Source organism: Acidovorax sp. PRC11, from assembly GCF_031844105.1.
In the GTDB taxonomy this organism is placed as follows: Bacteria; Pseudomonadota; Gammaproteobacteria; order Burkholderiales; family Burkholderiaceae_C; genus Paracidovorax.
Genome location: NZ_JAUZUQ010000007.1, coordinates 1 through 55,462, shown reverse-complemented (window position 1 = coordinate 55,462; position 55,462 = coordinate 1). Strand labels below are relative to the sequence as shown.

Annotated in this window: 51 protein-coding genes, 1 CRISPR repeat array and 1 riboswitch (1 of these 53 cut by a window edge); of the genes, 19 read left to right on the top strand and 32 right to left on the bottom strand. The window is 71.5% G+C overall.

Features of this window, described 5'->3' with window-relative positions; all coding sequences use genetic code 11:
• Positions 1–883: the 5' portion of an alpha/beta fold hydrolase gene (locus tag Q9R47_RS09785; protein ID WP_311233020.1), read on the bottom strand. The gene continues 89 nt to the left of window position 1, outside the view; the window shows 883 of its 972 coding nt (coding positions 1–883); it begins with the start codon at positions 881–883; its stop codon lies beyond the left edge, outside the window.
• Between the two features lie 70 nt (positions 884–953).
• On the opposite strand from Q9R47_RS09785, the gene Q9R47_RS09780 reads away from it, so the two are divergent.
• A complete protein-coding gene (locus Q9R47_RS09780) occupies positions 954–1,739 on the top strand; it encodes a 3-hydroxybutyrate dehydrogenase (protein ID WP_311233019.1) in 786 nt (261 codons plus the stop codon).
• A gap of 31 nt (positions 1,740–1,770) precedes the next feature.
• Here the strand turns inward: Q9R47_RS09780 and Q9R47_RS09775 are convergent, their stop codons facing one another.
• The gene (locus Q9R47_RS09775) at positions 1,771–2,490 is read right to left on the bottom strand and encodes an SIMPL domain-containing protein (RefSeq protein WP_311233018.1); all 720 of its coding nucleotides are present in this window, start codon (positions 2,488–2,490) and stop codon (positions 1,771–1,773) included.
• Between the two features lie 234 nt (positions 2,491–2,724).
• Between Q9R47_RS09775 and ompR the strand changes: the two genes are divergently transcribed.
• Positions 2,725–3,456, top strand: coding sequence for a two-component system response regulator OmpR (gene ompR, locus Q9R47_RS09770; protein ID WP_311233017.1), 732 nt, complete (start codon positions 2,725–2,727; stop codon positions 3,454–3,456).
• Between the two features lie 92 nt (positions 3,457–3,548).
• Positions 3,549–5,063: an ATP-binding protein gene (locus Q9R47_RS09765; protein WP_311233016.1), complete on the top strand. Its 1,515-nt coding sequence runs from the start codon at positions 3,549–3,551 to the stop codon at positions 5,061–5,063.
• On the opposite strand, the gene ispF is transcribed toward Q9R47_RS09765, so the two are convergent.
• Positions 5,044–5,541: a 2-C-methyl-D-erythritol 2,4-cyclodiphosphate synthase gene (gene ispF / locus Q9R47_RS09760; RefSeq protein ID WP_311233015.1), complete on the bottom strand. Its 498-nt coding sequence runs from the start codon at positions 5,539–5,541 to the stop codon at positions 5,044–5,046. The two genes, Q9R47_RS09765 and ispF, sit on opposite strands and share 20 nt — an antisense overlap.
• 46 nt (positions 5,542–5,587) lie before the next feature.
• Complete coding sequence (gene ispD / locus Q9R47_RS09755; protein WP_311233014.1) at positions 5,588–6,415, bottom strand: 2-C-methyl-D-erythritol 4-phosphate cytidylyltransferase; 828 nt, start codon at positions 6,413–6,415, stop codon at positions 5,588–5,590.
• 184 nt (positions 6,416–6,599) lie between these two features.
• Between ispD and mfd the strand changes: the two genes are divergently transcribed.
• From mfd to Q9R47_RS09735, 4 genes are all read left to right on the top strand, one after another.
• Complete coding sequence (gene mfd, locus Q9R47_RS09750) at positions 6,600–10,091, top strand: transcription-repair coupling factor (RefSeq protein WP_311233013.1); 3,492 nt, start codon at positions 6,600–6,602, stop codon at positions 10,089–10,091.
• 148 nt (positions 10,092–10,239) lie between these two features.
• On the top strand, positions 10,240–10,923 hold the full coding sequence (locus Q9R47_RS09745; protein ID WP_311233012.1) for a hypothetical protein: 684 nt from the start codon (positions 10,240–10,242) through the stop codon (positions 10,921–10,923).
• Positions 10,924–11,087: 164 nt separating this feature from the next.
• Entirely contained in the window at positions 11,088–11,801 is a 714-nt protein-coding gene (gene serB / locus Q9R47_RS09740) for a phosphoserine phosphatase SerB (RefSeq protein ID WP_311233011.1), read from the top strand.
• A gap of 177 nt (positions 11,802–11,978) precedes the next feature.
• Positions 11,979–12,767 (top strand): MetQ/NlpA family ABC transporter substrate-binding protein, encoded by a 789-nt coding sequence (locus tag Q9R47_RS09735; RefSeq protein WP_311233010.1) that lies wholly within the window; start codon positions 11,979–11,981, stop codon positions 12,765–12,767.
• Positions 12,768–12,818: 51 nt separating this feature from the next.
• Here Q9R47_RS09735 and Q9R47_RS09730 read toward each other — a convergent pair whose 3' ends face one another.
• Complete coding sequence (locus tag Q9R47_RS09730; protein ID WP_311233009.1) at positions 12,819–13,493, bottom strand: LysE family transporter; 675 nt, start codon at positions 13,491–13,493, stop codon at positions 12,819–12,821.
• A gap of 185 nt (positions 13,494–13,678) precedes the next feature.
• Between Q9R47_RS09730 and Q9R47_RS09725 the strand changes: the two genes are divergently transcribed.
• From Q9R47_RS09725 to Q9R47_RS09705, 5 genes are all read left to right on the top strand, one after another.
• Positions 13,679–14,635: an HTH-type transcriptional regulator ArgP gene (locus tag Q9R47_RS09725; protein WP_311233008.1), complete on the top strand. Its 957-nt coding sequence runs from the start codon at positions 13,679–13,681 to the stop codon at positions 14,633–14,635.
• Positions 14,636–14,905: 270 nt separating this feature from the next.
• A complete protein-coding gene (locus tag Q9R47_RS09720) occupies positions 14,906–16,465 on the top strand; it encodes a GMC family oxidoreductase (protein WP_311233007.1) in 1,560 nt (519 codons plus the stop codon).
• Positions 16,462–16,923 (top strand): DoxX family membrane protein, encoded by a 462-nt coding sequence (locus Q9R47_RS09715; protein ID WP_311233006.1) that lies wholly within the window; start codon positions 16,462–16,464, stop codon positions 16,921–16,923. Before Q9R47_RS09720 ends, Q9R47_RS09715 begins: the two co-directional genes overlap by 4 nt.
• The gene (locus Q9R47_RS09710; protein WP_311233005.1) at positions 16,924–17,370 is read left to right on the top strand and encodes a cupin domain-containing protein; all 447 of its coding nucleotides are present in this window, start codon (positions 16,924–16,926) and stop codon (positions 17,368–17,370) included.
• 1 nt (position 17,371) lies between these two features.
• Positions 17,372–18,196: a VOC family protein gene (locus tag Q9R47_RS09705; RefSeq protein WP_311233004.1), complete on the top strand. Its 825-nt coding sequence runs from the start codon at positions 17,372–17,374 to the stop codon at positions 18,194–18,196.
• An 82-nt stretch (positions 18,197–18,278) separates the two neighbouring features.
• On the opposite strand, the gene Q9R47_RS09700 is transcribed toward Q9R47_RS09705, so the two are convergent.
• Complete coding sequence (locus Q9R47_RS09700) at positions 18,279–19,268, bottom strand: SMP-30/gluconolactonase/LRE family protein (protein WP_311233003.1); 990 nt, start codon at positions 19,266–19,268, stop codon at positions 18,279–18,281.
• A gap of 290 nt (positions 19,269–19,558) precedes the next feature.
• Positions 19,559–20,065 (bottom strand): Rrf2 family transcriptional regulator, encoded by a 507-nt coding sequence (locus Q9R47_RS09695; protein WP_311233002.1) that lies wholly within the window; start codon positions 20,063–20,065, stop codon positions 19,559–19,561.
• A gap of 93 nt (positions 20,066–20,158) precedes the next feature.
• Between Q9R47_RS09695 and ytfE the strand changes: the two genes are divergently transcribed.
• Together ytfE and Q9R47_RS09685 are read left to right on the top strand one after the other, a co-directional pair.
• Positions 20,159–20,908, top strand: a complete 750-nt coding sequence (ytfE, locus tag Q9R47_RS09690; protein WP_311233001.1) for an iron-sulfur cluster repair protein YtfE — start codon at positions 20,159–20,161, stop codon at positions 20,906–20,908.
• A gap of 46 nt (positions 20,909–20,954) precedes the next feature.
• Positions 20,955–21,371, top strand: coding sequence for a group III truncated hemoglobin (locus tag Q9R47_RS09685; protein WP_311233000.1), 417 nt, complete (start codon positions 20,955–20,957; stop codon positions 21,369–21,371).
• Positions 21,372–21,412: 41 nt separating this feature from the next.
• Here the strand turns inward: Q9R47_RS09685 and Q9R47_RS09680 are convergent, their stop codons facing one another.
• Both Q9R47_RS09680 and Q9R47_RS09675 read right to left on the bottom strand, forming a co-directional pair.
• The gene (locus tag Q9R47_RS09680; RefSeq protein WP_159502655.1) at positions 21,413–21,634 is read right to left on the bottom strand and encodes a DUF3820 family protein; all 222 of its coding nucleotides are present in this window, start codon (positions 21,632–21,634) and stop codon (positions 21,413–21,415) included.
• A gap of 13 nt (positions 21,635–21,647) precedes the next feature.
• A complete protein-coding gene (locus tag Q9R47_RS09675; RefSeq protein ID WP_311232999.1) occupies positions 21,648–22,013 on the bottom strand; it encodes a translation initiation factor Sui1 in 366 nt (121 codons plus the stop codon).
• A 196-nt stretch (positions 22,014–22,209) separates the two neighbouring features.
• Between Q9R47_RS09675 and Q9R47_RS09670 the strand changes: the two genes are divergently transcribed.
• Positions 22,210–23,625: a DEAD/DEAH box helicase gene (locus Q9R47_RS09670; RefSeq protein WP_311232998.1), complete on the top strand. Its 1,416-nt coding sequence runs from the start codon at positions 22,210–22,212 to the stop codon at positions 23,623–23,625.
• 40 nt (positions 23,626–23,665) lie between these two features.
• Here Q9R47_RS09670 and Q9R47_RS09665 read toward each other — a convergent pair whose 3' ends face one another.
• The 5 genes from Q9R47_RS09665 to Q9R47_RS09645 form a co-directional block, all read right to left on the bottom strand.
• Positions 23,666–24,022, bottom strand: coding sequence for a DUF6172 family protein (locus Q9R47_RS09665; RefSeq protein WP_311232997.1), 357 nt, complete (start codon positions 24,020–24,022; stop codon positions 23,666–23,668).
• Positions 24,023–24,106: 84 nt separating this feature from the next.
• Positions 24,107–25,054: a hypothetical protein gene (locus Q9R47_RS09660; protein WP_311232996.1), complete on the bottom strand. Its 948-nt coding sequence runs from the start codon at positions 25,052–25,054 to the stop codon at positions 24,107–24,109.
• A gap of 424 nt (positions 25,055–25,478) precedes the next feature.
• Entirely contained in the window at positions 25,479–26,492 is a 1,014-nt protein-coding gene (locus Q9R47_RS09655) for an aldo/keto reductase (protein WP_311233218.1), read from the bottom strand.
• Positions 26,493–26,550: 58 nt separating this feature from the next.
• Positions 26,551–26,775, bottom strand: a complete 225-nt coding sequence (locus Q9R47_RS09650) for a SlyX family protein (RefSeq protein WP_311232995.1) — start codon at positions 26,773–26,775, stop codon at positions 26,551–26,553.
• 7 nt (positions 26,776–26,782) lie between these two features.
• The gene (locus tag Q9R47_RS09645) at positions 26,783–27,979 is read right to left on the bottom strand and encodes a PLP-dependent aminotransferase family protein (protein ID WP_311232994.1); all 1,197 of its coding nucleotides are present in this window, start codon (positions 27,977–27,979) and stop codon (positions 26,783–26,785) included.
• A gap of 195 nt (positions 27,980–28,174) precedes the next feature.
• On the opposite strand from Q9R47_RS09645, the gene nth reads away from it, so the two are divergent.
• Positions 28,175–28,813, top strand: a complete 639-nt coding sequence (nth, locus tag Q9R47_RS09640; protein ID WP_311232993.1) for an endonuclease III — start codon at positions 28,175–28,177, stop codon at positions 28,811–28,813.
• 206 nt (positions 28,814–29,019) lie between these two features.
• Positions 29,020–31,728: a CRISPR direct-repeat array (repeat unit 32 nt; unit sequence GTCGCGCTCCGCGTGGGCGCGTGGGTTGAAAC).
• Between the two features lie 341 nt (positions 31,729–32,069).
• On the opposite strand, the gene Q9R47_RS09635 is transcribed toward nth, so the two are convergent.
• Complete coding sequence (locus tag Q9R47_RS09635) at positions 32,070–33,098, bottom strand: DUF533 domain-containing protein (RefSeq protein ID WP_311232992.1); 1,029 nt, start codon at positions 33,096–33,098, stop codon at positions 32,070–32,072.
• Between the two features lie 366 nt (positions 33,099–33,464).
• On the opposite strand from Q9R47_RS09635, the gene Q9R47_RS09630 reads away from it, so the two are divergent.
• Positions 33,465–34,793 (top strand): MFS family transporter, encoded by a 1,329-nt coding sequence (locus Q9R47_RS09630; RefSeq protein ID WP_311232991.1) that lies wholly within the window; start codon positions 33,465–33,467, stop codon positions 34,791–34,793.
• 25 nt (positions 34,794–34,818) lie between these two features.
• Here the strand turns inward: Q9R47_RS09630 and cobT are convergent, their stop codons facing one another.
• The 15 genes from cobT to Q9R47_RS09555 all read right to left on the bottom strand — a co-directional run bounded on the left by cobT (position 34,819) and on the right by Q9R47_RS09555 (position 50,336).
• Complete coding sequence (gene cobT, locus Q9R47_RS09625; protein ID WP_311232990.1) at positions 34,819–35,916, bottom strand: nicotinate-nucleotide--dimethylbenzimidazole phosphoribosyltransferase; 1,098 nt, start codon at positions 35,914–35,916, stop codon at positions 34,819–34,821.
• A 55-nt stretch (positions 35,917–35,971) separates the two neighbouring features.
• On the bottom strand, positions 35,972–37,450 hold the full coding sequence (locus Q9R47_RS09620) for a cobyric acid synthase (RefSeq protein ID WP_311232989.1): 1,479 nt from the start codon (positions 37,448–37,450) through the stop codon (positions 35,972–35,974).
• A gap of 284 nt (positions 37,451–37,734) precedes the next feature.
• On the bottom strand, positions 37,735–38,547 hold the full coding sequence (locus tag Q9R47_RS09615; RefSeq protein WP_311232988.1) for an SDR family oxidoreductase: 813 nt from the start codon (positions 38,545–38,547) through the stop codon (positions 37,735–37,737).
• Positions 38,548–38,756: 209 nt separating this feature from the next.
• Positions 38,757–39,143 carry a DUF3037 domain-containing protein gene (locus Q9R47_RS09610; protein ID WP_311232987.1) on the bottom strand — a complete coding sequence of 129 codons (387 nt, stop codon included), beginning with the start codon at positions 39,141–39,143 and terminating at the stop codon, positions 38,757–38,759.
• Positions 39,130–39,915, bottom strand: a complete 786-nt coding sequence (locus tag Q9R47_RS09605) for a HipA family kinase (RefSeq protein WP_311232986.1) — start codon at positions 39,913–39,915, stop codon at positions 39,130–39,132. The genes Q9R47_RS09610 and Q9R47_RS09605 overlap by 14 nt, the downstream gene beginning before the upstream one ends.
• A 109-nt stretch (positions 39,916–40,024) precedes the next feature.
• Positions 40,025–41,062 (bottom strand): aminotransferase class I/II-fold pyridoxal phosphate-dependent enzyme, encoded by a 1,038-nt coding sequence (locus Q9R47_RS09600; RefSeq protein ID WP_311232985.1) that lies wholly within the window; start codon positions 41,060–41,062, stop codon positions 40,025–40,027.
• A complete protein-coding gene (gene cbiB / locus Q9R47_RS09595; RefSeq protein ID WP_311232984.1) occupies positions 41,059–42,075 on the bottom strand; it encodes an adenosylcobinamide-phosphate synthase CbiB in 1,017 nt (338 codons plus the stop codon). Before cbiB ends, Q9R47_RS09600 begins: the two co-directional genes overlap by 4 nt.
• Positions 42,068–42,925, bottom strand: a complete 858-nt coding sequence (gene bluB / locus Q9R47_RS09590) for a 5,6-dimethylbenzimidazole synthase (protein ID WP_404977124.1) — start codon at positions 42,923–42,925, stop codon at positions 42,068–42,070. The genes cbiB and bluB overlap by 8 nt, the downstream gene beginning before the upstream one ends.
• A gap of 4 nt (positions 42,926–42,929) precedes the next feature.
• A complete protein-coding gene (cobO, locus tag Q9R47_RS09585) occupies positions 42,930–43,499 on the bottom strand; it encodes a cob(I)yrinic acid a,c-diamide adenosyltransferase (RefSeq protein WP_311232983.1) in 570 nt (189 codons plus the stop codon).
• A 50-nt stretch (positions 43,500–43,549) separates the two neighbouring features.
• Positions 43,550–44,347, bottom strand: coding sequence for an ABC transporter ATP-binding protein (locus tag Q9R47_RS09580; RefSeq protein WP_311232982.1), 798 nt, complete (start codon positions 44,345–44,347; stop codon positions 43,550–43,552).
• A complete protein-coding gene (locus Q9R47_RS09575; protein WP_311232981.1) occupies positions 44,344–45,381 on the bottom strand; it encodes an iron ABC transporter permease in 1,038 nt (345 codons plus the stop codon). The genes Q9R47_RS09580 and Q9R47_RS09575 overlap by 4 nt, the downstream gene beginning before the upstream one ends.
• Entirely contained in the window at positions 45,378–46,271 is an 894-nt protein-coding gene (locus tag Q9R47_RS09570) for a helical backbone metal receptor (protein WP_311233216.1), read from the bottom strand. Before Q9R47_RS09570 ends, Q9R47_RS09575 begins: the two co-directional genes overlap by 4 nt.
• Before the next feature lie 131 nt (positions 46,272–46,402).
• A complete protein-coding gene (locus tag Q9R47_RS09565) occupies positions 46,403–47,038 on the bottom strand; it encodes a bifunctional adenosylcobinamide kinase/adenosylcobinamide-phosphate guanylyltransferase (protein WP_311232980.1) in 636 nt (211 codons plus the stop codon).
• Positions 47,035–48,471, bottom strand: coding sequence for a cobyrinate a,c-diamide synthase (locus Q9R47_RS09560; RefSeq protein WP_311232979.1), 1,437 nt, complete (start codon positions 48,469–48,471; stop codon positions 47,035–47,037). Before Q9R47_RS09560 ends, Q9R47_RS09565 begins: the two co-directional genes overlap by 4 nt.
• Positions 48,468–50,336, bottom strand: a complete 1,869-nt coding sequence (locus Q9R47_RS09555; RefSeq protein WP_311232978.1) for a TonB-dependent receptor domain-containing protein — start codon at positions 50,334–50,336, stop codon at positions 48,468–48,470. Before Q9R47_RS09555 ends, Q9R47_RS09560 begins: the two co-directional genes overlap by 4 nt.
• Positions 50,337–50,419: 83 nt before the next feature.
• A riboswitch (cobalamin riboswitch) is annotated at positions 50,420–50,681 on the bottom strand.
• A gap of 98 nt (positions 50,682–50,779) precedes the next feature.
• Between Q9R47_RS09555 and Q9R47_RS09550 the strand changes: the two genes are divergently transcribed.
• Positions 50,780–51,028 (top strand): DUF904 domain-containing protein, encoded by a 249-nt coding sequence (locus Q9R47_RS09550; protein WP_311232977.1) that lies wholly within the window; start codon positions 50,780–50,782, stop codon positions 51,026–51,028.
• Positions 51,025–51,516 (top strand): cell division protein ZapA, encoded by a 492-nt coding sequence (locus Q9R47_RS09545; protein ID WP_311232976.1) that lies wholly within the window; start codon positions 51,025–51,027, stop codon positions 51,514–51,516. The genes Q9R47_RS09550 and Q9R47_RS09545 overlap by 4 nt, the downstream gene beginning before the upstream one ends.
• Before the next feature lie 293 nt (positions 51,517–51,809).
• On the opposite strand, the gene Q9R47_RS09540 is transcribed toward Q9R47_RS09545, so the two are convergent.
• Together Q9R47_RS09540 and Q9R47_RS09535 are read right to left on the bottom strand one after the other, a co-directional pair.
• Complete coding sequence (locus Q9R47_RS09540; protein ID WP_311232975.1) at positions 51,810–53,885, bottom strand: EAL domain-containing protein; 2,076 nt, start codon at positions 53,883–53,885, stop codon at positions 51,810–51,812.
• Positions 53,882–55,258, bottom strand: coding sequence for an HD domain-containing phosphohydrolase (locus Q9R47_RS09535; protein ID WP_311232974.1), 1,377 nt, complete (start codon positions 55,256–55,258; stop codon positions 53,882–53,884). Before Q9R47_RS09535 ends, Q9R47_RS09540 begins: the two co-directional genes overlap by 4 nt.
• Positions 55,259–55,462: the final 204 nt, after the last annotated feature.

Below are 55,462 nucleotides of genomic sequence, written 5' to 3'. Positions count from 1 at the left end.
GGGTCGGCGCATGGCCCACGCCGGGCCACTCGACCACGCGGGCGCGGGGACCGCGCTGCGCCATGGCCTGTGCGGTGGAGGGCAGCAGCAGGTCGGAATCGGCGCCGCGCAGCACCAGGGTCTGCGCGCGGATCGCGTCGTAGAGCTGCCAGAGCTGCGCATCGCCGGCGCGCGCGGAGTCGGGCGTGAGGTGCCGGAAGTTCTCGGCGATGGCCGGGTCGTAGTGCAGGCGCACCGAGCCGTCCGGCTGCGGACGCAGCAGCGGCTCCGACAGCGCCCGCCAGGCCTCGTCGGTGTGCGGGCCGAAGCCCGTGGAGACGGCGCGCAGCCCCTCGACCGCGGCGTCCGCGCTGGGGAACTCCACCACGCGGCCCACGTACTGGCCGATGCGCTGCAGCGCCGGCCATTCCAGCGCCGGGCCGACGTCGTTGAGCACCAGGCGGCGCACCGGCGCGGGCAGGGGAAGGTCCGGCTGGCCGCACAGCGCCATGCCGATCAGGCCGCCCATGCTGGTGCCGACCCAGTCGAGCGTGCCGATGGGGGCCTGGGCATGCAATTGGGCGAGCAGTGCCAGCATGTCGGCGGCATAGACGGGAATCTGGTAGTGCGCGGCGTCCAGCAGCCAGTCGCTGTGCCCGCGCCCGGCCACGTCGGGACAGACCACGCGGGCGTGCCGCGCGAGCCGGCGGGCCAGCACGTCGAAGTCGCGTCCCTGCCGCGTCAGGCCGTGCACGCAGACCACCACATGGGGATGGGCCGGATCGCCCGTGGCGTTCCACTCCCAGTACGCCATGCGGTGCCCGCCATCGCCCTCCCCGGATGTGCCCTGGCGGGATGCCGCGGCACCCGGGCAATGTACGTAGTTCAGCGTAGGCTCTGTCATGGCGGGCAATCGTCTCTGGGGCGCTCGATAATGGCCCTCCGTTCATCCTAATTCATTCGGAGACACCGGCATGCTTCTCACCGGCAAGACTGCGCTCGTCACGGGTTCCACCAGCGGCATCGGACTCGGCATCGCCAAGGCCCTCGCCCGCGAGGGCGCGAACGTCGTCCTCAACGGTTTCGGCGACGTGGACGGCCCGCGGGCCGAGGTGCTGGCCGCGGGCCAGGCGGCCGGCGCGCAGGTGGCCTACCACGGCGCCGACATGTCGCGCGTGGCGGAGATCGAGGACATGATGAAGTACGCCGCCGCCCAGTTCGGCCGCGTCGACATCCTGGTGAACAACGCCGGCATCCAGCACGTCGCGAACGTGGAGGATTTTCCGGTGGAGAAGTGGGACGCGATCCTGGCGATCAACCTGAGCAGCGCCTTCCACACCACGCGGCTCGCGCTGCCGGCGATGAAGGCCGCCGACTGGGGCCGCATCGTCAACGTGGCTTCGGTGCACGGTCTCGTGGGTTCGGCGCAGAAGTCGGCCTACGTGGCCGCCAAGCACGGCATCGTCGGCTTCACCAAGGTGACGGCGCTGGAGACCGCGGCCACGGGCGTGACCTGCAATGCGATCTGCCCGGGCTGGGTGCTCACCCCGCTGGTGCAGAAGCAGGTGGACGCCAAGGCCGCCGAACACGGCCTCTCGAACGAAGACGCCACGCGCCTGCTGCTGGGCGAGAAGGAGCCGTCGATGCAGTTCACCACGCCCGAGGAACTGGGCGGGCTGGCGGTGTTCTTCTGCTCGCCGGCCGCTAACAACGTGCGCGGCGTGGCATGGAACATGGACGGGGGCTGGGCGGCGCAGTGAGCCGCCCGGTGCGCATCAGCGCATCACCCCGTCAGCGCAGCTGCACCGACCCCGAGACGTGGACCACCACCTGCGTCTTGCCGGCCTCGACCGGCATTCCCGAATCCAGGGCGCCCATCATGGTGACCGAGGATTTCATGGCCATCGCCTGCATGCGCGGCGCGGGCGCCATCTCGTCGCCGTTGACCGACACCTCGCGCAGCGAATAGCCGGAGAAGCCGAAATCCTTGGCCAGCGAGGTCGCACGGTTCTTGAATTCCTCGATGGCCCGGCTCTGAGCCTCGCCCTGCACGCGCGTGCGGGCTTCCTTGGACAGACCGAACCCCAGCTGGCTGATGGTCATGGACTGGATGCGGCCGGCAACGGTGGTGATGCGGGCGAAATCGCGTCCTTCCAGCACCAGTTCGGCCCGGCCCTGCCAGCCGGTGACCTTGCCGTCCTTGTTGTAGCGCGGACCGATGCCGAACTGGCCGGTGCGCACCTCCATCTTGTCCGGCTGCGCATCGCGCTTGGCCTCCGCCAGGGCCGCATCCACCACCTGGCGCAGCTGCGTCTGCACGGTGGCGGCATCGGCGCCTTCCTTCGTGGTGGCCAGGTTGAGCACCATCAGATCCTGCTGCACGTCCACCGAGCCGCTGGCGGACAGCTGCAGCACATTCTGTGGCACGGGTGTGACGGCATTCTGGGCAAAAGCCGTTCCCGAAACGGCGGCGATGGCGCAGGCGGCGGCGAGGGGAGCGAGAAATTTCATGCGGAGAGTCCCTGTCTTGGAAAAAATGGTGTCCATGGGCCCCGGGCACATCGGCCACGGGGATGTGCCGCCCACGGTAACCCACCCCGCGGGGCCCGCGGATGAAGGCGGGATAACACGGCTGCTAGCCGCGGCAAAATTTGTAACACTTGGTCAGGCCTGCGGGAAAAACCCGAACTTCGGGCTGCAAGCTGGTCAGAATTGGCTCTGTTACAAATAGGACCCGGGAAACTCATGGCCTCTACAACCAACCGTACCGACAAGATCCTCGTGGTGGACGATGACGCGCGCATCCGCGATTTGCTGCGCCGCTATCTGACCCAGGAAGGCTTCGAAGTCATGGTGGCGGAAGACGGCAAGGCGCTCAACCGCATCCTGCTGCGCGAGACGGTCGAACTGATCGTGCTGGATCTCATGATGCCCGGCGAAGACGGGCTCTCCATCTGCCGGCGCCTGCGCGCGGCCAACGATCGCACCCCCATCATCATGCTCACCGCCAAGGGCGAGGACGTGGATCGCATCGTCGGCCTGGAGGTGGGCGCCGACGATTACCTGGGCAAGCCCTTCAATCCCCGCGAACTGCTGGCCCGCATCCACGCCGTGCTGCGCCGCCGTCCGCCGCAGGAGGCGCCAGGTGCCCCCTCGGGCGACAACGAGGTGGTGACCTTCGGCCCCTTCACCTTCGACCTGGGCACCCGCGCCCTGCAGAGGAACGGCGAGGAACTGCCTCTGACCACCGGCGAATTCGCGATGCTCAAGGCCCTGGTGCGCCACCCGCGCCAGCCGCTGTCGCGCGAGAAGCTGGCCCTGCTGGCCCGCGGCCGCGAGTTCGAGCCCTTCGACCGCAGCCTGGACGTGCAGGTGTCGCGCCTGCGCAAGCTGGTCGAGGTGGACGCCGCCGCGCCCCGTTACATCCAGACCGTCTGGGGCGTGGGCTACGTGTTCGTGCCGGACGGCGCGAGCTGACAGGCCCAGCCCTGCCCGGCACGCGCGGAAACGGAAACGCCCGCACAATGTGCGTGCGGCGTTTTCCGTGACCCGTTCACCCCCCCTGCCCCATGAGCGCCACCCATGATGCGTCGGCCGACGCCACCAGCCCCGCCCCGCTCGAGTCGACGCCGAGCCGGCGCTCCTCGCAGCGCTCGCGCGTCGGGCTGAACCTTTTCTGGCGCACCTTCTTCCTGCTGGCCCTGCTGCTGGTGGGCAGCATCCTCGCCTGGCTGCAGACGCTGCGCGCGCTCGAATTCGAGCCCCGCACGCTCCAGACCGCGCAGCAGATCGCCTCCCTCGTCAACCTGAGCCGCGCCGCGCTGGTGCATGCGGACGCGATCGCGCGCGTCTCGCTGATCAAGACCATGGCCGACCAGGAGGGTGTGCGCATCCTGCCGCGCGAGCCCAGCGACCGCTTCGACCTGGTGGACGACACCGCCCTCGGCGCGCGCCTGACCGAGGAGCTGACCGAGCGCCTGGGCCCGGGCACCATCGTCGCGGGCAACGTGAACGGCGAGAACGGGCTGTGGGTGGGATTCACGATCAACGGCGACCCGAACTGGCTGCTGATGGACCGCTCGCGCCTGAGCACCGCCGGCGGCAAGACCTGGCTGATCTGGCTGATCACCGCCGGGGCGCTGTCGCTGGCGGGCGCGGCGGCGATCGCGCGGCTGATCAACCGGCCGCTCAAGCAGCTTTCGTATGCGGCCAACCGCGTGCGCGACGGCGATTTCGCGGCCAGCCAGCTCGACGAGGAGGTGGTGACCAGCGAGATCCGCGAGGTGAACATCGGCTTCAACCGGATGGCGCAGAAGCTCGCCAAGCTGGAGCAGGACCGCGCCGTGATGCTGGCCGGCATCTCGCACGATCTGCGCACGCCGCTGGCCCGGCTGCGGCTGGAGACCGAGATGAGCGTGATCGACGACGTGGCGCGCGAGCATATGGTGGCCGACATCGTGCAGCTCGACGCCACGATCGACAAGTTCCTGGACTACGCGCGGCCGGACCACGTCACCCTCGCACCGGTGAACCTGCACGGCGTGGTGTCGTCCTGCGTGTACGCGGTACAGGACCACCGCGAGCTGCAGATCACGATGCAGGTGCCCGAAGACCTGGTGGTGCTGGCCGACGAGGTGGAGCTGGCGCGCGTGATCTCCAACCTGCTGGAGAACGCCCGCCGCTATGCCAAGACGCCCGAAACCGGCACGGCCTCGGTCGAGATCGCGGCCAAGGGGCGCGAGAAATGGGTGCTGGTGAAGGTGCGGGACCATGGCCCGGGCGTGTCGCCCGACCAGCTCAGCAACCTGACCAAGCCGTTCTTCCGCGGCAACTCCGCCCGCACGGCGGCCGCGGGGGCGGGCCTGGGCCTCGCCATCGTCGACAAGACCGTGCAGCGCATGGGCGGCATCTTCGCGCTGGCCAATTCCGGCTCCGGCGGCCTGGTGGCGCACATCCAGCTGCAGCGCGCCACGCAGCTGCCCGCGGGCAAGGACCCGAAGCAGCGCCTGCAGCGTCCGCAGATCAAGCGCCAACTGCCGCCCGACGCCCAGGGCGGCAAGCCGGTCAAGCCGCTGCGGGCCTGAACAGCAGCACCGCCGCGCGCGCCTCCATCGCCAGGCCCTGGCCCACGGGGCCCATGCGTTCGGCGGTCTTGGCCTTCACGTTCACCTGGTCGACCTGCAGCGACAGCGCCTGCGCGATGCGCTCGCGCATGCCGGGGATGTGCGGCGCGAGGCGCGGCGCCTGCGCGATCACGGTGCTGTCGATGTTGCCGATCGCGTGGCCGCGCTCGCGCACGCGCCGCGCGGCCTCCACCAGCAGCACCACCGAATCGGCGCCTTTGAAGCGTTCGTCGGTATCGGGGAAATGGCTGCCGATGTCGCCCAGGCCCGCGGCGCCCAGCAGCGCGTCGGTGATGGCGTGCAGCAGCACGTCGGCGTCGGAATGCCCGAGCAGGCCCAGGGCATGGGGAATCTCCACGCCGCCGATGACCAGGCGGCGGCCCGGCACCAGGGCGTGCACGTCCCAGCCCTCGCCGATGCGGAAGGGGGGAAGGTTCATGGGCGCATCCGTCGTCGTCATCGTGGGGTCGTCATTGCAGTGGTGATCAGAAAAATGTCTTGCCCGGCAGCGGCGCGGCCTGGGCGAGCGGGCCGCCGAAGCGCTCCAGCGTGGCCGGCAGATGGCGCTGCGCGAGCACGGCTTCCGCCAGCGCGAAGTCTTCCGGGTAGGTGACCTTGAAGTTCTGCGCGCCGCCCGGCACCAGGCGCGGGTGCAGGCCCATCGCCTCCATCGCGCTGGCCTCGTCGGTGGCCTGGGCGCCGTACCGCTCGAGCGCGGCTGCGAGCACCCCGAGGCGGAACATCTGGGGCGTCTGCGCGAGCCACTTGTCGCTGCGGTCCACGGTGGACGCCACGCGCACGCCGCCCGGGCCCTCGCTCGCGGTCTTGAGCGTGTCGGCCAGCTTGTGGGCCAGCAGGCCGCCCACGCTGTCGTGCACGCAGGCGTCGATGAGCGCGTCGATCTGCGCGGTGGTCACGAGGCAGCGCGCGGCGTCGTGCACCAGCACCCAGTCGCCGTCCTGCGCGCCTCGCTCGCGCAGCACGCGCAGGCCGCCCAGCACGGTGTCGGCGCGCGTCGGGCCGCCGCACGGGGCGGTGAAATGCAGCTCCGACGGATGCGCCTCGAAGAACGCGTCGCCGGGTGCCACGGCCACCAGCGTGGACTGCAGCCGCCGCACGCCCGCGAAGGCCGCGAGGGTGTGCAGCACCAGGGGCTGGCCCGCCACCGGCTGGTATTGCTTGGGCACCCCGGCCGCGGCGCCCGGCGCGACGGCCCGGGCGCCGGTGCCGGCGCAGGGCAGCAGCGCCCAGAAGCGCTGAGGCGCGGCGGGGGGCGGAGTGAAGGGCGGGCGGGGCGGCAGCAGGTCGCTCATGGGGCGGCCATTGTAGGAGCGCAGCGCGAGCCCGCGGCCGGCATGCCCCGGCGGCCGCGCCCGGCGGGCGGCCGGCCTAAAATGGTCCGCTGGCCGCATGCGCCCCCGGCCGGCGGGCCCGCCGCACCGTGCGGCGGCCCCGCGGCGGCACCGCCACGCCCTGCCCGTCCCTCCTGCATCCTCCATGGACCTCCCCAAACTCATCCCCGGCAAACGCTTCACCGTGCCACGCCCCGTGGGCAGCGCGGACGCCCTGCTGCTCGCGCGCGTCGCCGAGCGCGAGAAGGCCGCGGGGCGCACCACCGCGATCGTGGCGGCCGACGCCACCGACGCCCAGCGCCTCATCGACGAGATGGCGTTCTTCGCGCCCGGCCTGCGCTGCGCGCTGTTCCCCGACTGGGAAACCCTGCCCTACGACACGTTCTCCCCGCACCAGGACCTGATCAGCGAACGCCTGGCCACGCTCTGGCGCATCCGCCAGAAGGACGACGGAACGGGGGCCGACGTGGTGCTGGTGCCGGCGACCACGGCGCTCTACCGGCTCGCGCCGCCCTCGTTCCTCGCGGGCTACACGTTCCATTTCAAGGTGCGGCAGAAACTCGACGAAGCCCGGTTCAAGGCGCAGCTCACGCTGGCCGGCTACAGCCACGTCTCCCAGGTGGTGAGCCCCGGCGAATACGCGGTGCGCGGCGGCCTGATCGACCTGTTCCCGATGGGCTCGCCCGTGCCCTTCCGGGTGGATCTGTTCGACGACGAGATCGACTCGATCCGCACCTTCGACCCGGACAGCCAGCGCAGCCTGTACCCCGTGCCCGAGGTGCGCCTGCTGCCGGGCCGCGAGTTCCCGATGGACGACGAGGCGCGTGCGCGCTTCCGCAGCCGCTGGCGCGAATTGCTGGAGGGCGACCCCACCAAGAGCCGCGTCTACAAGGACATGGGCAACGGCGTGGCCACCGCCGGCATCGAGTACTACCTGCCGCTCTTCTTCGAGGAGACGGCCACGGTGTTCGACTATCTAGGAGACGACGCCACGGTGGTGCTGCACGGCGACCTGGAGCCCGCCTTCCAGCGCTTCTGGCAGGACACGAAGGACCGCTTCCGCCTCGTGCAGGGCGACCCGGAACGGCCGGCCCTGCCGCCCGAGACGCTGTTCCTCACGGCCGAGCAGTTCTACGCGCGCGCCAAGGCCCATCCGCAGCTCGCGCTGCGCTCCGGCGTGGACGACGTGGCGGACGGCGCCGTGTTCCAGAAACTGCCCGAGCTGTCGGTGCAGCGCGGCGCGGAAGATCCGCTCGCCCGCCTGCAGAACCACCTGCGCACCACGGACCACCGCGTGCTGCTGCTCGCCGAGAGCGACGGCCGGCGCGAGAGCCTGCTCGACTTCCTGCGCGCCTCGGGCGTGAACCCGCCGGCCTTCGATTCGCTGGCGGAATTCCAGGCCGGGGCGCCGGAGAAGGTCGGCATCGCCACGGCGGCGCTGGCCGTCGGCTTCCGCTGGGTGGAGGACGGCATCGACTTCGTCACCGAGACGGAGCTGTTCGCCGCCGCGCCCACCACGCGCCGCCGCAAGAAGCAGGAGCAGGTGAGCGACGTCGAGGCGCTGATCAAAGACCTCTCGGAGCTGAACCTCGGCGATCCGGTGGTGCACAGCGCGCACGGCATCGGCCGCTACCGCGGCCTCGTCAACATGGACGTCGGGCAGAAGAACCCCGACGGCACGCCCGCGCTGCAGGAATTCCTGCACCTGGAGTACGCCGACAAGGCCGTGCTCTACGTGCCGGTGAGCCAGCTCCAGCTGATCAGCCGCTACACGGGCGTGTCCGCCGACGAGGCGCCGCTGCACAAGCTGGGCAGCGGCCAGTGGGAGAAGGCCAAGCGCAAGGCGGCCGAGCAGGTGCGCGATTCCGCGGCCGAGCTGCTGAACATCTACGCCCGCCGTGCGGCGCGCGAGGGCCATGCATTCCGCTACAGCCCGCAGGACTACGAGCAGTTCGCCAACGATTTCGGGTTCGAGGAGACGGCCGACCAGAACGCCGCCATCCATGCCGTGATCCAGGACATGATTTCGCCGCGCCCGATGGACCGGCTGGTCTGCGGCGACGTGGGCTTCGGCAAGACCGAAGTCGCTCTGCGCGCGGCCTTCGTGGCGGTGACGGGCGGCAAGCAGGTGGCCTTCCTCGCTCCCACCACGCTGCTGGCCGAGCAGCACTACCAGACGCTGGTGGACCGTTTCTCCAAGTGGCCCGTGAAGATCGCCGAGGTGTCGCGCTTCCGCTCGGGCAAGGAGATCACGGCCGCCATCAAGGGCATCGGCGACGGCACGGTGGACATCGTGGTGGGCACGCACAAGCTGCTGAGTGAATCCACCAAGTTCCACAACCTGGGCCTGCTCATCATCGACGAGGAACACCGCTTCGGCGTGCGCCACAAGGAGCAGATGAAGGCGCTGCGCGCCGAGGTGGACGTGCTGACGCTCACCGCCACGCCGATCCCGCGCACGCTGGGCATGGCGCTGGAAGGCCTGCGCGATCTCTCCGTGATCGCCACCGCGCCGCAGCGGCGCCTGGCCATCAAGACCTTCGTGCGCACCGAGGGCACGGGCGTGATCCGCGAGGCGGTGCTGCGCGAACTGAAGCGCGGCGGGCAGTGCTACTTCCTGCACAACGAGGTGGAGACGATCGAGAACCGCCGCCAGAAGCTCGAAGAGATCCTGCCCGAGGCGCGCATCGCCGTGGCCCACGGCCAGATGCCCGAGCGCGAGCTGGAGAAGGTGATGCGCGACTTCGTGGCGCAGCGCTACAACATCCTGCTGTGCTCGACCATCATCGAGACCGGCATCGACGTGCCCACGGCCAACACCATCATCATGAGTCGCGCCGACAAGTTCGGCCTGGCGCAGCTGCACCAGCTGCGCGGCCGCGTGGGCCGCAGCCACCACCAGGCGTATGCCTACCTGATGGTGCCGGACGTGGAGGGCCTGACCAAGCAGGCGGCCCAGCGGCTGGACGCGATCCAGCAGATGGAGGAGCTGGGCTCGGGCTTCTACCTCGCCATGCACGACCTGGAGATCCGCGGCGCGGGCGAGGTGCTGGGCGAGAACCAGAGCGGCAACATGCTCGAAGTCGGCTTCCAGCTCTACAACGAGATGCTGAGCGAGGCCGTGCGTTCGCTCAAGGCGGGCAAGGAGCCCGACCTGCTGGCGCCGTTGTCGGTCACGACGGACATCAATCTGCATGCGCCCGCGCTGCTGCCCAACGATTATTGCGGCGACGTGCACCTGCGCCTGTCGTTCTACAAGAAGCTCGCGACCGCCAGGACCAGCGACCAGATCGACGGCCTGCTGGAAGAGATCGTGGACCGTTTCGGCAAGTTGCCGCCGCAGGCGCAGACGCTGATCGACGTGCACCGGCTGCGCGTGCTCTCGCAGCCCTACGGCGTGCTCAAGGTGGATGCCGCACCCGGCGTGACGAACATCACGTTCCGGCCGCAGCCGCCGGTCGATCCGATGCAGATCATCCACCTGATCCAGAAGAATAAGCACATCAAGCTCGCGGGCAACGAGAAGCTGCGCATCGAACGCGAACTGCCGGAAGCCAAGGACCGGGCGCAGATGGTGCGCGACGTGCTGCGCAGCCTGGGGCAGCCGCTGGCGGCGGCGTCCACCGCGAAGGCCTGAGCGGCGCGCGGGAGGCGGCGGGCCGAGCGGAAGCAGACGGGCGCCGAAGGTACGGCTCGGCGGGAAGCGCGGGTACGCCGATTGCCGCGCTTTTGCTGCCGTTGCTTGCACCGTCCTGCCCCGTCCGTGCCCGTCCGGAAAGCCCGCCATGCCCTTCGAAGCCGCCATCGTCCTCCTCGCCCTGGCCGCCGCGCTCGCCACCCGGCCCTGGCGGCTGCTCGCGTCGCGGCCCACCTCCGGCCCCGCACCCGGCCGCGGGCACGGCGCCGGAACGGACGGCGTGCGGGCCGCGTCACCCCTGCTCACGCCGCTGCTGGCCGCGCTGGTCTTCCTGCCCTGGCTCTGGGCCCTGCCCACGCTGCACGCCATGCCGCTGCAATTGCAGCTCTCCGGCGCGTGCCTGGTCGTGCTCATGGTCGGCTGGCCGCTGGCGGTACCGGTGCTCGTGGCCGTCGCGGCCGTCGCCGCGCTGGTCTCGCCCACGCTCTCCTGGAGCGAGGCGGTGGGCATGGCGGCCTGGCAGGGCGTGGTGCCGGCCACCTTGGCGCTGCTGCTGGGTGCGCTGCTGCGGCGGCTGACGGGCACGCACCTGTTCGTCTACGTGCTGGGCCGCGCCTTTCTGGGCACGGCGCTGTGCATGTTCGCCGCCGGCAGCCTCGCGCACTGGGCCGGGCACGGGCTGCCCGGCGTGGGGCCGGAGCTGACGATGGTCGCCCGCTGGCTCATGGCCTGGGGCGACGCGGTCGTCACCGGCATGCTCTGCGCGGTGTTCGTGGCCTTCCGGCCCGAGTGGCTGGCGACCTGGTCGGACCGGCTGTACTTGGGGCCGTAAGGCACAGGGTGCAGCGTGGGGGCGCAACGTGCGGGTGACGGCCAGCCGCCCCCGCGCCGGACGGACACCCAGCGGTGGCCGGGCCGCTGCGGCAGGCTCTAAGATGCCGGCTTTTCCGGCGCGGCCGGAGCCCTTCCCCCTTACCGAACCTTTCGCCGTTCCCCATGTCCCACGCCACCGAATTCGCCCCCGGCCTCACCGTTCAGGGCATCCAGCCGCCCCTGCGCCTCGCGGACTTCAAGCTGATCGCCTTCGACATGGATTCCACGCTCATCAACATCGAATGCGTGGACGAGATCGCCGACGCGGCCGGCCGCAAGGCCGAGGTGGCCGCGATCACCGAGGCCGCCATGCAGGGCCTGATCACCGACTACAAGGAAAGCCTGCGCCAGCGCGTGGCGCTGCTGCGCGGCGTGGGCGTGGAGCACATGGAACAGGTGTTTCGCGAGCGGCTGCGCTTCAATCCCGGTGCGAAGGAACTCATCGACGCCGCCAAGGCGGCCGGCCTCGCCACGCTGCTGGTTTCGGGCGGCTTCACCTTCTTCTCGGACCGGGTGCGCGCCGGCCTGGGCATCGACCTCTCCCGCGCCAACGTGCTGGAGATCGCGGACGGCCACCTCACGGGCCGCATGGTGGACCAGCCCTGGGGCGACATCTGCGACGGCGCCGAAAAGCGCCGCACGCTGCTGGAGGTGGCCTCGCTCATGGGCATCGATCCGTCGCAGGCGATCGCCGTGGGCGACGGCGCCAACGACCTGCCCATGATGGGCGTGGCCGGGCTGTCGGTCGCCTTCCACGCGAAGCCCGCCGTGCGCGCCCAGGCCAAGGTGGCGATCAACGAGGGCGGCCTCGACCGGCTGCTGGAAGTGCTGCGTTGATATAAGCAGGCTCCGCGTTATATGGGTATGACAATAAAAACGTGGTGAACCCGCGGGAAACTACCTAGACTTCGTGTCTCTGGGTTGCCTGCTCCGGCCCGTGCCGGAGCATCCAGCCCGCCCCGACGCCGGACCTCGTGTCCTTTGTCCGAACCGACCAAAGAAAGCCGTTTCCCGATGTTGAAGAAAGCCCTCTCCGCCCTGGCCCTCGCCGCGCTCGCCGTGTCCGCGCATGCGGCCGACGCCGTCCTCAAGGTGGCCGCCTCCGCCGTCCCGCATGCGGAAATCCTGAATTTCGTGAAGCCCCGGCTGAAGGCCGAAGGCGTGGACCTGCAGGTGCGCGAATTCAGCGACTACATCCAGCCCAACGCGGCCGTGGAGGACAAGCAGCTGGACGCCAACTTCTTCCAGCACCAGCCCTACCTGGACAGCTACAACAAGGACCGCAAGAGCAGCCTCGTCGCCGTGCCGAACGGCAAGGTGCATGTGGAGCCCTTCGGCGCCTATTCGAAGAAGATCAAGGCCGTGAGCGAACTGAAGGACGGCGCCACCATCGCCATCCCCAACGACCCGTCGAACGCGGGCCGCGCGCTGATCCTGCTGCAGAAGCAGGGACTGGTCACGCTGAAGGACCCGGCCAACATCACGGCCACGCCCATCGACATCGCCAAGAACCCGAAGAAGCTCAAGTTCCGCGAACTGGAGGCCGCCCTGCTGCCCCGCGCGCTGCAGGACGTGGACCTGGCCCTGATCAACACCAACTACGCGATCGAGGCCAAGCTGAATCCGACGAAGGACGCGCTCTTCATCGAAGGCAGCGATTCGCCCTATGCCAACCTGATCGCGGCGCGCGCCGACCGCGCGAACGATCCGTCGATCGCCAAGCTGGTGAAGGCGCTGCACACGCCCGAGGTGAAGAAGTTCATCCAGGACAAGTACCAGGGCGCGATCGCGCCGGCGTTCTGATCGCCCGCGCTGTTCCGACTGCCCAGGGCGCCGCTTTCGCGGCGCCTTTTTTCATTCCAGCCCCTGCCAGAGCCAGAACGACAGCGTCAGCATGATGGCGCCCGTGAGCCCGTCCAGCAGGCGCCAGGCCATCGGCTTCGCGAACACGCCCTGCAGCTGCCGCCCGGCGAAGGCGAGCATCAGGAACCACAGCAGGCTGGCCGAGGCGGCACCGGCCACGAACACCCACTTGAGCCCGCCTTCCTGCCGCGCGCCGATCGAGCCCACCAGCACCACGGTGTCGAGGTACACATGGGGATTGAGCAGCGTGATCGCGGCCAGGGTGCCGAGCACGCCCAGCAGCCCCTGGCGCGCGCGTTCCCCCTCGGTGCGCAGCCCGGCGCCCGTGCCGAACAGGGCGCGGTGCCAGGCGAAGAGGCCGTAGGCCAGCAGGAAGACGGCACCGCCCAGCGTGAGCATGTGGCCGAGGCCGGGTGCGCTCTCCAGCAGGCGCGCCATGCCGGCCACGCCGGCGCCGATCAGCACCGCATCCACCAGCACGCACAGCACCACGCAGGCCCGCACGTGCCGCCCCGCCACCGCCTGGCGCAGCACGTAGGCGTTCTGCGCGCCGATGGAGACGATCAGCGACATGCAGACCGTGAAGCCGGCGAGCCACGCGCCCGGCGCCGCACCGCCGGAGAGTCCGAAGACCGACGGGGAGGAGGAAGAAAGAAGTGCCCACATGCGGCCGATTCTGGGCAGCGCCCCAGGTTATGTAAACTTAAATCACCTAACCATCATTAAGAGCGGCTAACACGATCCAGCGAAGCGGTTCTGGCTAGGCGCCGTATCGCAGTCAGTACGATGAGTACGACAAGATGCGGCAACGACGCCAGAAGGGTCGTGTTAGCCGCTCTAAGCGGAACTTCATGTTGGACTACCCCGGACTGGAGGCCCTGGCGGCCGTGGTGCGCGAAGGCAGCTTCGAGCGCGCGGCGCGGCGGCTGCACGTCACGCCCTCGGCCATCTCGCAGCGCGTCAAGCAGCTGGAGGAACGCGCGGGCCAAGTGCTGGTGCAGCGCGGCACGCCCTGCACGGGCACCGAGGCCGGCCGGCGCCTGTGCCTGCACCTGGAGCAGGTGGCGCTGCTGGAGAACGAGCTGCGGCGGGCCCACCCGGCCCTGCTGCCGGACGCGCACGCGCCCGCGCCCACGCTCAAGCTGGCGGTGAACGACGATTCGCTGTCCACCTGGTTCATGGACGCGATGGCCGCCTTCACGGCCGGCGGCAACGAATTGCTGGACGTCCGCATCGACGACCAGGAGCACACCGCGCAGCAGCTGCGCGAGGGCGACGTGATCGCCGCCGTCACGGCCACCGCGGGCACGATCGCCGGCTGCAACACCTGGCCGCTGGGCTCCATGCACTACGTGGCCGCGGCCAGCCCGGGCTTCGTGCGCCGCTACTTCGGCAAGGGCACGGGCGGCGTCACGCCCGAGACGATGGCGCAGGCCCCGATGATGGTCTACAGCCGCAAGGACCGCCTGCAGGACCAGTGGCTGCAGCGCCAGGGGCTGGGTTCACGCCGCCATCCGCCGCGGCACTTCCTGCCGTCCAACCAGGGCTTTCTGCGCAGCTGCGAGATGGGCGTCGGCTGGGGCATGCACCCCACGGTGCTGATCGAGCGGCAGCTCGCCGACGGCACGCTGGTGGAGATGCTGCCGGGCTCCGGCATGGACGTGGCCCTGTACTGGGCGCACCCGCGGTCGGCGCAGGCGGGGCTCGAGCGGCTCACGCAGTGCGTGATGGCGGCCGCCGAGGACTGGCTGGGCACGGGCCGCGGCAAGCGGCGCGCGGGCGCCTCGCGCAAGCCGGCGAAGAAGTAGCGGGCCGGCGCCGCAACCGCGACGGAACCGCAACAGGACCGCGGCCGCGGCAGGCAGCACACCGGGCGCTGGGCTGCGCGTCACGCGGCCTGTAGGACTCGGCCGCGAACACGCCGGCCCCGCCCGGATCGGGCGCGGGAGGGCACGTCGTGCGCCCATGGCTGAGCTAGGATGAACGCAGCCATTCGAGCGCGTCGTGCGCAGGCTGGCGCCCCCCACGCCCCGGTCCACCGCCGCAGCCGGCCCGGTGCGATGAAAGAAGAAAGCCTGATGTCCCACTACGACCTGATCGTCATCGGCAGCGGCCCCGGCGGCGCCAGCCTCGCCCACCGGCTGGCACCGACCGGCAAGCGCATCCTGATCCTGGAGCGCGGCGACTACCTGCGGCGCGAGGAAGCCAACTGGAGCGCGCAGGCGGTGTTCGTGGAAGGCCGCTACCAGGCGCGCGAATCCTGGATCGACCGGGACGGGCACCGCTTCGCGCCGCAGCTCCACTACTGCGTGGGCGGCAACTCCAAGGTCTATGGCGCCGCGCTGCTGCGGCTGCGCGAGCGCGATTTCGGCGAAGTGCGGCACCATGGCGGCATCTCCCCGGCGTGGCCACTGCCGTACGCCGACTTCGCGCCCTGGTACGACGAGGCCGAGGCGCTGTTCCACGTGCACGGCCTGCGCGGCGACGACCCGCTCGATCCGGGCACCACGCCCTACCCCTTTCCGCCCGTGCGGCACGAGCCCAAGATCGCCGAACTGAGCGAGAAATTGCAGGGCATCGGGCTGCATCCGTTCCACCTGCCGCTCGGCATCCTGCTCGACCAGAAGGAGGACGGCTTCGCCACGCCGACGAGCACCTGCATGCGTTGCTCGTACTTCGACGGCTTTCCCTGCCTGCTGAACGGCAAGGCCGACGCGCAGGTGATGTGCATCGACCCGATGCTGCGCGACCACCCCAACGTCACGCTGCTGACCGGCGCCTACGCCTCGCGCCTGGAGACCGATGCCAGCGGCCGGCGGGTGGGGGGAGTCGTGGTGGAGCGCGGCGGCCGCGAGGAGCGCTATACCGCCGGCACGGTGGTGGTGGCCTGCGGCGCGCTGTCGTCCGCCCTGCTGCTGCTGCGCTCGGCGAACGAAAGGCATCCGAACGGCCTCGCCAACGGCTCGGACCAGGTCGGCCGCAACTACATGCGCCACGAGATGTCGATCGTGATGGCGGTGATGAAGGAGGTCAACGAGACGGTCTTCCAGAAGACGCTCGCGCTCGGCGACTTCTATTTCGGCAGCGACGACTGGGAGCATCCGCTGGGCCTGATCCAGATGTGCGCGACCAGCCATGCGGACCAGATCAAGGGCGAGGCTCCGCTGCCCGCGCTGATGAAGCATCTGCCGGAGATGCCGTTCGAGGAGATGGCACGGCACTCGATGGACTTCTGGCTGCAGACCGAGGACCTGCCCATCCCCGAGAACCGGGTGTACTACCGGGACGGCAAGGTGCACCTGGACGTGCGCGAGACCAACGCCGAGGCCCTCGAGCGCCTGCAGGCCAAGCTCAAGCAGGTGCTGGATGCCATCGGCTGGCCCGCGGTGCTGGTGCAGCGCTCGCTCTACCTCGGCAAGGACATACCGCTCTCCGGCACCGCGCACCAGGCCGGCACCTGCCGCTTCGGCACCGATCCGGCGACCTCGGTGCTGGACCTCGACTGCCGGGCGCACGAGGTGGACAACCTCTACGTGACCGACGCGAGCTTCTTTCCCTCGATCGGCGCGGTGAATCCCACGCTCACCATCATCGCGAACGCCTTGCGCGTGGCCGACATCCTGAAGGGGCGCCTGTGACCGCCGCGATCGCCGTGACCTTCGTCGTGCGCTGCGTGATGGTGCTGATCTTCCTGCCGTTCAGCGCGCTCGACAAGCTGCTCGGCTTCGGCCATGCGGTGGGGCAGGCGCAGGAGGTGTTCAGGCCGCGCTGGCTGGCGCGCGCCGTGATCCTGGCGGGCCTGGCGATCGAGGTGGCGTGCAGCATCGGCGTGGTCACCGGCATCTCGGACCGGGCCGCGGCCTGCGTGATCGCGGGCTACTGCTTTGCGACCGCCGTGCTGTTCAAGCCGTTCTGGAAGCCCGGCGACTTCTGGCCGAACCCCGATGGCCAGGCGCGCGGGCTGTTCTGGGACTTCCTCAAGAACCTGGCGCTGGGCGCCGGTTTCCTGCTGCTGGTGGCCGGCACCGACGGTTCCGGCCTGCAGCCCTTCCTCGACGCGCCTTTTGCATCGAGCCAACCCTACCGGAGCCCCTGAATGTCCGATCCCGGCCCCCGCCCGTCCGTGCCCTACCAGCACCTCTACACCGATGCCGACGGCGTCAGCCGCTTCCAGGCCTGTACGCTCACCGACTATGAACAGCACCGCGTCGGCGCCGCCGATCCGCAGTGGAACAACGCCATGGAACGCGGCGAATCGACCGTCGTCTTCACCGTGCAGCCCGTCGGCTGGGTGGGCGACTGGCACGAGAACCCGGCCCCGCAATGGATCGTGGTGCTCTCGGGCCGCTGGTGGATCGAGGCGATGGACGGCACCCGCATCGAGCAGGGCCCGGGCGAGTTCTCGTTCGGCGGCGACCAGGGCTGTGCGGAGGTCGATGGCAAGAAGGGCCACCGCTCCGGCACCGTGGGCGATGAGCCTTGCTGCCTGATGACGGTGCAGCTGCACCGCGCGCCGGTGCGCCGTCCATGCGAACTGGGCTGAGGTGACCCTGGACCGCATCACCGCGTTCTGCCTGGTCGCCCGCGACGGTGCGGCGCTGGCGCGCTTCTACGCCGCCCTGGGCTTCGTGCAGGACGCAGCCCCCCGGGCCATCGCGGCCGACGAAACGGCGCTGCTCGGACTCGCGCGCGGTGGCATGCGGTACGCGATGCGGCTGGGCGCGACGGCGTTGTGGATCGACCAGTACGACTGGCCCGGACGCGCTTACCCGGAGGGCACGAACGCCGCATCGCGCTGCTTCCAGCATTTCGCGCTGGTTGCCATTGGCATCGGAGCGGCCTGGGAACGCGCGCGGGCGGCGGGCGCCACACCGATCAGCCGCGGTGGCCCGGTCCAACTGCCCGCCGCCACCGGCGGAGTCGTCGCGGTCAAGTTCCGCGATCCGGAAGGCCATCCGCTGGAGCTGATCCACTTTCCCGACGGCGAGCGCCGTGGATGGCGGGGGCGCGGCCTCCTCGGCATCGACCACAGCGCGATCGCGGTGGCGGATGCGGAGCGGTCCCGCGCGTTCTACCGTGCCCACGGCCTGGCGGAGGGCCGCGCCACGCTCAACCAGGGGCCGACGCAGGTCGCGCTCGACGGGCTGGACGGCGTGCGCGTGGACGTGGTGCCGATGCATCCCCCACAGCCCGGGCCGCACGTCGAGCTGCTGCACTACCGGCATCCGCAGGGCGCGCCGAACCGGCCCTGGGCGGTGAACGACGTGGCCGCGACCCGCATCGTCTGGCAGGGCACGGCACCGGCGCTGCTGCGCGATCCGGAAGGGCACATTCACCAGATCGCAGGCGTGGTGGAAGGCCCTGCCTGACCCGCGCCGCATCCGGAGGACCGGCAGTGCCGCATCGCCTCCGCTGCACGACGACGTGGCATGGTTGCGATGCCCCCCGTGCTCAGCCCCCGCGCAGATCGATCGCGAGCAACCGCGTGGAGGCCGCGATGAACAGCCGCCGCCCGCCGCTGCCGCCGAAGCAGACGTTGCACACCGTTTCCGCGATGGGGATGCAGCCGAGGTATTGCTGATCCGCGGACCAGACGTGCACCCCGTCCGCCGCGCTGCACCAGACCCAGCCGCGGGCATCCACCGCGAGGCCGTCGGGGTTGCCCTTCGGGGGCGAGCAGAAGAAGCGCCGGTCGGGCAGCACCCCCTCCGTGCCCAGCGTGAAGGCCTCGACGTGGTGCCGGGTTCCCGGAACGCCGCCGGGGGCCTCGCCGAGCGCCCTCGACGTGTCGGTCACATAGACGGTGCGCCCATCGGGCGACAGCGCCACGCCGTTCGGCTGCTCGAAATCGGCCATGCGCGCGAGCGCGCCGCTGGCGGGATCGAAACGGTAGAGGCTGCGGTGCGCCAACTCGGGCTCGGCCAGCGCGCCCTGGGCGGGCATCACGATGCCGAAGACCGGATCGGTGAACCACACCGATCCGTCGGGCGCGATGGCCACGTCGTTCGGGGCGTTGAGCCGCCGGCCCTCGTAGTGCGTCACGATCGGCTCCGGCCCGCCACGCAGATCGGGTGCGGAACGGCTGATGCAGCGGCGTCCGTGCTCGCAGTGGTAGACACTGCCGTCCGCCGCCACCGCGTTGCCGTTCGGGAACCAGGCCGGATCGATCACCGATTCAACCCGGCCATCCTCTTCGTACCAGGCGTTGACGCGCCGGTTGGGCACGTCGGAGAACAGCAGGCGCCGGTGCGACGCCTGCCATGCCGGGCCTTCGGCGTGGATCGCGCCCTCGTGCAGCACCCAGAGCGGCGCATCGGGCGCGAGCACTTCGGCAAGGCGCCCGGATTCGATGCGCACGCCGGGGAAGTTTTCGGCCGCCCGTGGCGGGCCCGGGCGGCGCAGCAGCCGGCCGGGCAGCAGGTCGTCGATCTCAGGGTTCACTGCGCTTCCTTCCTCCGGTCACGGGGCCGGTCATGGGCTGCAGGATACGGAAGAAGGGCCGATGACGGAGGAAGCGGCGAGCGCGGCTGCGTGCCAGCGCATGCCGCATGCTGCCATGCGTCCAAGGCGCCGCGGAGTCTGCGCGCAGGGCGGGCCGGCTGGTGGCAACGCACCAGCCTAGGGTTGCAGCGCTGCCGCGCCGCGGGTGCTGGCATGGTCCGCATGCGCGAAGCCGTCGCCCGCCCACCTGCGCGGCAACCCGCCCGTGCGGCCGCGCGGAGAACCCGCGTTCAGGGCTGCGCTTCGGCAGGGGCGCGCACCGGCAAACCGGGCACCGGCACCGCCGCCAGCGCGCGGCGCCGCGCGGTCGACGTGGCTCCCGCGGCGGCCGGGCGCGCCACGAGATCGGCCAGCGTCACGCCGTCGAGCACCGCCAGATAGCTCTGGGTGGCCTGCGCGAGCACGCCCCGCAGCAGGCAATGGCCGGTGAGCCGGCACCGGTTCACGGCCGGATCGAAGCATTCCACCATGTCGAAATCGCTTTCGGTGAGGCGCACGACGTCGCCCAGGCGGATCTCCGCGGCCGGCACGCGCAGGCGCAGCCCCCCGCCCCGCCCGCGCGTGGTGTCCAGCAACCCCTGCGCGGCGAGCGCCTGCACGATCTTCATGAGGTGGCTGCGCGAGATGGCGTGCTGCTCGGCCATCTCGGTGATGGTCACGGGCTGCGCACGCCCTTCGCTGGCGGCGCAGTACATCAGCACGCGCAGGGCGTAGTCGGTCCACTGGGTCAGGCGCATGGCGTTTGCGTTGGATCAATCCGAAAGAGTCTCATGGGATGAATCTTATTGCATAAAATATTCATCACGAATGAATCTTTAAAGGAACCCGCCATGAACGCCCGCCTGCCTGCCGTTGCCCACACCGCTGCCCCGGCCGCGATCGATCCTGCCCAGCAGATCGGCCAGATCGCCGTGCAACTGCCCGGCGCCACCGCGGTGTTCCGCCGCCTGAAGCTGGATTTCTGCTGCGGCGGGCAGGTGGCGCTGCGCGATGCCGCCGCCGCCAAGGGCCTGGACCTGCAGGCGTTGCTCGGCGAGCTGTCGGCGCTGCGGCGCCCCACCGCCCCGCCCGACGCCGGCACGCCGTCGGAACTGATCGACCACATCCTCGCGCGCTACCACGAGGTGCACCGCGCGCAGCTGCCCGAGCTGATCCGCATGGCGCGCCGCGTGGAGGCCGTGCACCGCGACCACCCGGCCGTGCCGGCGGGGCTGGCCGATGCGCTGGAGACGATGCACGAAGAACTGCTCTCGCACATGCGCAAGGAAGAGATGGTGCTGTTCCCGATGCTGAAGACCGGCGGCCATCCCATGGCATCCCACCCCATCGGCGTGATGCGCACGGAGCACACCGACCACGGCGAGGCGCTGGACCGCCTGATGGCGCTCACGAACGACACCACCCCGCCGGAGGGCGCCTGCAACACCTGGCGCGCGCTCTACGCCGGCATCCGGCAACTGGCCGACGACCTGGTCGACCACATCCATCTGGAGAACAATGTGCTGTTTCCGCAGTTCGAGGCCGCGCCCGCAGCGACTGCAGCGCAGGGCTGCGGTCCCACGGGCTGCGCCTGCGGCTGACCGGCGCTGACGCGCACCGGACCATTTTGCATTCCCTGCCCGCTCCATGACATCGACAACGCCCATCGCCACGCCCGACACCGCCAGCATCACCCGGCTGGTGCACGGCTTCTACGCCGACGTGCGCCGCGACCCGCTGCTGGGCCCGGTGTTCGAGGCCGCCCTGCAGGGCCGGTGGGAGGAGCACCTGGCCCGCATGGTCGATTTCTGGAGCACGGTGGCGCTGGGCGCACGCAGCTACCGCGGCAACGTGGTGGCGAGCCACCGGCCCCTCGATGGCGTGACGCCCGCGCACTTCGCGGCCTGGGTGCGGCTGTGGACGGAGCATACCGGCCGCCTCTTCACGCCCGAGGTGGCGCAGGGACTGCAGCAGGCGGCGCATGGCGTGGCGCGCAATCTGTTCCGCGCCATGATCGGGCGCCTGCCGGATTTTGCGGAAAGCGGGGATCCGCACGCGCACTGAGCCGGCGGAGACATGCCGCCGGGCCGCAGCCGCCGGGGCTGCTACCCGCCCCGACGGGCGCGCAGCGGCGCCAGCAGGTCCGACAGCCCGTTGTGGTCGATCTCGTGCATCAGCGCGAGCAGGCGGCCGATGTCGCCCGGCGGAAAGCCTTCGCGCGCGAACCAGTTCAGGTAGTTGCCGGGCAGGTCGGCGATGGCCGTGCCCTGGTGCTTGCCATAGGGCATCGTGACGGTGAACAGGCGTTCGAGCTGGGCCGGGTCCATGGGCACCACCGGTTCAGCCGCCGGCCCGCTTCACCCGGTGGCCGAGCGACTGCAGGGCCTGCACCACGCGCTCCACATGGTCGCCCTGCACCTCGATCACGCCGTCCTTCACGGTGCCGCCCGTGCCGCACGCGGCCTTGAGCTGCTTGCCCAATTGCACCAGTTCCGCGGCCGGCAGCGCGGCCCCTTTGACCACCGTCACCGCCTTGCCGCCGCGGCCCTTGGTTTCGCGCGAGACGCGCACGATGCCGTCGCCCGCGGGCACGGCCGCGGCACGCGCCGCCGCGCAGGCGCATTGCGCCAAGGGCTGGCGGCACGTCGGGCACATGCGGCCGGATTCGGTGGAATAGACGAGGCCTCCCAGATCGCTCAGGCGCATGGCAGGCTCCGGCGGAGGCGATCGGTGGCAGGGACGGAAAAGAGGCGGGGCATGGCGCGATTATCCCGGGCCGGGCCGCGTGCCGCACAATCCGCCGCATGGCGCCACCGTGTGCGCCTCCTCCGCCCTTCGTTCCTTCCGCAGCCGTGCGCCGCCCCATCGCGCGCACGGCGGCCGTTCCCGCCTTCCGCACGCCATGCCCTTCGCCGCCCTCGGCCTCTCGCCCGCCCTCGTCCACGCCGCACATGCCCTGGGCTTTGCCACGCCCACCCCCATCCAGGCCCAGGCCGTGCCCGCCGTGCTGGAGGGCCGCGACGTGCTCGGCCAGGCGCAGACCGGCTCCGGCAAGACGGCCGCCTTCGGCCTGCCGCTGCTGCAGCGCCTGTTGCCGGAGGCGCAACTGGCCGGCGCCCGTCCCGGGCCGCGGCGCCTGCGGGCGCTGGTGCTGGTGCCCACGCGCGAGCTGGCCGCGCAGGTGGGGGGCGTTTTGCGCGACCTGGCCGGCCACCTGCCGGGCGCGCCGCTCAAGACCGTGATCGCCTTCGGCGGCGTGTCGATCAACCCGCAGATGATGGCGCTGCGCGGCGGCGCCGACGTGGTCGTCGCCACGCCGGGCCGGCTGCTGGACCTGGTGGAGCACAACGCCCTGTCGCTCGCGCAGGTGCAGGCCCTGGTGCTGGACGAGGCCGACCGGCTGCTGGACCTGGGCTTCGCCGAGGAGCTGCAGCGCGTGCTGGCGCTGCTGCCGGCGCGGCGCCAGAACCTGCTGTTCTCCGCGACCTTCCCGCAGGAGGTCGCCGGGCTGGCCGAAGGCCTGCTGCGCGATCCGCTGCGCATCGAGGTGCCGCAGGCGCCGGATACCGCGCCCGACATCGCCCAGCGCGCGATCGCGGTGGCCGGGAACCGCCGCACGCAGCTGCTCAAGCACCTGCTGAAGGAAGAGACCGGATGGACGCGGGTGCTGGTGTTCGTGGCGACGCAGTACGCCGCCGAGCACGTGGCCGAGAAGCTCTACCAGGCAGACATCTTCGCCTCGCCCTTCCACGGCGGCCTGAGCCAGGGCGCGCGGCGGCAGGTGCTGCAGGAATTCAAGGACGAGCGCTGGCAGGTGGTGGTGACCACCGACCTCGCGGCGCGCGGCATCGACATCGCCGGGCTGCCGGCCGTGGTCAATTACGACCTGCCGCGCGCGGCGGCCGACTACGTGCACCGCATCGGCCGCACGGGCCGCGCCGGCGCCAGCGGTGCGGCGGTGAGCTTCGTCACGCCGGAGGCCGCGCCGCACTGGCGGCTGATCGCCAAACGGCACGGGTTGCAGGACTTGCCCGTCGAGCAGCTGGCGGGATTCGAGGTGGCGCTGCCCGCGCTGGATGGCGCCCCCGCCGACGGGGCGGCACCTGCCGATGGCGCCACCGGTGCGGTGCAGCGGCCGGCCAAGCTCCCGCCGGGCACGGGTGGCATCAAGGGCAAGCGCCCGAGCAAGAAGGACAAGCTGCGGGCTGCTGCTGCAGCCGCAGAGGCCGCGGCGACCACCGCAGGGCCCGGGTCCGGCAACGGCGATCGCGATGGCGGTGCCGGAAGGACGGCACCCGCGAACCGGAAAGGGAGCTGACGGGCCCGGGCAAGCCCCTGGCACATGCCGCCCCGCGGTCTCAGTCGCGGTCCGGTCCGCCCGTCGCCTCCGCGTCGTCCAATTCCTGTTGCAGCACGGACGACGGCGCCCGTTTCGGCGGCATGCCTTCGCCCGGCTTCGCCATGATCTCGACGTAGAACTGCGCGGCGCCGGAACGCGCCACCTCGTCGATCAGGCCGGTGATCTCATCGACCTGCACGGAGTGCGCGTCCTCCTGCGTGCTGCCGAAACGGCAGTCGAAATCCCAGAAGCGCGCGCCTTCGGGCAGCACACGGCGGCGCTCGCGGCGCAGGTAGCGGTGGATGTCGTGGCGAGCGGCGTCCAGGAGCCGATCGCGGTTCTTGCCCTCGATGTGGAGCAGGTAGGTTTTTCGCATGCGCCGATGGTAACCGCGGCATTCACCACTATGGTTTTCATAGCGGGCGGCGGAAGCCGCACGGACCGGCACCTGCGAGCTGCCTCACTCCACGGCTCGGCGTGCCCGGTCGACCCGCCCCTGTCTCGCCCGCTCCAGCGTGCGCGCGGACCGCACCCCCTCTGCCACCAGCGCCAGCAGGTTCCGGACGAGCGGCTCCACGCGGCCGCGCGCCTGCTCCAGCGCCAGCCGGGCCCGCGCATGGGATCGGCTGTCGCGGTCGCCGAGGTCGTGCAGATGGTCCAGTACCTCCTGCGTGCGGTTGCAGGTCAGCGCCGACAGATCGAGATCGTCCCAATGCGTGCCGGTCAGTGCGGCCACGGCATCGGCGAGCAGTTCCTGGCGGGTCAGCCGCCCGGCCGGCGCCTCCGGCCCGCTGGCGGTCTGCAGCCTCCGGCGGAGGAGCACGTGCATGTCCTCGATGCGGTGCGGCGGAAGGTCGCGGTCCTCGGACACCAGGTAGCCGGATTCCGCAAGCTCCATCGCACCCCATCGTCTCAGCAGTTCCGCCTGCCGCGGGGCGATCGTTCCCTCGCGGCGCAGGTGGTAGTCCAGCCGTTGCGCCACGGTTTCGCGCAGTTCCGGCGGCACCTGCGGATCGCGCAGCATCCGCATGAAATTGTCGAAGGCCGTGGCGTATTCCACGCGGACCGGTGACCGGTGGTGATTGCGCCGGAGCGACCACAGCATGAACGGCACCGCCGGCAGCGTGACGATGCACAGGCCCCGTTCCACCGCATTCCTCCGGTCGAGCGCGTACTGCTCGCGCTGCGCCTCGTCATAGGTGCGCAGTCGCGCCTGCTGCACCGCCATCCACATGGTCAGGGCCGCGCGGCGCTCCTGCAGATTCCGTGCCGCGTTGCGCACCCGGTCGCACAGCGCCTGTTCCAGCATGTCCCGGTGGGCGGGCGCGAGGCGCCGGGCGAACCGGTACTGCTGCGACGCGGGCCGGTGGAAGGGCCGCCCCTGGAGCACGGCGGACAGCCCGGACATGTCCGCGATGAGGTCCTGCGCCGACACCGGCGGGGGCGATGCCGGCGGTGGGAGCGGCTCCGTGCCGGAAGTCCTCCCGGGCGCAGGGAGCACCGCGCGCACCGGGCTGCCGACAGCGCCCGGAGTGGCAGACCTGGCGGCCAGCGGTGGTACGGATGCGTGCGGCGCGGAAGAAGATGAAGAAGAAGGAAGAGCAGGCGAAGTGCGCCGGTCGTCCGGAAAACCGCGCTCGCGCACGCTGGACGCGGCTGCGGCGGGCGACGGCGAACGCGCCGGTGAAAGGCGGGGTGTCATGGCACCCCATGATGCCCCGGGCAGCAACGGCTGCATGCGCGGCGCGAAGCCGCGCGCGGCGATGCGAACCACCGCACGCGCAGCCCCGCGCAGGAACCGGGCCGGCGGCGCCGTGCCTGGGCGCCGGAGTTCAGCCGCCCGCGGCGCGCAGCCGCGGTGCGGGCGGATGCGCCGGGTCGGTGTACCCGGGCGTGGAGGGATGCCCCGGCGGGACCAGCGCGTCGACGAACGCTTCGTCTTCGGCGGTGGGCTGGCACTCCAGCGCGGGCAGGTAATCCTGCCACTGCCGCAGCGTGCGCGGCCCGGCGATCACGGAGGACACCGCATGGTGGCGCAGCACCCAGGCCGTGGCGAACTGCGCGAGCGTCGTCTCGCGGCCCTGCAGGTGCGCCTGCAGGCGCTGCGCGATCTGCAACGACTCTTCGCGGAACTCGGTCTCGGCGATGCGCTTGTCGCCGCGGCCGGCGCGCGTATCGGCCGTCGGGGTCTGGCCCGGCAGGTACTTGCCCGTCAGCACGCCGCGCGCGATCGGGCTGTAGGGCACCACGCCGATGCCATGGTGCGCGCACACCGGCAGGATCTCGACCTCGGGCATGCGGTTGAGCAGGTTGTAGTAGGGCTGGCAGACCACCGGGCCGGGCATGCCGATGCGTGCCGCGCCGTGCACCAGCTCCGCGATGCGCCAGCCGCGGAAATTGGACACGCCCCAGTACCGGATCTTGCCCGCGCGCAGCAGCGCGTCGAGCGCGAAGAGCGGCTCTTCCAGGTCCATGCCCGGGAAATCGCGGTGCAGGTACAGGATGTCGACGTGGTCGGTGCGCAACCGCGCGAGGCTCGCCTCCACCTCGCGCAGCATCCAGGTGCGCGAGTACTGCGACTGGTTCGGGTCGTCGCCCATGCGGTTGCCGAGCTTGGTCGCCAGCACCCAGTCGTGCCGCTGGCCCGCCAGCAGTTCGCCCAGCATCGACTCGGAAGCTCCCCGGGTGTACACGTCGGCCGTGTCGATGAAGTTGACGCCGTGCTCGCGCGCGTCGGCCACGATGGCTGCGGCCTCGTCGCGGCCGGTCTGGTCGCCGAACATCATGGTGCCCAGGCACAGGGCGGAGACTTGCAGGTTGCTGCGGCCGAGGCGGCGGTAGGTCATGGGCATGGCACGGTTCTTTCAGTCGGTGGAGGATGCCGCGCAGGGCGGCCCGGTCAGGTCAGTAGTGCGGCGGAAGCTCGTTGCGCAGGTTCAGCGCCGGGCCCGCCCCGCCCGCCTCGGGCAGCTGCTGCCGCAGCGCGACCAAAGCCTGCTGCAGCGCCTCGATCTGCTGCTGCTGCCGGTACACGGTCATGTTGAGCTGGTCGAGCAGGTCTTCGGCGTAGCTGGCCTTGATCTCCAGCTCGTCGATGCGCGCGGAGGCGGTGCGGTCGGTGTCCGGCATGCCCACCTCAGCCGCGCAGCGCCTGGCCGAGGCGCGCCACGCCGTCGCGGATCTTGTCCACGTCGGCCGTCGCGAACGACAGGCGCAGCGTGGCATGGTCGGGGTTCGCGCAGAAGAACGGCGTGCCCGGCACGAAGGCCACGCCCTGGTCGATCGCCAGCTTGGCCAGCACGTTGCCGTCGGCCACCGCGCCGCCCGCCCCCGTGAGCCGCGCCCACACGAACAGTCCGCCCTGCGGCTGCACGAAATCGATCGCGTCGCCCAGCTCGCGGCGCAGCGCATCGCCCATCGCCTGCGCGCGTTCGGCATACACCGCGCGCACCTTCGCCAGCGTGGCCGGCATGCGGCCGGACCGCAGGTACTGCGCCGCCGTGGCCTGCGCGAAGGTGCTGGTGTGCGCATCGCTGAACTGCTTGCACATCGTGGCCTTGGCGAGCAGCTCGGCCGGCGCGATCAGCCAGCCCACCCGCAGGCCCGGACTCAGCACCTTGCTGAGGCTGCCGCAGTGCGCGAGCAGCTCGCGGCTGCCCGGCACCGTGGCCGACAGCGCCAGCAGGCTGGGCGGCGGTGCCTCGCCGAAATACAGGTCGCCATAGGGGTCGTCCTCGACGATCAGCACCTGGTGGCGCACGGCCAGCTCCAGGATCTTGCGGCGGCGCTCCAGCGACAGCAGCGCGCCGCTCGGGTTGCCGAACGTGGGAATCAGGTAGACGAACTTGGGGCGGTGCTCCACGATGAGCAGCTCGAGCGCGTCGGCATCCACGCCGTTCCCGTCCACGGGCGCACTCACCAGCTCGGCACCGTAGAGGCGGAAGCACTGGATGGTGGCGAGGAACGTCGGGCCTTCCACGATCACCTTGTCGCCGGGACTGATGAGGGTCTTGCCGAGCAGGTCCAGCGCCTGCTGGCTGCCGGTGGTGACGATCAGGTCCTCGGGCCGCACGCCCTGCGCGCCCTTGGCAGCCATGAAGGCCGACAGCTGCTCGCGCAGCGGGTTGTAGCCCTCGGTGGCGCCGTACTGCAGCGCCGCGCCCGGCTCCTGCGACAGCACCTGCTGCGACGCCTCGCGGATGCCGTCCACGTCGAACATCGCGCTGTCGGGGAAGCCGCCCGCGAAGCTGATGATGCCGGGCTTGCCCAGCAGCTTGAACAGCTCGCGGATGGCGGAGGTTTCTACGTTGTTCAGACGGTCGGCGAATTGCATGGCTTGGGTCACGGGGGTTGGCGAAGAATCCCCCATTGTCGCCAACTGGCATGCAGGTTTCATGCAGTGCGGACCAGGCCGGCGGGTCCGGGCGTGCCGCTGCGATGCGCACGCCGCATGCGCTGCACGACAATGGGCGGGAGCCCATACTCCGAGAGCCTGCGGCAACCCTGTCCCGCCCTGCCCCAACCCACCATGAAAACCGCGCAGATCGAACCCTTCTTCGCCGCGCTGAAGGCCGCCAACCCGCAACCCAACACCGAGCTGGAGTACACCAGCGTCTTCGAGCTGCTGGCCGCCGTGCTGCTCTCGGCCCAGGCCACGGACGTGGGCGTGAACAAGGCCACCCGCAAACTGTTCCCTGTGGCCGGCACGCCGCAGGCGATCCTCGACCTGGGGCTGGAGGGGCTGGAGGGCTACATCAAGACCATCGGCCTCTACCGCAGCAAGGCCCGCCACCTGCTGGAGACCTGCCGCATCCTGGTGGAGCGCCACGGCGGCACCGTGCCCCGCACGCGCGAAGAACTCGAAGCCCTGCCCGGCGTGGGCCGCAAGACCGCCAACGTGGTGCTGAACGTGGCCTTCGGCCAGCCCACCATGGCGGTAGACACGCACATCTTCCGCGTGAGCAATCGCACCGGCCTCGCGCCCGGCAAGAATCCGCTGGCCGTGGAGATGCAATTGCTGCAACGCGTGCCCGCCGAATACGCGGTGGACTCGCACCACTGGCTCATCCTGCTCGGCCGCTACGTCTGCCAGGCACGCAGGCCGCGCTGCTGGGAATGCGTGGTGCGGCCGTGGTGCGATTACGAGCCGAAGACGCCGGGGCCCTGAGGGCGATTGGTCGCGCTCGTTGGCGTCCCCGCCGCGAACCGCCAGTGATCGGCGCGGCGCTCCAGGGTTCGCGCGGGTGCAAGTGGTTGAGAAGGAAAGGTTTTCTTCCGCGCGAGGATCGCGGCGGGATTTTTCTTCAGCAGCGGCCCGAGGTTCGCGGAAATGCGCGAAAAATGGTTGAGGAGACGGGGCGTTATAAAGATGCCGTCGCGCTCCGCGTGGGCGCGTGGGTTGAAACATCGAGACACCTGCAGGCTGGGTGGGGGCGTACCAGTCGCGCTCCGCGTGGGCGCGTGGGTTGAAACTGCGAGCTGACGGGCGTCAACCAGCAGGACGGCACGTCGCGCTCCGCGTGGGCGCGTGGGTTGAAACTGGAACTCGTCCACGACGATGACGGCTCCAGGCTGTCGCGCTCCGCGTGGGCGCGTGGGTTGAAACTGTGGAACTCTCCGTCGCCTTGGGGTTGGCCTTGGGTCGCGCTCCGCGTGGGCGCGTGGGTTGAAACCAGAAGATGTGGCCGCCGCGAGCCAATGGTGCCAAGTCGCGCTCCGCGTGGGCGCGTGGGTTGAAACGGCCGAAAAACTGGACGTAGCCATCGACGCCGCCCGTCGCGCTCCGCGTGGGCGCGTGGGTTGAAACAGGCATCTGCTGCACTGAAGGCCAGGACGCTTCACCTGTCGCGCTCCGCGTGGGCGCGTGGGTTGAAACGCCAGCAGGCCGTCGATGGTCGGTGCCGTGGGTGGTCGCGCTCCGCGTGGGCGCGTGGGTTGAAACGCCTGGAACGTGGGCGTCAAGGGGATGGCCGGCTCGTCGCGCTCCGCGTGGGCGCGTGGGTTGAAACACGGCGGTCTACCTGCTCTTCATTGTGGACCGTGACGTCGCGCTCCGCGTGGGCGCGTGGGTTGAAACACGTTCTGCCAGTTCGGTTTTGCCGCAGAGCTGACCGTCGCGCTCCGCGTGGGCGCGTGGGTTGAAACGCCAATACCGTCCCGCACACCATGCACAGGGCCACGGTCGCGCTCCGCGTGGGCGCGGGGGTTGAAACACGACACAGAACAGCGGTTTGGACACCGTGAAGGTCGCGCTCCGCGTGGGCGCGTGGGTTGAAACGCGGAGCGCAGGAACTTGATGGCCGCGACCGCGATGGTCGCGCTCCGCGTGGGCGCGTGGGTTGAAACAACACAGGATCTTGGACAGGCCAGGAAGCCGGCCAAGTCGCGCTCCGCGTGGGCGCGTGGGTTGAAACCCCCATGAACAGGCTTCGACCAATGAAGATCAAGGTCGCGCTCCGCGTGGGCGCGTGGGTTGAAACATGCGGGCATTGATGGCGCGATACGCCATCCAGGTCGCGCTCCGCGTGGGCGCGTGGGTTGAAACACCATGGCGATCACGGCGGCGAAAGACCAGATGGTGTCGCGCTCCGCGTGGGCGCGTGGGTTGAAAAACCATGACCCCCGCGAATGGCATACGGCCGAACCGCGTCGCGCTCCGCGTGGGCGCGTGGGTTGAAACATCACGCTTTGCGTGATCAGCACGAAGTCCACGCCCGTCGCGCTCCGCGTGGGCGCGTGGGTTGAAACTGTCGAACTCTCCGTCGCCTTGGGGTTGGCCTTGGTCGCGCTCCGCGTGGGCGCGTGGGTTGAAACCTTTGCCCTTGGGGTGTATGCGACGAGGTAGCGGCGTCGCGCTCCGCGTGGGCGCGTGGGTTGAAACGGGTCCGGCACCAGGTGCTGCTGCTCCACCGGCACGTCGCGCTCCGCGTGGGCGCGTGGGTTGAAACGAGACCTTGCGCGTCGATCATCCAGTTGCTGCCGTCGCGCTCCGCGTGGGCGCGTGGGTTGAAACAACGACCTGCACGTGCGCGAAGGGATCGAAATCGTGTCGCGCTCCGCGTGGGCGCGTGGGTTGAAACGGCACCGGCAACCCGAACGATGCCGCGGGAGCCGTCGCGCTCCGCGTGGGCGCGTGGGTTGAAACCTCGCCCGTGGCATCGTCGGCCGCTGCAGCCCCGGTCGCGCTCCGCGTGGGCGCGTGGGTTGAAACGCCAGCACCACGGCCTTGGACGGGTCGATCTGCGACTGTCGCGCTCCGCGTGGGCGCGTGGGTTGAAACGCCGTCCTCGAGCTGTTTTCGGAGCCAAGGCGCAGGTCGCGCTCCGCGTGGGCGCGTGGGTTGAAACGACACGATGTTCCGGCACGGCATGTTTCTTCGGAGTCGCGCTCCGCGTGGGCGCGTGGGTTGAAACGCGAACTGCATCGCCATCGTGGCGGAGATCATGGAGTCGCGCTCCGCGTGGGCGCGTGGGTTGAAACTCGCCGGCCTGCATGGCGACCGTGGCGCGCTCGATGCGTCGCGCTCCGCGTGGGCGCGTGGGTTGAAACGCCGGGCCGCAGATGCTGCAGGCCGGCGTCGAGTGTCGCGCTCCGCGTGGGCGCGTGGGTTGAAACGACCCGAAGGCCAAGAAGGCCGACCTGCTCGCTTTGGTCGCGCTCCGCGTGGGCGCGTGGGTTGAAACAGGAACGCGATGGCACCGGCGCCGGCCGCCGTCAGGTCGCGCTCCGCGTGGGCGCGTGGGTTGAAACCTGACCTCCTGAAGCTGCGGGCGTTCTACGCGAGTCGCGCTCCGCGTGGGCGCGTGGGTTGAAACTTGCCGGTGGCCGTCGGCAGCACCCGCACCAGCACGTCGCGCTCCGCGTGGGCGCGTGGGTTGAAACCAAACGTGTTTTGAAATCCGCCCCAGCTCGGGGCGTCGCGCTCCGCGTGGGCGCGTGGGTTGAAACTGAAAGCAGCAGCATGACGGACCACTTCCGCGTACAGTCGCGCTCCGCGTGGGCGCGTGGGTTGAAACATCGGCACGCCAGGACGCGCGCCTGCGGATGGTCGGTCGCGCTCCGCGTGGGCGCGTGGGTTGAAACTGCGAGAACCAGCCGGAAAACTTCGAGACGATCACCTCGTGTTCCACACAGGCGCGCATAGGTTGAACGAGGCAGGATCTGCAAGTCGTGCTCATCGAGAGCGCGTGGATTGGAACATGGACACCGCGGCAATTGATACGGCCTACATCGGGTCGCACCCCGCCAGGGCGCGTATGCTATTGCCAGAACGTCGCGTTCACAAGGACGCGTGGGTTGAAACTTGGATCAGCGTGTCTACCCATTCCACCATCGGGGTCGCGCCCTTGGGCGCGCGGGTCGCAGCGCCCGTCCCTGCAGCGATCCGGCTGCAGGGACGTCAAGCGCTCCGGCGAATGGTAGCGTCAGGCCCGCAACTCCTTCAGGAGCTTGCCCACGTCCAGCCCCCGCGCCCGTTCCTGGATCTGCGGCGCATAGCGCTGCTGCAGCCCCTTGGCCTCTTCGGCGGTGCGGGTGAAGGCGGACTTGAGCGCGTCGGTGCCCAGCGTGCGGCCGCCCGCGTAGTAGCGCTGCGCGACCTTGCCGAGTGCGTACGTGGTGGCGAAGGAGAACGCGGAGCCGGTGGCGGCGCTGCCCACGGCGCGGCCCAGGCCGCCCATCACCTTGCCCAGCAGGCCGCCGACCAGCTTGCGGCCGAACTGCTCGACGTACTGCGAGGTGAGGCCCACGCCCACCGTGGCGAGGAAGTCGGCGATGTGGCCCTTGTCCAGCTCGTAGCCGTAGACCTTGCCGATGCGGTACACCAGCCGCGTCTGCAGCGGGATGATGGCCATGGAGGCCAGGGATTGCGGCAGCAGCTCGAGCGCGCCGTTCAGGATGGCGGCGTTGAGCACCATGGAATCGATCTCGGCGTCGCTCACGGAAGCGGCGCGTGGGCCGGGCGCCGTGCCTTGCGCGGCTGCGGCGGCTGCTGCACCAGCGGCCAGCGGCGCGGCGGCCACGGCCAGCGCGGCCGGGGGCACGTCCTCGCCTTCCACGGGGTGGGCCCGCACGGGCGCATTCGCCAGGGCATCGGCCTGTTCGGTGACCGCACTGGCCTCGGATGGCGCGATGCCGAGCGCGGCGCGCAACTGCTCCAGGAAGGCCTTCTCGCGCTCGTTGCAGACGCCGTCGGCATCGCACACGCCCACGGCCATCTCGAAGGCCAGCTGGCGCAGGCCGGGCGTGTCGAGCGCGGCGGCGGCGTCCTCCAGGCGTGCACGGCCCAGCAGCACGTCCTGGTAGGTCTTCATGAGGTCGGCGCCACCGGCGGACGATCCCAGCGACTGGGCGAGGTCGCGGAGGTGGTCGCGTTCGCGGTCGTCTTTTTGCCCATCGGCGAAGGCGGCCATGAGGGCCAGGGTCATGACGGCGCGGGTCTGATCAGGCTGCATGCGGAAGATCCTTTGTCGGTGACGGAGGTGGACGGGATGGCAGAAGACGGGGCCGCCCGAGGAAAACGCCCTGTTGCACGAACGGCCCGCCTGTGTGATGGAGCCTACTCGGCCGCAGGGGTTCCCGGAGCCGGCCGCGGGAGCCGAAGCGGTGTAGGCCGCCACCACCCCCTGCACGCCAGCGGCATGGGTGCATCGCGCCACCCACCGGGCAGCGACGCGCCCTGCCAGGGCCCTGGGTTTTTTGCGCGATTGACTGACATCAACGCGCAGCCAGGCGGCCGGACAATCCGAGCCGGCCAGAAACTACACCACATATTCCGCGCGCCGGCCCTGCGGCGCGCGCGGCCGGAAAGGCATCCAGCAATGAGCACGAACTCCCCCGCAGCGGCCGATGCGCAGCATCCCGCGCCCCGCCCCTATACCGCCGAGGAGAAGCGCCACCGCGTCTTCTCGATCATGGCGGCTTCCTCGGGCAACCTCGTCGAATGGTTCGACTTCTACGTGTATGCGTTCGCGGCGCTGTATTTCGCGCCGGCGTTCTTCCCGAAATCCGATCCCACGGCGCAGCTGCTGAACACGGCGGGCGTGTTCGCCGCGGGCTTCCTGATGCGCCCCATCGGCGGCTGGCTGTTCGGCCGCATCGCGGACCGCTACGGCCGCAAGACCTCGATGCTGATCTCGGTCACGATGATGTGCGCCGGCTCGCTCGTCATCGCCTGCCTGCCCACGTACGCGGCGATCGGCGCCTGGGCGCCCTTCCTGCTGCTGGTGTGCCGGCTGTTCCAGGGCCTCTCGGTGGGCGGTGAATACGGCACCACCGCCACCTACATGAGCGAGGTGGCGCTGCGCGGCCAGCGCGGGTTCTTCTCGTCGTTCCAGTACGTGACGCTGATCGGCGGGCAGTTGCTCGCCGTGCTGGTGATCGTGATCCTGGAGACGCTGCTCTCCGACGCGGAGCTGAAGGCCTGGGGCTGGCGCATTCCGTTCGTGATCGGCGCGATCTCCGCGGTGGTGGCGCTGATGCTGCGCCGCACGCTGCACGAGACGCAGAGCGATGCGGACAAGAAGAAGGAAGACGCCGGCTCGATCGCCGGACTGTTCCGCCACCACAAGGCCGCATTCTTCACGGTGCTGGGCTACACGGCCGGCGGCTCGCTGATTTTCTACACCTTCACGACCTACATGCAGAAGTACCTCGTGAACACGGTGGGCCTGCCGATCAAGACGACCAGCTACGTGATGACCGGCGCGCTGTTCTGCTACATGTGCATGCAGCCGCTGTTCGGTGCGCTGTCGGACCGCATCGGCCGGCGCAACAACATGCTGCTGTTCGGTGCGCTGGGCGCCGTCGGCACGGTGCCGATCCTCACGGCGCTGCAGCACGTGACGAACCCCGTGGCGGCTTTCGCGCTGATCGTGGTGGCCCTGGCGATCGTGAGCTTCTACACCTCGATCAGCGGCATCGTGAAGGCGGAGATGTTCCCGCCCGAGGTGCGCGCGCTCGGCGTGGGCCTGGCCTACGCGGTGGCGAACGCGATCTTCGGCGGCTCGGCCGAATACGTCGCGCTCGGCCTGAAGACGCTGGGCCACGAGTCGGCGTTCTTCTGGTACGTGACGGCGATGATGGTGGTGGCGTTCCTGGTGAGCTTGCGGCTGCCGCGGCAGGCGAGCTATCTGCACCACGATCATTGAGGATCGCCGGTAGCGGAGTTTCCCGTCAATCGCGCTGCCGCGACACCCCCGCCTGCTCGAAGCTCGCCATCTCGCGCAGGATCGCGCAGGCGGACACGAGCAGCGGCCAGGCGAGCGCGGCGCCGGAGCCCTCGCCCAGGCGCAGGCCCAGGTCGAGCAGAGGCTCCGCGCCCAGCGCCGCAAGCAGGTGCGCATGGCCCGGTTCGCCGGAGCGGTGCGAGAACACGCAGCACTCCAGCACCGCAGGCTCCATGCGGCTGGCGACCAGGACGGCGGCGCTGGTGATGAAGCCGTCCACCACGACCACGCGGCGCTCGGCAGCCGCCTGCAGCACCGCGCCGGCGAGCGTCGCCACCTCCAGGCCGCCCAGGGCCGCCAGGGCATCGAACGGGGCGGTGGCTTCGGCATTGGCCTCCAGCGCCTGCCGCAGCACGGCCCGCTTGCGCGCGATGCCGTCGGCGTCCAGTCCCGTTCCCGCGCCGGTGCAGTCCTCCAGCGCGACCCCGCAGAGCCGCGCGAGCAGCAGGCTGGCGACCGAGGTGTTGCCGATGCCCATCTCGCCCAGCAGCAGCGCATTGCCCGGCAGCGACCTCAGGATGGAGCGGCCGTTGTCGAGGGCTTGCGCGCATTGCGCCGCCTTCATCGCCGGCCCCACCGACGCATCGGCGGTGCCCGCGGCCACGCGGCAGTGGCTCAGCAGGCGAGGCTGCCCTGGCGCGTTCTCGCGCGCAGGCACGGGCGCCGCCACCCCGCAGTCGGCCACGGTGAGCGCCAGGCCGTGCTGGCGCGCGAGCACGCTCACGGCCGCGCCGCCCGCGAGGAAGTTCTCCACCATCTGCGCGGTGACCTCGCTCGGATAGGCGGAGACGCCGCGCGCGGCGATGCCATGGTCCGCCGCGCAGACCAGCATCTGCGGATCGCGCAGCTCCGGCGATTCGGTGCCGAGGATGCGGCCGATGCGCACGGCCAGGGATTCGAGCCGGCCCAGCGCACCGAGCGGCTTGGTCTTGTGGTCGATGCGGTGCTGCAGGCGCGCGGCCAGGGCCTGGTCATCCGCGCGGGCGTCGGCGGTGCCGGGGCCGGTGGTGGAGGTGCCAGCCGGAGCTTTGGTGTTCGGGGTCATGGAAAACTTTCGGATTGCAGGAAACGCACCGTGGCTGCGCACGGCGCCGTTGTCGTCATCTGCCTGCGCGCTGCAGGGCGCGCCAGGCGGGATCGAACCAGTCGTCCACGCCGCGCGCGAGGCGGTCGAACACGGCGTCCAGCGTGGGCACGTCCGCGCCGAAGAGCGCACGCAGGGCGTCCGCGTCCTCGAACAGGCCGTGCAGGTACAGGCCCAGCACGTTGCCGCGCGCGTTCTGCCATGCCAGGCCGGGAATCGCCTCGTGCGCCACGTCGCCGGCGGCCGCCATGGCCGGGTGCTGGGCGGTGCGGCCGTGGTGGATCTCGTAGCCCTGCACTGCGGTGTCCGAAAGCGCGCTCCAGGCGCCCTGCAGCGTGCCGAAAGCGGTGCGCGTGCGGCGCACGGTCTTGGCGGGATCGAAGGCGGTGACCAGCGGCAGCAGGCCGAGGCCGGGCGCGTTGCCGTCCACCCCGTATGTGTCGATCAGCGCCTCGCCGAGCATCTGCAGGCCGCCGCAGATGCCGAGCACGCGGCCTCCGCGCGCGGCGTGGGCGGCGATGGCGGCGTCCAGACCCTGGGCGCGCAGCCAGGCGAGGTCGGCGGCCGTGGCCTTGGAGCCGGGCAGCACGATCCAGTCGGCCGCGGCCACTTCGGCGGGGCTGCGCGCCCAGACGAGGCGCAGGCCCGGAACGCTCTTGAGCGGCTGGAATTCGTCGAGGTTGCTGATGCGCGGATAGGCGACGACCGCCACCGTGGTGTGCACCGCCCCGCCCGCTCCCGAGCGCACGTGGCCCGCGTCGTCGAAGACACCGTCTTCCTCCGGCAGGCCGTGGCGCCACTGCATGGGAATGGTGGCCACGGTGCGCACTCCGGTGCGCTCGCGCAGCATCTCGGGCGCGGGCGCGAGCAGTGCGGCGTCGCCGCGGAACTTGTTGAGCACGAAGCCCTGGATCAGGGCGCGCTCGGCCTCGGGCAGCAGCGCCCAGGTGCCGTAGAGGTGCGCGAACGCGCCGCCGCGGTCGATGTCGGTCACCAGCAGGCAGTGCGCGCCGGCATGCCGCGCCACGCGCATGTTGACGATGTCGCTCGCATGCAGATTGATCTCGGCCGGCGAGCCCGCGCCTTCGATCACCACCACGTCGTTCTCGGCCCGCAGCGCGTCGAGCGCGGCGGCCACGTGCGGCCAGACGTGCGCGCTGCGGCCGCGCCAGGGCATGCGCGTGAGCTCCTGGCTCACCTGCCCCATCAGCACCACCTGGCTGCGCGTGTCCGCTTCGGGCTTGAGCAGCAGCGGGTTCATGCGCACCTCGGGCTCCGTGCGCGCGGCCAGGGCCTGGAAGTACTGCGCGCTGCCGATCTCGCCCAGGCCGCCGCCGGGCGCCGCCACCACGCGCGCGTTGTTGCTCATGTTCTGCGCCTTGAACGGCGCGACGCGCAGCCCCTGGTCGCTGAACCAGCGGCACAGGGCCGTGGCGAGCCAGCTCTTGCCGGCGCCGCTGGAGGTGCCGAGGACCATGATGCAGCGGGCCGTCATGCGGCTCTCCGAGGGAGGCGTGCAGGCCGCTGGCGTGGAGAGGAGCGGTGCGCGGCCCGCGGGGCGCGGGCACGCCCGCGGGACGCGCTCGGGGAGGGATGGGAGGTGGGAATCACGGCACGGCGGTAAGGAGGGCAGGCACGCGTCCGGGCGGAGGGACCGCACGGCTGGCGCTGGGTGCCTATTGTCCCCTGCCCTGCGGTGCCCTGCCCTGCGGTGCCGCAACCGACTTCGGACCGCTGCGCATTGCCGCCCGGCCCCGGGCCGCCCGACGCGGCGGCGGCTCAGCCCTGCGGCGGCTGCCCGTTCGATGCCGACACGCCCCCGTCCACCGGCAGCACCACGCCGGTGACGAAGCCCGCGTCTTCGCTCGCCAGGAAGGCGATCACGGAGGCGATCTCCTCGGGCTCGGCACCGCGGCCCAGCGGGATGCGTTCGGCGAACTTGGCGAGCAGTTCGGGGTTGCCCTTGATGTCTTCCGTCATGCCGGTGAAAGTGAGGCTGGGCGCCACCGCGTTCACGCGCACACCGTCCTTGCCATGGTCGAGCGCGAGCGCGCGCGTCAGGTTCGAGACCGCGCCCTTGGAGGTGTTGTAGAAGCTCATGTCCCAGTCGCCGCCCAGGCCCGAGACGGACGAGGTGTTGACGATGCAGCCCCTGGACTTCTGCAGGTGCGGCATGGCGGCGCGTGCGCCATGGAAGACGCCCGAGACGTTGGTGGCGAGGATGCGGTGCCAGTCTTCCAGACTCGCTTCCGTGACCTTGCCCTGCACGGCGATGCCGGCGTTGTTGACGATCACGTCGAGCCGGCCGAAGCGCTCGACCGTGGCGTCGACCAGGGCCTGCACTTCGTCGAACAGCGAGACGTCGGCGGGCTGCACGAGCGTGCGCTCGGACGGCAGATCGGCCCGGGTGGCGGCGAGCTTCTCGTCGCTCAGGTCGGCGATCGCGACCATGGCGCCTTCCTGCGAGAAGCGGCGTGCCGTGGCCGCGCCGATGCCGGAGCCCGCGCCGGTGACGATGACGACCTTGCCGGCGAAGCGCTGCGATGGCGTGGAGGGGGTGGAAGGGGTGGAGGAGGTGGAAGATGAGGCCATAGGGTTCCTTGCGGGGAATGAACGGAGGATTCGGCCTCCGATTCTTTCGCCCCGCCCGGGGGCGGACGCCCCGCCTGGGGCGCCGTCCGCATGTCAGCCGGCATCCCGCATCCCGACCTCCCCCGGCCCGCACCGCCCCTGCGCGCGGCCGTCGCTGCCGCGCATGGAAGGGCCGGCAGGCGAACCCCACGCTCCGGTCGGCCGCCCGCTCAGCGCCGGACCATGCGGTCCATGATGTGCTCCAGCGCAGCCGCCGCATCGGTGCAGCGGCCCGTGTGGACGGGCGAGGTCTGGATGATGGCGCTGCGCCGCGCCGTCAGCCAGTGGAAGCGGGCCCGGTACGGCAGCGCGGCGATCGGCCCGCAGCCCGGATCGCCCGCGCAGAGGGCCACGATGGCGCCGAGGTGGCGGTGCACCGTCTCCACGTCCGCATCGGGATCAAGGGCGAGCAGGCGTCCCGTGTCCAGCGCCATGGCCGCCTGCAGGAAGCCGGTGCGCTGGCACGACAGGATCACGCCGGCGTTGATGAACTCCTCGCGCTCCACGCGCGGCACCACGCGCACGATGGCGTAGTCGTAGACGTCAGCCGCGTGCATCGATTGCTCCCTGCAGCCAGGCCGGGCGGCCCGCGAGCCGCGCGAGGAAATAATCCACGTAGGCCTGGCGGTGCGACGCCGGTGCGGCCAGGGGGCCGTCCGCGTGCTCCGCGCCGGCCAGGGCGAGGAACTCATCGGGCACGTCGGCCAGCACCGCCTGCAGGCATTGCGGGGTGAGGCGCTGCGCCAGGCCCGCGTCCACCTCGGCGAGCAGCGTGGCCTGCGGCAGCAGCACGTGGTCGGCGATCGGAGCGAAGGGTTTGGCGGGCTGGGCGACGGCGCCTCCCCAGGCGTGATGGAAGGTGAGCGCGGCCCCGTGGTCGATGAGCCAGGGGTTGCGGTGCCACATCAGCAGGTTGGTGTTGCGCGCGGTGCGGTCCACGTTGCCCACCAGTGCGTCGAACCACACGAGGCGCGACGCGAAATCGGGCGTGACGCGGTCCACCGCGGGGTCGAAGTTGACGGCGCCCGAGAGGTAGTCGAGCGCCACGTTGAGGCCGGCGCTCGCGCGGACCAGGTCCTGGATCTCGGGATCGGGCTCGGTCTGCGCAAGCGCGGGATCGAGGTGCGCGAGGACGATTTCGGGCACGGGCAGGTCCAGCGCCCGCGCGATGCCGCCGGCGATGATCTCGGCCAGCAGGGCGCGCACGCCCTGCCCGGCGCCGCGGAACTTGAGGACGTAGACGCCCAGGTCATCGCCTTCGACGACGGCTGGCATCGAGCCGCCTTCGCGCAGCGGCGTCACGTAGCGGCTCACGGTGATGGATCGCACGGCAGGGCTCCGTAGAAAGGGAACAGGGTCCGCAGGATGCGGCAAGGCGGCATGGTAGCGACCCGTGGCGCACCTTGCATCCCGCAGGCGCCGGCGGAACACGATGCTCTCAGGCTTTCCAGGCACTTTGCAGGGCCGCCACCGAGGCCGGCGGCAGCACGCCCAGGCGCACGCGGCCGGGCAAGCCGAAGGACGCGCAGTCGCGCAGCTTGATGCCCTGCGCCCGCAGATCCCGCAGGCGCTGCGCCAGGTGGGCCACGGGCGGACGCGCGACCAGGTAGTTGGCCTGGCTCCCCGGATGCACCGCCCAGGCCATGGCCTCGCACGCCTCCCGCAGGTGTGCCTTCCATCCGCGCAGCGTCGCCAGCGACCCGGCGAGCCAGTCCTGCACGGCCGGATCGACCCAGGCCGCCAGCATCGCCACCCCGTGCGCCCCGACGGGCCAGGAAGGCGCCAGCGACCGCAGTGCGGCGATGTCCGCCGGCCGCGCATGCTCCGGCGCGATCGCATAGGCGCCGCGCACGCCCGTGAGGCCGAGGGCCTTGTTCGGCGTCCAGAGCTGCCAGGCGTTCACCGGCAGCGCAGGCCCGTGCCGTCCCGCGCCCGCCGGCGCCAGGCGCAGCGGTGCATAGGCGCAGTCGACGACGCGCAGGGCACGGTCCGCGCCACTGCCGGAGGCCTCTTCCGCGCGCCACGTCTCCAGCGCCGGGTCGGACGTGCCGAGCGGGCTCGAAGGCTCGCAGGCCCAGTGCAGCACCCAGGGGGGTGGCGCCTCAGGGAACACGGCCGATGCCGGCAGCACCGGCAACACCGGCAGGCCCCAGGCCGCGGCCGCCTGCGCATAGTCGCCATATGCGTGCGCCGGCAGCACCACGCCGGCCGCGCGCTGCCGCACGGCCCAGGCGGTGATGCGGTGGATGAATTCGCTGGCGCTCGCGGCCGGCACGATGCAGTCGGGCGCCACGCCATGCCAGGCGCCCAGCGCCTCGCGCAGCGCGGTGTAGTCCGGGTCCGGGTAGCGGGAGGCATCGGCCGCGCGCACCGCCGCGAGGGCGATCGGGCACGGGCCGCAGGCGTTGGCATTGGTCGAGAAATCGTGCAGCGGCACGCCCAGCGCGTCGGGCCCGCCATGCGGGGAGCCCGTCATGCGCCCCACCCCGTGGCCATGCCCGCCTGCAGCAGCGCCCGCAACCACAGCGCCGACAGCGCCAGCGGCACGCACCAGCACACGGCCCGCCCCGCGAGCACCGCCGCGCGGCGCGTATCGGGCGGGGTGGCCGGCCGGCCGCTGCCGTGCAGCGTGTAGACGCCGGGCTTGGCGAGCCGCACATCGAGCGCCAGCGCCATCGCGGCCATGGGCCAGCCGCTGTTGGGCGAGGGCGTGCGGCGCGCCTGCCGTGCCACGGCGGCCCAGCGCGCGCCGGAGGTGCCCGGTGCGCACAGCACCAGCAGCGCCGCGGTGATGCGCGCCGGCACCCACGAGAGCACGTCGTCCGCCCGGGCGGCCCATTTGCCGGCCCACTGCCAGTAGCGGCCGCCGCGCATGCCGGGGTAGCCCCACATGGCGTCGGCGGTGTTGGCGAGGCGGTAGACCGCCGCGCCGGGCAGCCCCGCCACGGCGAACCAGAACAGCGGCGCCACGACGGAGTCGTTGAGGTTTTCCGCGAGCGATTCGATGGCGGATTCGCGCACCTGCACGGCCTCCAGCGCCTGTACGTCGCGGCTCACGAGGCGCGCGAGGCGTTCGCGCCCGGCCGGCAGCGACTGCGAGAGCGCGGCTTCCACCGCCACCACCTCGTCGTGCAGCATGCGCCAGGCGAGCATCGGCTTCAGCAGCACGGCGAGCACGGGCGCGGCGAGCCACCACGGCAGGGGCCCGGTGGAGCGCTGCAGCCCCCAGGCGATGGCCGCCGTGAGCGACGCCAGCGCCAGCCAGGCCGCCGCGCCGAGCGCGAAGGCGCGCGCATCGGCCGGGCCCGGCTGCCCGGGTGCGATGCGCTCCCCGCACCACTGGAGCGCGCGGCCCATCCAGACCACGGGGTGCACGGCCACGGGCGGCTCGCCCCACCAGCGGTCGATGGCCAGTGCGAGCCCCAGGGCCAGGCCCGCGGGCAGCGCGGCCCCGGCCGCCTGCAGCAGCAGCGCAGCGCCGTCAGCCATCGGAGCGCTCTCCTCCCGGCCCGGCTTCAGGGTGGACCGGGCCCGCTCGCCGGCCGTCCCCATCGGCGCTTTCAACACCGCAGGCCGCAGGCGCTCCCTGCCCCGCGCCTTCGGCGGAGAGCCATGGCGCGGGCCGGCCCCAGGCGCCTTCGAACACCACCGAGGCGAGCGGCGCGCGGCGCGCCCAGCGCTCCCGCGCCAGCATGGGTTCGGGATAGAAATCGTGCACGGGGCCGAGGCACAGCAGCGCCAGCGGCTCAGCACCGGGCGGCAGGCCGAGCAGCCGCGCGACGTCGGCGGGATCGAATATCGACACCCATCCCATGCCCAGGCCCTCGGCACGCGCCGCCAGCCAGAGGTTCTCGATGGCGCAACCCGCGGAGGCCACGTCCATGTGCGGCATCGTGCGGCGGCCGAACACATGCGCCTCGCGTCCGTCTGCGAGCGCGACGGCGATCAGTTCCGCCGCGTCGAGAAGGCCTTCGAGCTTGAGCCGCAGGAATTCCGCCTGCCGCCCCGCGCCCTGCACCGCCGGCCCATCGGCCTGCTGCGCGGTGCCATCGCCCATCACTTCCGCCGTGCGCAGGCGCTCGGCCTCCACGCAGGCGTGCAGCCGGCGGCGCAGCGCCGGGTCGGACACGCGGATGAAGCGCCACGGCTGCATGAAGCCCACGCTGGGCCCCTGGTGGGCGGCGCGCAGCAGGCGCTCGAGCACCGCCGGCTCGACGTGCCCCCCAGCGAAATGCCGCATGTCGCGCCGCTCGCGGATCACGCGGTAGACGGCCTCGCGTTCGGCTGCCGGATACGGTGCCGCGCAAGGCATGGCGGGCGCCCCGGACCTCGTCGCCATGCGCTCAGTCCTCGATGCCGCGCTGCGCCGGCACCCCGGCCTGGAACGCGTGCTTGACCAAACCCATCTCGGTCACGGTATCGGCGAGGTCGATCACCTCCTGCGGGCAGCGGCGGCCGGTGAGCACCACATGCACCTCGCGCGGTCGGTCGCGCAGCGTCTGCAGCACGTCCGCGAGCGGCAGCCAGCCGTAGATGAGCGGATAGGTCACCTCGTCCAGCAGCACCAGGAAATGCTCCCCGCCGAGGATCGCCGCGCGGGCGCGCTCCCAGCCGGCGCGCGCCAGCTCGGCCGAGTGCTCCAGGTCGCGGCTCTTCCAGCTGAAGCCGTCGCCCAGGCCTTCGATGGGAATGCCGAGCTGTTCGAAGACGCGGTGCTCGCCGAAGCGTGCGCTGGGCACCTTCATGAACTGGAAGATCTTCACCGGCTTGCCGCGCCCGTGCGCGCGCAGCGCGAGGCCGAAGGCCGCCGTGCTCTTGCCCTTGCCGTCGCCGGTGTGCACCAGCACGAGGCCCCGGCGCTCGCCGGCGGGTTTGTCCGAGCGGCGCTCGGTGGGTGGGTTTTCGATCTGCATGGCGGAGTACGTTGGAATGGGTTCGGGAAGGAAGGCGGCGCGACGCCGGATCACCCGGGCGGCGGCGTCGCCTCCACGCACGGCAGGGCCACGCGCAGGCCGTCGACCTCGCGCACCCGGATGCGGTGGCCGAACACCGATTCCACCGCCGCGTGCGTGGCGGGATCGGCGGCATCGCCATGGTGCAGCACACGGCCGGCCTCCAGCACCACCAGCGCATCGGCCTGCAGGGCGAAAGAGACCTCGTGCAGCACGCTCACCACGGTGACTCCTTCGCGCACCAGCCCGCGCACCGTGCGCAGCCAGTCGGTCTGGTGGGGCGGATCGAGGTGGGCCAGCGGCTCGTCCATCAGCAGCACGCGGGCCTGCACGGCGAGCGCGCGGGCCAGCAGCACGCGCTGACGCTCGCCACCCGAGAGCTGGGCCAGCGGCCGGTGGCGCCATTCCCAGGCCTGCGTGGCCTCCAGCGCGGCGCGCACCGCGGCATGGTCGGCGGGACCGGGCGGCGCGAGCCAGGGCTGGTGCGGCATGCGGCCGAGCATGGCGATGTCGTAGGCGGGCAGTTCGTCGGCACCGGTCTCGTTCTGCCCGAGCCAGGCGAGCTGCCGGGCACGCTCGCGGCTGCCCCAGTCTTCCAGCGGCCGGCCGAACAGGGCGATGCCGCCGCGCACCGCGCCGCGCGGCAGGAGGCCCGCGAAGGCCTTTAGCAGCGTGGATTTCCCCGCGCCGTTCGGGCCGACGATGCTGGTCCAGCGGCCGGCGGGCAGGCGCAGATCGACGCCGTGCAGGATCGGCGCGCCGCCGAGCGATGCCGCCATGCCGGTGGTGGCGAGCGCGATGCCGCTCATGCCCCGCCCCCGAGCCGGGTGCGCCGGTGCATGAGCCACAGCAGGTAGCTGCCGCCGAGCACGGCGGTGAGCACGCCCACGGGCAGCTCCTGCGGCGCCATGATCCAGCGCGCGAGGATGTCGGCCGCGAGCAGCAGCACGGCGCCCGCCAGGCTCGACAGCACCACGTGGCGCTGGTGCGTGCAGGGCGCCAGCGAGCGCACGAGGTGCGGCGCGGCGAGGCCCACGAAGGCGATCAGGCCGGTCTGCGCGACGGCCGTGCCGGTGGCGAGCCCCATCGCCGCCACCAGCCCCGCGCGCATGGGTACGAGCGGCAGGCCGAGGCTGGCGGCGGTGGCTTCGCCGAGCACCAGCCCGTCGAGCGCGCGCGCCAGCACCCAGGACGCGCCCGCGCTCACGGCCCAGGCGGCGGCCATGAGGCCGCAGGCGATCCAGCCGACGAAGCTGGTGCTGCCCAGCGTGAAGGCCTGCATGGCCTGCAGGATGTCCGGCGAGGCGAGCTCCACGAGATCGCGCGCCGCGCCCAGCACCACGCCCACGATCACGCCGGCCAGCAGCAGCCGCAGCGTGTGCTGCACGCCGCGCGCGAGCCCGAGCGTGAGCAGCACCGCCGCCACCGCGCCGATGAAGGCCATGCCCGTCACGCCCAGCCGCGCGAACCACTGCGCGGCGGTGGGCGACATGCCGAAGAACGCCATCGCCAGCGCCCCGCCCAGGGCCGCGCCCGAGGCGCTGCCCAGCAGATAGGGGTCCGCCAGCGGATTGCGGAACAGTCCCTGCGCCACGGCGCCCGCCAGCCCGAGCAGCGCGCCCGCCAGCCAAGCGCCGATGGTGCGCGGCAGGCGGATGTCCCAGAGGATCTGGCGCGCGACGGGATCGGCATCCGGCCCCCAAGCGAAGCCGATCCCCGTGCTGCCGACCCCGGAGCCCAGGGCGAGCAGCAGCGCGCTGGCGGCGACCAGTCCGGCCGCGAGCCAGGCCGCACGGCGGGCACCGCCGGAATCCGCGAACGCCGTTGCCGCGCCGCCGCTCATGGCGCCTTGTCCGCGAGGCAGCGCGCCATGATGCGCGCCGCATCCGCCATGCGCGGGCCGGGCCGCACGGCCACGTCGGCGTCGGCCGGCGAGAACACGCACACGCGCTGGGCGCGCACCGCGCGCAGGCTCTCCCAGCCGGGGTACGGCACCAGGGCCTGCATGCTGCTGTTGCCCACCATGAGCACGTCGGGCTGGGCGCGCACGACGAATTCGGGGTTGAGCCGCGGGAACGGCCCCAGCTCGGGCGGCACCACGTTGCGGGCCCCCAGGCGCGCGAGCGTCTCGCCGATGAAGGACACCGTGCCCGCCGCATAGGGCCCGCGGCTCACCTCGAAGTACACGCGCACGCCGCGCGCCTTCGGCGGCAGCGACTGGGCGGCCGCCTGCACGCCGGCATCGATCTCGCGCCAGACGCGTTCGGCGCCCTGCTCCGGCGGCACGGCCAGCAGCGTGCCCAGCGTGCGCAGCACGTCGCGCACGCCGGCATGCGTCTTGGGCTCCAGCGCCACCACGGGAATGCCCAGCGCCTCCAGCCGGTCGCTCGCGCGCGAGCTGGTGGCCAGCAGCACCACGTCGGGCCGCTGCGCCACGACGGCCTCGATGTTCGGATCGATGCCGCCGCCCATCTGCGGCAGGCGGCGCACCGCGTCGGGCCAGTTGGAATAACGGTCCACGCCCACCAGCCGCGCGCACTGCTGCAGCGCGCACACCGATTCGGTGAGCGAAGGCAGCAGGCTCACGATGCGCTGCGGCGGCCGCGCGAACGTGAGCCGGCGGCCACGGGCATCGACGATCGTGATCGGCCCGGCCGGTGCAGCGGATGCCGCGGAAGCGGACGATGCCGCGGGCGGAGCCACGGCCTGTGCCGTTGCTGCCCCCGGCGCCATGAACACGGCGGCAGGCAGTGCCGCGGCAGCGGCTGCCAGGCAACCGGCGGTACGGGACAGGGGGGCCCGCAGCAGCCGGGAGCAGACCTGGCGCAGCATCGAAAGGACCCGGGCCGCACCCGAATTGCCGTTCACGATCGCCATGGCCATGCTTCCTTCTTGAGCGTGAGCGGCAGCCCCGCCGCCACCAGCGTGACGCGCTCGCAGGCCTCGGCCGTGCGCTGGTTGAGCACGCCCAGCGCATCCACGAAGGCGCGCACCTCGCGGCCCAGCGGAATGACGCCCAGCCCGATCTCGTTGCCCACGATCACGACCGGCCCGGCCGTCTGCCGCACGGCCTGCAGGAAATCGCGGCACTGGGGTTCGAAGGCCTCGGCATGTTGCGCACCGCAGGCCTGCGCGGCCTCCTCGCCGGGCGCCGGCAGCGGCATCAGCCACTGCGTGAGCCAGAGCGTGAGGCAATCGACCACCACGAGCGTCTGCGGCGCGGAGTGCCGGGCCAGGGCACCGGCCACGTCGCGCGGCGCCTCCACCGTCTGCATGCCGGGCACGCGCACCGCGCGCTCGCGCTGGTGGCGCGCGATGCGCTCGCGCATCTCGTCGTCCCAGGCCTGGCCGGTGGCGACGAACACCGCGCGGTGCGCGGGGGAGGCATCCACCCAGGCACGGGCCAGCGCTTCGGCGCGCCGGGACTTGCCGCTTTTCTGGCCGCCCAGGATCAGCTCGCTGCGCGCGATGGAGAGCGCCGCCGCCGTGCCGTCGCTCATGCCGTGGCCCCCTGCGGATCGGGCGCGACGCGCAGCGCGCCCTCCGCGCCGAACAGCGATGCCGCCGCATGCGGGCTCGACGGGAACCATGCATGGAAGTAGCTCGCGAGGATGCTGCCGTGGCGGTAGAGCGCCTCGCCGATGACGCCGCCGCGGTCGTCCGGCTGCGGGCGCCGGGTGCGGGCGCGCACGGGGGCGCTGCTCTCGCAGGTCGAGTAGTGGAAGGTATGGCCGCGCAGCACATGGCCCTGCAGGTCCAGCTGCTGCGGGCCCAGGGCGGCCAGGCGCTTCTGCATGGCGACGCGGCCCGGCAGCAGGCCCCAGAGGGGCTTGCACGTGCCGTCCGCCAGTGTGATCGATTCGAAGAGCGCCATCATGCCGCCGCATTCTGCCCATACGGGCCGGCCGGCCTGCACATGGGACCGCAGGCTGGCCTGCATGCCGGTGTTGGCGGCGAGGCGGTCCGCATGCAGCTCGGGGTACCCGCCCGGCAGCCACACGGCATCGCACGGCGGCAGCGCGGCGTCTCCGAGCGGCGAGAACCGCACCACGCGCGCGCCGAGGGCCTGCAGCATGTCGAGATTGGCGCGGTAGACGAAGCAGAAGGCGGCATCGTCCGCCACGGCCACGGTGCGGCCCGCCAGCAGCGGCGGCACCGGCGCACGCGGCGCGGGCGCGGCGAACGGCACCGCGAAGCGCTCGCGCAGGTCGTCGAGCGACATCTGGCCGAGCGGCGTCTGCGCGAGCGCGTCGGCGGCCCGGTCCAGGCGCGCGAGTCCGTCGTCCAGCTCGTGCGCGGCCACCAGGCCCAGGTGCCGCTCCGGCAGCAGCCCCGCCCGCTGCCGCGCGGGCACGGGCGCATCGGCGCCGTCCGGCGGTGCGATGCGCGCGAGCGCACCCAGCCAATCCTGCGGATCGGCCAGGCTGTCGCGCAGCATGCCCGCGTGGCGCGCGCTGCCCACGCGGTTGGCCAGCACGCCCGCCCAGGGCAGGCCGGGCCGGTAATGGCGCAGGCCCCAGGCCAGGGCCCCGAAGGTGCCCGCCATGGCCGAGGCATCGACCACCGCCAGCACCGGCAGGCCGAAGCGCTGCGCCAGATCGGCGAGGCTCGGCGTGCCGTCGAAGAGGCCCATCACGCCCTCGATCAGCACCAGGTCGGCCTCCTGCGCGGCGGCATGCAGCCGCTCCGCCGCGTCCTGCTCGCCGGTCATCCAGAGATCGATGGCATGCACGGGCGCGCCGCTCGCGCGCTCCAGCCAGCAGGGGTCGAGGAAATCCGGTCCGCACTTGAACACGCGCACGCGCCGTCCCTGCCGTGCGTGCAGGCGCGCGAGCGCGGCCGTGACCGTGGTCTTGCCCTGCCCCGAGGACGGCGCGGCGATGGCGATCGCCGGGCAGCGGATCGTGCCGGCCGGGTCCGCGGGCCTGCTCAACGCGGAGCCCACTTCAGGCCCACGTAGAACGTGCGGCCCGCCTGCGCGTAGGTGCGCGCGGTCTGGTAGGTCTTGTCGGCGAGGTTGTCCACGCGCGCGAGCAGCGTCGTGTCCTGCGCCACGCGCGTGCTGGCGTACAGGTTCACGAGCGTGTAGCCGCCCAGCACGGTGGTGTTGGCGGCGTTGTCGAAGCGCCGGCCCTCGGCCTGCACTTCGGAGCCCACCGTCCAGCCGGCGATGCGCGTGTCGGCGCCCAGCGTGGCATGCCGCTTGGCACGGCGCGCCAGCTGGCGGCCGGTGGTTTCGTCGTGGTGGTTCTGCAGATCGACGGATGCGCGCAGCTGCACGGCGCCCAGGGTGTGCTGTGCCGAGAGCGTCACGCCCTCGTAGCGCGCGCGGCCCGCGTTGGCGTAGCAGCCGTATTCGTCCCGGCAGGGGCCGGCGGCGCCGAACACGATGAGGTTCTTCACGCGGTTGCGGTAGGCCACCACCGAGGCGCTGCTCGCGCCCTGCGTCCAGCGCAGGCCCAGTTCCACGTTGCGGCCCTCCTCGGGTTGGAGCGAGGCGACGCCGTAGGGGCTGAAGCGCTGGTAGAGCGTGGGTGCGCGGAAGGAGGTGCCGGCCGACGCCGTGGCGCGCCACTGCGGCGTGATCGCGTAGCCGTAGGCGACGCTGCCCGTGTTGTGGCCGCCGAACTCGCTGTCGGAGTCATGGCGGGCGTTGAGCTGCACCGCGTGCGGGCCGGCGGTGAAGCCGTAGCCGAGCGCCAGCGCGTCCTGCGAGCGGTCGCCGTCGATCTCGCCGTTGCTCAGATGGTCTTCGCGGCGCTCCAGCGCCGCGGTGACGAGGTGCCCGCCCTGCCGCCATTCGTTCTGGAAGAGGTAGCCGCGCAGGCGCGTGTCGGTGACGTAGGGCGAAGGACGCGTCTCGTAGCGGTCGCGAGAATCGGTGACCGACAGGCGCGTGGTGTAGTGCTCGGTCCATTGCGAGCGCCAGTTCAGCCCCAGCGCATGCATGCGGTGGAGTGCGCGGTCGTCGTTGCCCAGGGGCGTGGTGTCGTAGCCCGCGTTGCTGTCGGCGCCCAGCAGCGTGCCCTCGATGCGCTGGCGCGGATCGATCTGCAGGCCCACGCGCGCATTCAAGGCGGAGCGGCGCAGGCCGTCCTTGTCGGGGTTCTGGCCGGCGACCGGACGGGCGTTGAAGCCGTCGCTGATCTCCCGCTCCAGGCCCAGCGCGTAATCGACGGCACCGCCCTCGCCCGCCGAGCCGGCCACGCCGGCCTCGGCCTTGTAGGTGCCGTGGCTGCCGGCGCCGATGCCCACGTAGGGCTGCGCGGGGCCTTCGCCCTTGCGCGTGAAGATCTGGATGACCCCGCCGACGGCGTCCGAGCCGTAGACGGCGGCCGCGGGGCCGCGCAGCACTTCGATGCGGTCGACGAGGCCGAGCGGGATCGCCTCCCAGGGCGCGCCGCCCGTGGTCTGCGAATCCATGCGCACGCCGTCGATGTAGACGGCGGTGAAGCGCTGCTCGGCGCCGCGCAGGTACAGGCTGGTGGTGGTGCCCGGCCCGCCGTTGCGCGAGATTTCCACGCCCGGCACCCGGGCCAGCACGTCGGCCAGGCCGGTGGCGCCGCTGCGCTCGATGGTCTCGCGGTCCACGATGGACACGTCGGCCACGAGGTCCGCGAGCGGCTGGGGCGTGCGGTTGGCGGTGACCACGGTTTCGCCCAGCGGCGCGGCCTGGGCGGCGGCCAGGGCGGGAAGCAGGGCTGCGGCCAGCAGGGCCAGCGCCGCGGGGGCGCCGCGCAGGGACGGGGTCGCGCGCGCGCCGGCGGCGCCGCGGAGTCGGAGGGTCGGAGAATGCATGGAAACGATCGGCAGAAAGCGAGCCCGCGCCGGCCTCCCCGCCGGCATTGGGCGACACGGCCGCGCCCCGGCAGTGAGCATCGGGGTGCGGCCTCCGTGTTGGCCGGTATCCGGGCTGATGGAGGGGCGCGCTCCGACGCCTTCCCAGGCGCTTGTTCAAGGCGCCCAGTGGCTTCGTGAAGGAGGCGAGAAGGCCGGCGAGCCGAAAGGCGGCCGACTTCTTCCATGGACCGTTGCGGGGGCAGCGCAGGCTCGGCGCGCCCGTGGCGGACGGCACCTCCCTGCTTCCCGTTGAACCGCGGTCTGTGAACCAGCACCGCAGGCACCAACCCTGCGGATTCTAGGGCCTGTTCACGTTTCGATGCACATTCGCCCCTCCGCCCAGCGGCGCTCGGACGCCCTCGCCTCTGTGGCGCGGACGCATCGCCACCTACAATCGACGGATGGTTTCTCCTTCCCCCCTCGACCAGATCACGGAGCGCGTGGAGCGGCTGCTCGCGCGCCATGCCGAACTGCAGCGCGCCAACGCCCTGCTCACGGCCCAGGTCGTCTCGCTCACGCAGGAACGCGACTCCCTCCGCTCGCGCCTGCACACCGCCCGCACGCGCGTGGACGCGCTGCTCGAGAAGCTGCCCGCCGCGCCGGATGCCGCGCCCGCCGGCCCGAACGATCCTCCGAAGGACGCCGAATGAACCACATCGAAGTGCAGATCATGCAGCAGGGCTACCGGCTCGCCTGCCCCGAGGGGCAGCAGGAGACGCTGCTGCAGGCCGTCGAGCGCGTGGACGCGGCCATGACCCGCATCCGCGACGCCGGCAAGGTGCGCGCACGCGAGCGCATCGCCGTGCTGGCGGCGCTGAATCTCGCCTTCGAACTGGCCGACCACCAGGCGCGCGCCGCACAGCCACAGCCGCAGCCGGCCGATCCACTGGTGCAGCCCGGCAGCGAGGTCTCCCCGCCGGAAACCGCGGAAACCGCGGGGAGCGTGGAGAGCCTGCAGGACGCCCCCCTGCAGGCCGCGGCACCCGCGGTGGCGCCCCCGGCCCCGGAAGCCGCGGCGGAAGCGCCCCCGTCCGGCCACCCGTCCGACGGCGCCATCGGCGCTGCGGGCGGCGACGCCCTGGAGGCGCTGCTGCGGCGGCTCGACCAGGCGCTCGGCCAGGAGGGCCGGCCCGCCTGAGCGGCCCCCTTCTGCATCCCTGCGCTTCCAAAGGTCGCTCCAGGTGCCTACAATGGAGGTGTCTGCAGTGCCGCCGGGCCTTATATTTCCTTGAACCAATGCTCCCTGAGCAAGGGCTTGGTACATTGCCCGGTGAGCGTGATCATCTCGCGTCAGATGAACCCAACGCCTGGCTGCCCTCGCCCCCCTGAACCCCCGGTTCAGGATGAGGGTCCGGTGGCTACTGCAGGCACCTTCTTCCCCAGCGCTGCGGCCGAACCCCGCGGCGCTTTTTCATTTCCGGCCCCGCGGGGCTACGGCACGGCAGGCGGATGCGGCTGCGCGACCAGCGCGCGGAACGCCTCCGCCGGCAGCCCCGGCGCGAGCAGGAAGCCCTGGAAGTAGTGGCATTCCATGGCCTGCAGCGCCTGCCGCTGCTCCGGGGTCTCGACCCCCTCGGCCACCACCTGGATGCGCAGCGCCCGGCCGATGTGCACGATCGCCTCGATGATCGCGCGATCGCTCTCGTCGTCCGGCAGGCCGCGCACGAACGACTGGTCGATCTTCAGCTTGTGGATCGCGAGTTTCTTGAGGTAGGCCAGGCTCGAATAGCCCGTGCCGAAATCGTCGATCGACAGCCCCACGCCGAGCGACGCCAGCGCCGCGAGGCGCTGCTCCATCTCCCGCGCGTCCTGCAGCAGGATGGTCTCGGTGAGCTCCAGCTCCAGCAGCGAGGCCGGCAGGCGGTGGCTGCGCAGCAGCGACACGAGCCGCTCCACGAAGCCCGGCTGGCGGAACTCCAGTGCCGACACATTCACCGCCACCATGAGCGGCGTGCCGGCGCGCATCCACTCGGCCGCCTCGCGGATCGCCTGCTCCAGCACCCAGGCCCCGAGGGTGACGATGTAGCCCGACTCCTCGGCCAGCGGAATGAACACGCCGGGCGAGACGGTGCCCATCACCGGATCGTTCCAGCGCAGCAGGGCCTCGGCGCCGACGATGCGTCCCGTCGCCATCTCGACCTGCGGCTGGTAGTGCACCGCGAAATGCCCCTGGTCGAGCGCCTGGCGCATCGCATGCTCCAGCTGCATGCGCGAGAGCAGGTCGGCATTCATCTGCGGCAGGTAGAAGCCGTAGCTGCCGCGGCCGCGCTCCTTGACGCGGTACATCGCCGTGTCCGCCTGCTTGATGAGATCGTCCAGCGTGGCGCCGTCGCGCGGATGCAGCGCGATGCCGATGCTGCACTGGATGGAGAATCCCATGCCGTCGAGCATGAAGGGCTGGCGCATCTCGTCCAGGATGCGGCGCGCGACGCTCTCGGCCACCTCCGCCCCGCTGGCGTGCAGGTGGATGACGAACTCGTCGCCGCCGAGCCGGCACAGCATGTCGCTCTGGCGCAGGCAGCCCTGCAGGCGCCGGGCCACCAGTTGCAGCACCCGGTCGCCGAACAGATGCCCGAGCGAATCGTTGATGATCTTGAAGCGGTCCAGGTCGATGAACAGGATCGCGAAGCCCCCGCCCGACACGGCCGCCTCTTCGATCGCCGAGGCGACGCAGCGCGACAGCAGCAGGCGGTTGGGCAGGCCCGTCAGCACGTCGCTGTAGGCCAGCTGCTCGATGCGCTTCTGCGCCGCGTGCTGCAGCGTCAGGTCGCGGAACGAGTACACCCGGCCCATCGGCCGGCCGTGGCTGATCTGCGGCACGGAGCGCCGCTCAATGACGGTGCCGCTGCGCAGGTGCAGGATGTCGGTGGTCTCTTCTTCCGGGAATTGGGCGATGCCCAGCAGCCGCGCACGGTAGGCGTCCGCATCGACCACCTGGCGCGCCATGTGCGTTTCGAGGGCGGCATCGTCGCGCTCCACCAGCAGCTCGTCCGGCAGGTTCCACAGGAGTGCCAGCCGCTGGTTGAAGGCCCGGACGCGGCCGGCCATGTCGCACACCAGCATGCCGTCCGCGGCCGAGTCGAGCGTGGCGCGCAGCTCGCAGAGCAGCCGCTCGAGTTCGCCCTGGATGGCGGCCTGCTCGCTGCGGTCCACCATGCCGAGCACGAGGAGCGGAGTGCCTGCACCATCGGGCCCGATGGCATCGATGGCCGCGACGCGGCGATCCACCGGCACGAGCCGTCCATCGCCGCGCAGCATGCTGGAATGCGAATGGATGCCGGCACGCAGCGCGGGAAGGTCCTGCATCCAGAAGGCGACGTCCTCGGGAGTGGCCGCCAGGGCGTACACGGGCTGGCCTTCCATCGCCTCCGCGGGCCGGCCGGCCAGCGCCACGGCCGCCGGATTGCAGAGCACGACGTCGAGCGATTGCGCGTCCACGAGCCAGATCGCTTCGGGCAGTCCTTCGAACAGGGACCGCCATGCGGCGTCGGCGGGGAAACGGTTCACGCGGCCTCCCCGTCCGCCGCGGCGCGCGCGATGTCTGCTTCCGCGGCGTCCACGGCGCGCTCGAAGAAGTAGCAGATGCGCTTGCGCGGCGAGAGGTAGTCGAGCGCGTCGCGCGGCAGCTGCGCGGGCCGCAGGCTGCGCCGGATGCCGAGGTCGCGCGCCTGCTCCAGGTCCAGCACCAGGGCATCGTCGCGCGGCACGGCGGGGTCGTGGACGATCACCCGCGGGCGCAGCGGCCGCCCCGAATCCACCGCGACGACGATGGCATAGCGCTCGTTGGTGAGCTGGACGATCGAGCCCGCGGGGTACACCCCCATGAGCCGGATGAAGGACTGCAGCACCTTCGCGTCGAAGCGCGACTTGTGCTGCGCGAACAGCACCGACAGCGCCTCGTGGGGCGTGAGCGGCTGCACGCCGTGCAGGGGATTGCACAGGCGGTCGTAATGGTTGACGAGCGCGAGCACCTGGCCCGAGCGGCCGAGCTCGGAACCTTTGAGCCCCAGCGGGAAACCGCCGCCGTCGGCCCGCTCGTGGTGCTGTGCGATCGCGGAGACCACCGCCCGGCCCAGGCCCATGCGCTGCGCCAGCACCACGGATTCGCCCACATGCGCCTCGTAGAGCGCCTGGTCCGCGGGGCCCAGGGGAGCGCCGGGCTGCGCGACGTGCGGCGGCAGCGTGATCTTGCCGAGGTCGTGCAGCAGCGCGGCGATGCCCAGGTCGCCGAGGTCGTCGCCGCGCATGCCCAGCGTCTTGCCGAGCAGCAGCGAGAGCACGGCCACGTTCACCGAATGCAGGGCCGCGCGCGTGCCGACGCGTTCGGACAGCAGCCGGATGGCCGTTTCGCTGTGGTCGGAGAGCTGGCTGACGCAGCCCTGGACCAGCACCTCGGTGGCGCGGCGGGCTTCCGCCGGGTCCTGCTCGGCGTGCAGCGCCAGGCGCTCGTAGGTGCGGGTGGCGCGCGCGAACTGCTCGTCGCAGCGGGCCAGCGAGCGCCGCTGTGCTGCCAGCCGGTCCTGCAGCAGGCTGGCAGGCTCGGCCTTCGCGGGGGCATCCGATGCATCGGCCGCGTCGGGCGACGCTGCTGCATGCGGGTGCGTGCCCTCCTCCGCGGCGGCTTCCTCGGGCAGTTCGCGCACCTCGGGATCGCTGCGTGCCGGCACCCAGCGCACCTGCTGGAGGCCGAGGGACCGGAGGGTGCCGATCTGCTCGGCGGAGGCGATGCGGAAGCTGCTGACCGGAAACGGGTGGTTCATCCACCCGAGGTCGAGCTGGATGTACATGCCCACGCGGAGCCGGGCAACGTCGATGAGAAGGGATGGATTCACAGGATTCGCGATGACGGAAGGCTCGTAACCCCCCTCATTCGCAACCATTATCACTACTTCGTCAGCACCTGTTTCGGTAAGCGCGGAAAATTTGCCGGCTCAGCGGCACCAGAGTTCCATGGCCCGGCGCGCTGTATCCATCCACAGGGCCCAGCCCGCCACGGCGGCCAGCAGCACCCCGGCGATGCGGGTGCCCCAGGTGGCGCGCGCGGCATCCACGCGGGACCGCAGGCGGCGCCATGCCCACGAGCC

Excerpts from the sequence above, each read along its gene's own strand:
- Q9R47_RS09780 (WP_311233019.1), top strand. The coding sequence starts at position 954 with ATGCTTCTCACCGGCAAGACTGCGCTCGTCACGGGTTCCACCAGCGGC.
- Q9R47_RS09775 (WP_311233018.1), bottom strand. The coding sequence starts at position 2,490 with ATGAAATTTCTCGCTCCCCTCGCCGCCGCCTGCGCCATCGCCGCCGTT.
- ompR (WP_311233017.1), top strand. The coding sequence starts at position 2,725 with ATGGCCTCTACAACCAACCGTACCGACAAGATCCTCGTGGTGGACGAT.
- Q9R47_RS09765 (WP_311233016.1), top strand. The coding sequence starts at position 3,549 with ATGAGCGCCACCCATGATGCGTCGGCCGACGCCACCAGCCCCGCCCCG.
- ispF (WP_311233015.1), bottom strand. The coding sequence starts at position 5,541 with ATGAACCTTCCCCCCTTCCGCATCGGCGAGGGCTGGGACGTGCACGCC.
- ispD (WP_311233014.1), bottom strand. The coding sequence starts at position 6,415 with ATGAGCGACCTGCTGCCGCCCCGCCCGCCCTTCACTCCGCCCCCCGCC.
- mfd (WP_311233013.1), top strand. The coding sequence starts at position 6,600 with ATGGACCTCCCCAAACTCATCCCCGGCAAACGCTTCACCGTGCCACGC.
- Q9R47_RS09745 (WP_311233012.1), top strand. The coding sequence starts at position 10,240 with ATGCCCTTCGAAGCCGCCATCGTCCTCCTCGCCCTGGCCGCCGCGCTC.
- serB (WP_311233011.1), top strand. The coding sequence starts at position 11,088 with ATGTCCCACGCCACCGAATTCGCCCCCGGCCTCACCGTTCAGGGCATC.
- Q9R47_RS09735 (WP_311233010.1), top strand. The coding sequence starts at position 11,979 with ATGTTGAAGAAAGCCCTCTCCGCCCTGGCCCTCGCCGCGCTCGCCGTG.
- Q9R47_RS09730 (WP_311233009.1), bottom strand. The coding sequence starts at position 13,493 with ATGTGGGCACTTCTTTCTTCCTCCTCCCCGTCGGTCTTCGGACTCTCC.
- Q9R47_RS09725 (WP_311233008.1), top strand. The coding sequence starts at position 13,679 with ATGTTGGACTACCCCGGACTGGAGGCCCTGGCGGCCGTGGTGCGCGAA.
- Q9R47_RS09720 (WP_311233007.1), top strand. The coding sequence starts at position 14,906 with ATGTCCCACTACGACCTGATCGTCATCGGCAGCGGCCCCGGCGGCGCC.
- Q9R47_RS09710 (WP_311233005.1), top strand. The coding sequence starts at position 16,924 with ATGTCCGATCCCGGCCCCCGCCCGTCCGTGCCCTACCAGCACCTCTAC.
- Q9R47_RS09695 (WP_311233002.1), bottom strand. The coding sequence starts at position 20,065 with ATGCGCCTGACCCAGTGGACCGACTACGCCCTGCGCGTGCTGATGTAC.
- ytfE (WP_311233001.1), top strand. The coding sequence starts at position 20,159 with ATGAACGCCCGCCTGCCTGCCGTTGCCCACACCGCTGCCCCGGCCGCG.
- Q9R47_RS09685 (WP_311233000.1), top strand. The coding sequence starts at position 20,955 with ATGACATCGACAACGCCCATCGCCACGCCCGACACCGCCAGCATCACC.
- Q9R47_RS09680 (WP_159502655.1), bottom strand. The coding sequence starts at position 21,634 with ATGGACCCGGCCCAGCTCGAACGCCTGTTCACCGTCACGATGCCCTAT.
- Q9R47_RS09675 (WP_311232999.1), bottom strand. The coding sequence starts at position 22,013 with ATGCGCCTGAGCGATCTGGGAGGCCTCGTCTATTCCACCGAATCCGGC.
- Q9R47_RS09670 (WP_311232998.1), top strand. The coding sequence starts at position 22,210 with ATGCCCTTCGCCGCCCTCGGCCTCTCGCCCGCCCTCGTCCACGCCGCA.
- Q9R47_RS09665 (WP_311232997.1), bottom strand. The coding sequence starts at position 24,022 with ATGCGAAAAACCTACCTGCTCCACATCGAGGGCAAGAACCGCGATCGG.
- Q9R47_RS09660 (WP_311232996.1), bottom strand. The coding sequence starts at position 25,054 with ATGTCCGGGCTGTCCGCCGTGCTCCAGGGGCGGCCCTTCCACCGGCCC.
- Q9R47_RS09655 (WP_311233218.1), bottom strand. The coding sequence starts at position 26,492 with ATGACCTACCGCCGCCTCGGCCGCAGCAACCTGCAAGTCTCCGCCCTG.
- Q9R47_RS09650 (WP_311232995.1), bottom strand. The coding sequence starts at position 26,775 with ATGCCGGACACCGACCGCACCGCCTCCGCGCGCATCGACGAGCTGGAG.
- Q9R47_RS09645 (WP_311232994.1), bottom strand. The coding sequence starts at position 27,979 with ATGCAATTCGCCGACCGTCTGAACAACGTAGAAACCTCCGCCATCCGC.
- nth (WP_311232993.1), top strand. The coding sequence starts at position 28,175 with ATGAAAACCGCGCAGATCGAACCCTTCTTCGCCGCGCTGAAGGCCGCC.
- Q9R47_RS09635 (WP_311232992.1), bottom strand. The coding sequence starts at position 33,098 with ATGCAGCCTGATCAGACCCGCGCCGTCATGACCCTGGCCCTCATGGCC.
- Q9R47_RS09630 (WP_311232991.1), top strand. The coding sequence starts at position 33,465 with ATGAGCACGAACTCCCCCGCAGCGGCCGATGCGCAGCATCCCGCGCCC.
- cobT (WP_311232990.1), bottom strand. The coding sequence starts at position 35,916 with ATGACCCCGAACACCAAAGCTCCGGCTGGCACCTCCACCACCGGCCCC.
- Q9R47_RS09620 (WP_311232989.1), bottom strand. The coding sequence starts at position 37,450 with ATGACGGCCCGCTGCATCATGGTCCTCGGCACCTCCAGCGGCGCCGGC.
- Q9R47_RS09615 (WP_311232988.1), bottom strand. The coding sequence starts at position 38,547 with ATGGCCTCATCTTCCACCTCCTCCACCCCTTCCACCCCCTCCACGCCA.
- Q9R47_RS09610 (WP_311232987.1), bottom strand. The coding sequence starts at position 39,143 with ATGCACGCGGCTGACGTCTACGACTACGCCATCGTGCGCGTGGTGCCG.
- Q9R47_RS09600 (WP_311232985.1), bottom strand. The coding sequence starts at position 41,062 with ATGACGGGCTCCCCGCATGGCGGGCCCGACGCGCTGGGCGTGCCGCTG.
- cbiB (WP_311232984.1), bottom strand. The coding sequence starts at position 42,075 with ATGGCTGACGGCGCTGCGCTGCTGCTGCAGGCGGCCGGGGCCGCGCTG.
- bluB (WP_404977124.1), bottom strand. The coding sequence starts at position 42,925 with ATGGCGACGAGGTCCGGGGCGCCCGCCATGCCTTGCGCGGCACCGTAT.
- cobO (WP_311232983.1), bottom strand. The coding sequence starts at position 43,499 with ATGCAGATCGAAAACCCACCCACCGAGCGCCGCTCGGACAAACCCGCC.
- Q9R47_RS09580 (WP_311232982.1), bottom strand. The coding sequence starts at position 44,347 with ATGAGCGGCATCGCGCTCGCCACCACCGGCATGGCGGCATCGCTCGGC.
- Q9R47_RS09575 (WP_311232981.1), bottom strand. The coding sequence starts at position 45,381 with ATGAGCGGCGGCGCGGCAACGGCGTTCGCGGATTCCGGCGGTGCCCGC.
- Q9R47_RS09570 (WP_311233216.1), bottom strand. The coding sequence starts at position 46,271 with ATGGCGCCGGGGGCAGCAACGGCACAGGCCGTGGCTCCGCCCGCGGCA.
- Q9R47_RS09565 (WP_311232980.1), bottom strand. The coding sequence starts at position 47,038 with ATGAGCGACGGCACGGCGGCGGCGCTCTCCATCGCGCGCAGCGAGCTG.
- Q9R47_RS09555 (WP_311232978.1), bottom strand. The coding sequence starts at position 50,336 with ATGCATTCTCCGACCCTCCGACTCCGCGGCGCCGCCGGCGCGCGCGCG.
- Q9R47_RS09550 (WP_311232977.1), top strand. The coding sequence starts at position 50,780 with ATGGTTTCTCCTTCCCCCCTCGACCAGATCACGGAGCGCGTGGAGCGG.
- Q9R47_RS09545 (WP_311232976.1), top strand. The coding sequence starts at position 51,025 with ATGAACCACATCGAAGTGCAGATCATGCAGCAGGGCTACCGGCTCGCC.
- Q9R47_RS09535 (WP_311232974.1), bottom strand. The coding sequence starts at position 55,258 with ATGGTTGCGAATGAGGGGGGTTACGAGCCTTCCGTCATCGCGAATCCT.